Below are 55,476 nucleotides of genomic sequence, written 5' to 3'. Positions count from 1 at the left end.
GTCGCGGCGCGGCAACCGCTATGGCATGATCGGCATGACGATTGCGGTCGTCACGACGCTGATCACCCATGCGCCGTGGAAGAGCGGCGATGCCGCGAACGGCTATGTCGGCATCGACGCCGTTGCGATGGCGGAGATATTGGGCGCGATCGCGATCGGCGCAATCATCGGCATCGTCATGGCGCGGCGGATCGCGATGACCGCAATGCCGCAGCTCGTCGCAGCCTTCCACAGCCTCGTCGGCCTTGCCGCGGTGGCGGTGGCGGCAGCAGCTTATCTCAATCCCGGCGCCTTCCACATTGCCGATGCTGCGGGACAGATCTTCACTGTCAGTCGGATCGAAATGGGCCTCGGCATCGCAATCGGCGCGATCACCTTCTCGGGCTCGGTGATCGCCTTCCTGAAGCTCAACGGCAATATGTCCGGCGCGCCGATCATGCTGCCCGGTCGTCACATCATCAACCTCGGCACGCTCGCGGCGATCATCGGCCTGATCGGCTATTTCCTGACCGACCAGTCGCCTGCTGTGTTCTGGACGATCACCGCGCTCAGCTTCCTGATCGGCTTCCTCTTGATCATCCCGATCGGCGGCGCCGACATGCCGGTCGTCGTGTCGATGCTGAACAGCTATTCGGGCTGGGCCGCGGCGGCGATGGGCTTCACGCTCGGCAACACCGCAATGATCATCACCGGCGCGCTCGTCGGCTCGTCGGGTGCGATCCTCTCCTACATCATGTGTCGCGCGATGAACCGCAGCTTCATCAGCGTGATCGCGGGCGGCTTTGGCGCCGATGCGGCGGCATCGGGCGGCGGGTCGAAGGAACAGCGCCCGTGGAAGCCGGGCAGCGCCGACGACGCCGCCTTCCTGATGAGCCAGGCCGAGAATGTCATCATCGTCCCCGGTTACGGCATGGCGGTGGCACAGGCACAGCATGCGCTGCGCGAAATGGCCGACGTGCTGAAGAAGGAAGGCGTCAACGTCAAATATGCGATCCACCCGGTCGCGGGGCGTATGCCCGGCCATATGAACGTGCTGCTCGCCGAGGCGAACGTCCCCTATGACGAGGTGTTCGAGCTTGAGGATATCAACGGCGAGTTCGCGCAGGCCGACGTCGCCTTCGTCATCGGCGCCAACGACGTGACCAACCCGGCGGCGAAGACCGACAAGACATCGCCCATCTATGGGATGCCGGTGCTCGACGTTGAAAAGGCGAAGACCGTGTTGTTCGTGAAGCGTTCGATGGGCGGGGTCGGCTATGCCGGCGTCGACAACGACGTCTTCTACATGGACAACACGATGATGCTGCTCGGCGATGCCAAGAAGATGGCCGACGACATCGTCAAGGCGCTCAACGGCGGCGGGCACTAAGGGCCCCGGCGGGATGGTCAAAAAGCGCTGGGTCGTCGGCGGCGTCGCCGCGGCCTCGGCGACCGGCGCGGCGATCTGGGCCGCGCCGCTGGCCGCCGATCCCGACGGCGTCAAGGACTGCGGCCCCGACGTCGCGAAGCTCGCTTTCGACAGGGCACAGGCCGATGCCGCCGCCGAGCCCGACTGGACGCAGGCGGGCGGCACGATCAACGACGAAAGCTGCCTCAATCGGACAGCGATCCGCGGCATTGTTGCGCCCGCGACCGAAGCGCAGCTTGCCGATGCGCTGGCCTATGCGCGCGCGAACAAGCTCCCGGTGACGGCGGCGGGCGCGAAGCACAGCATGGGCGGGCAGGCGTTCGCGAAGGGCGGCGTGGTCGTCGACATGCGGCGGATGAACGCGGTCCGGCTCGATCGCGAAGCGCGAACGATCACAGTGGGGGCCGGCGCGCGCTGGCATGATATCCAGAACAGGATTCACCCCGCGTTTGCTGTGAAGGCGATGCAATCGACCGACGTCTTTACGGTCGGCGGCTCGATCGCGGTTAACGCGCATGGCATGGATCATCGCGCCGGCGCGCTGATGGGCTCGATCCGCTCGCTGCGCGTGATGCTTGCCGATGGGAGCATCGTCACCGCATCGCGCGAAGAAAATCCCGAACTCTTCCGGCATGTCGTCGGCGGCTACGGCCTGTTCGGGATCGTCACCCAGGCGACGCTCGACGTCGTGCCGAACGATATCTACCGCTCGGCGCGCGCGGTGATCGCGGCGAAGGATTTCCCGAAGACCTTTGCGTCGCTCGAAGCCGACCCGAATGTGGGGCTGACCTATACGCACTTGTCGACCGCGCCGGGTAATCTGCTCGAAGAGGCGCTGGTCTACAGTTACACCAAGGTGCCCGACGAGACCGGGCTGGAGCGTGCGCCCTTGTCCGAGGTCGGCGCGGTCAGGCTGCGCCGGCTGACGGTCAATATGTCGAAGCGCGCCAACTGGCTCAAATCGCTGAAATGGTGGAGCGAGAAGAATATCGAGCATCGCATCGAAAGCTGCACCGTCACGCGCGCGCAGGCGATGCAGGACGGCGAGGCGTGCCTCGTGTCGCGCAACGACCCGATGCACGATTCGGTGCCCTATCTTTACAACAATCTCCGCGACGAGACCGATATCCTGCACGAATATTTCGTGCCGCGCGCCGCGCTGCTGCCCTTCGTCACCGACATGCGCGCGGTGTTCAAACACCACAAGACCAACCTCCTCAACGCCTCGATCCGCGTGGTCGAGAAGGAAGAGAATGCGTTAAGTTATGCGCCCGAGCGTGCCTTTTCGGTCGTGCTCTACATCAACCAGCCGACCGACGCGGCGGGCAGCGCGGAGATGGCGGCGCTGACGCGCGAGCTGATCGACCTGACCGCGAAGCATGGCGGGCGTTTTTTCCTGCCCTACCAGCTCCATTATACGGGCGAGCAGTTGCGGCGGTCTTACCCCGAGTTCGATGCCTTCGTGGCGGAGAAACGAAAGTGGGACCCGGAGGGGCTGTTTCGCAACCGCTGGTATGATCGCTATGCGGGGCCGGCGACATGAATCCTCGTCATTGCTTCGCTGCGCTCGCAATGACGGACGATCAGGGTTTGGCGACCGGAAAACAGGCCGCCGCGATCCGGCCCTCGATCACCAGCGGTGCGCCGTTCCGATAGAGTCGCCACACGAAACCCCCGTCGTCGTTCGCGACCGCGATCACCGCATTCTTGCGCACTGCGACCACACGCCCGCCTGCGTCGGCGATCGTGCGGAGCGCCTTGCCGGTGTCGCCGACCACCGCGACCTGCCGTCCCGACGGGCCGACGAAGGGCATTGCGAGCATAATCGCGGCCCATGCCAGCAGAGCAATGACCGCACCGATCAGCGTCCGCTTCATCAGTAGTCGTAAATATGTTCGAGGGTCGCGCCCTCGGCCGGCAGCGCGGCGAGGGTGGCCGACAAGGCCGGCACCTTCACCCGATAGCCGCGCCGCTCCCAGCCGGGCCGGTCGCCGAGTGCCATGCTCAGCAGCGGCTTACCTGCCGGTTTCGACGCGGGCGCGAGGACGGTGAGAAAGATGTCGTCATTGCCCGCTATCTCGCGGAACGAAACGCCCGCGTTGGCGACCTTCTGCGCGATGTCGGTGAATTGCGCGTAGCGCGGCGCATCGACGACAGTGCCTTGCGCGCCGGTCGAAATCACCTTCAGCCGCGGGTCGATCGCCGCGACCTGTTCGGGGGGCGCATCGAGCACCAGCCGCATCCGCACCTCGTCGGCGCCGAGCGCGGTGCCGCTCGCCCAGCCGATCAGCTTCGCATAGACAGTCTTCACGCCATATTCGAGGCTGAGTGCAACGCGCCGTTCGATGCCGCGGACGCCGCCGAAATCGGTGTGCCAGAGGCCGGTAAAGGCTTGCCCGAAGGGGAAGCGATACCAGGGCGTTTCGTGCATGAAAGCTCCATAGCGTTGCTGCACGCCCGCCGCGTAACGATCTTCGGGGCTTTTATAGCCGCCAATCCATTCGAAGACCCGGCCGACCGTATTCTCCCATGCGGCCTTCACCGCCATTTCGGCGCTGAAGCTGATCCCGATGGTATAGAGCATGACCTTGTAACCGCCCGCCTCGGCGGGGTCCGCCACCCGATTGAGCGCGCAATAGCTCGACCAGAAACTGCCGATATCCCGGAAATACCGATAACCGCTGGGCGGCTTGTCGCGCAGGTGACGCCCAAGACTCTCTGCCGAATAGACGATGTGCCATTCGGGATAGGTGAGCAGGCTGTTGACCTCTGGCCGACGGTCGGCGTTGTTCGCTAGGATCGGCCTGTATGCGGCGCTCGCCTGAACCGTCGGTCCGCAGCCGAGTTCGATAAAGAGGATCGGCCACAGGATTAGCGCGAAAAGGATCAGTCCCAGCGCATAGCGCTTTTTGAACCGGCGTTTCTTCTTTTCGTTCACGCGGTCTTCCGCGCCATCACGTAGCCCACATAGGCTGCCCAGCCGCCGAGGATCAGGTGCGGCAGATTGGCGAAGAAGCGCGTGATCAGCGGCAGGTCGATCGGGCCGTACAGAAAGATGCCGCCGTCAAGATAGCCCATGCCGGTGATCAGCCCGAGCACCCCGTCGAGGAAATAGAGCGGACCGAATATCCTGAAATATTGCTCGGCGGCGCGGCGCGAATGCCAGGCCGCGATCCCGCCCCACAGCCCCGAGGCGAGATGGAGCGCGTCGTCATAGAGGTCGAGCTTGAACAGGCCGAAAAGATTGCCGTCGGCATCCTCGAACGCCGGGATATAGCCGACGATCACGACCAGCACGAGCGCGCCGAAATAGATCCAGCCCCACCTGCGTATCGGGTCCATCGCCTGCTTCCTCCTTCCGCGCGGCGCACCATCCGCTCTCCGCCACAGATGAACGATATTCGGCGCGGCGGGTCAAGCAGCGCCTCGACCGGACGGCAACTTGCCGGTAAGGCGGGCAAAAACCGGAACCAGGGAAGTGACATTATGCGAAAGATCGGCCTGATCGGGGGCATGAGCTGGGCCTCGACCGAGCTTTACTACCGGCATCTCAACAAGGGCGTGCAGAAACGGAGCGGGACGTCCTGTTCGGCGCCGATCCTGCTCGAAAGCCTCAACTATTGCGAGCTGTCGCGTCTTTCGACGCCCGAGCAATGGGCGCATGCGAAGGCGGTGCTGATCGCCTCGGCGAAGCGGCTGGAAGATGCCGGCGCGACCGCGCTGATGATCGCCGCCAATTCGATGCACAAGGTCGCCGATGAGGTCGCCGCGGCGATCTCGATCCCGCTGCTCCATATCGTCGACGAGACTGGCGAGAAGATGAAGGCCGACGGCATCAAGGCCGCGGCGGTCATCGGCACCCGCAACGTGATGACCGAGCCCTGGTTCCGCCAGCGCCTCGTCCGCCACGGGTTGACGCTCGCGCCCTACGACGCCGCGCGGGCCGAGGTGATCGACAATATCATCTATGACCAACTCATGCAGGGCAAGGTGACCGAGGATGCGCGCCGCCAGATGCGCACCTTTATCACCGACATCGCGAAGCAGGACGTTCAGGCGCTGGTGCTCGCCTGCACCGAACTGGTGATGATCGTCGATCCCGACGCGAACGTGCTGCCGATCTATGACACGACGCGCATCCATGTCGCGGCGGGTGTCGACTGGATTTTGGGGGATACGCCCTGACGGAAATCCTCCCCATCGCTGCGCGACAGGGAGGATTTTATGTGATCCGCGTCCACGTCACCGTCTTGCAGAAGACCGCGACGCAGCCCTTCATCGTCAGCTTGTTGCCCGCGACGCGCAGATGCGCCTTGTAATAGCGGCCGTCCTCGGGGCTGTAGCCCTGACCGCGCCAGCCGTCGTCGGTGGGCACGAGGTCCCAATAGATTTGCAGGCCGGTCACCGCGCGGCCGCGCTTTGCCTTGTCGGGATTGCGCTCGTCGAGCTGGCCGCCGGCGGGCTGGCGGATCAGCAGCCGTTCGACGCGCCCGCACATCTTCGCGCCACAGGGGGCCATGGCGACGATAGCTTTTCCGTCGTCGGTCTTCCAGCGTCCGCCGACCGACGCGGGCGCGGCGGCGACGGACGGGACGGCGATCAAGGCGCCAAGCGCCAAAGCGAATCTGTGGAACACTGCGACCTCTCCCCGATTTCATTAGCTACAGCCATGTCAGCAACCCGCTTGGCATCCGTCAAGTCTTGCCGCATGATCCGCCCAAACAAGGGAGAGATCTATGCGATTCCACGGCTTTCGCCACGCGGCGACGCTTGCCCTCGCCGCGGCTTTCGCGGCTAACCCGGCCGCGGCAAAGACGATCAGCGTCACTGCCGGAACGCCCGACGCCAATGAAAAGCTGCAGGAGGCGCTGATCCTCGCCGAACCGGGTGATACGGTCGAACTCGGTGCGGGGATCTGGAAGCTCACCGACGGCCTGTCGCTCGACGTGAACGGGGTCACGGTGCGCGGTGCGGGGACCGACGACGAGCATGGGTCGATCCTCGACTTCTCGGGCCAGCAGGGGGCGGGCGAGGGGCTGCTCGTCACCTCGGACGACGTTTTCCTGACCAATTTTGCGGTGCTCAACACGCGCGGCGACGGGATCAAGTCGAAGGGCGCCGACCGCATCGTCTATCACCAGCTGCGCGTCGAATGGACCGCGGGGCCGAAGGCGACCAACGGCGCCTATGGCGTCTATCCGGTTGAGAGCAGCGACGTGCTGATCGACAGCGTCTATGTCCGTGGCGCGTCGGACGCGGGCATCTATGTCGGCCAGTCGAAGAATATCGTCGTCCGCGATTCGATCGCGAGCGAGAATGTCGCGGGGATCGAGATCGAGAACAGCTTCGACGCCGACGTCCATGACAATATCGCGACGAAGAACACCGGCGGCATATTGGTGTTCGACCTGCCGAACCTGCCGCAGCAGGGCGGGCATAATGTCCGGGTGTTCGAAAATGTGGTGAGCGACAACAGCACGCCCAATTTTGCGCCGAAGGGCAATATCGTCGCGAGCGTGCCGACCGGCACGGGAGTGCTCGTGATGGCGAACAACCATGTCGAGGTGTTCGGCAATGTCTTCGACCAGAATGGCACCGCGAACGTGATGATCGTCGGCTATCGCTATGACCAGAAAGATCCCAAATATCAGCCGCTGCCCAAGGCGATCGTGGTCAAGGGCAATCAGCATGGCAAGGCGGGTTATGCACCGGCCTTCGCGGGCGGCGAGCAGATCGCGGCAGCGATGGGCGGATCGATCCCGCCGGTGCTGTGGGACGGTGCCGGCGATGCGGTGGTGCTCGATACGGTCGGAGTGCTGTCGCTGGGGCTGCCCGACGTGAAGACGCCGCAGAGCGAAGCCAAGCCGTCGCCCGCCGACCTGTCGAAAGGCACGCCGCCCGCGCCGTTGCCGGGGATCACGCTGCCCGCCGCGATGGAGGCGAAGGTTCGGTGAAGCGCTTCGCCGTCGCCTTGGCCGCGGTGCTACTTGGCACGAGCGGCGCGTCGGCGGTGTCCGACCCGCGCCCCGATCAAGCAGTGATCGACGGCACCGCGATGCCGGCGAAGCTCTCGGCCTTCGGGCTGTTTCGTGCCGGTACGAGCGAGCCGCTTCCCGCGCTGCTTCCTTACAGCCTCCATACGCCGCTGTTCAGCGACTATGCCGAAAAGCATCGGGCGATCTGGATGCCCGAGGGCAAGAATGCGCCGATCGGGCCCGACGGCGTGCCCGACTTTCCGGTCGGGACGGTGATCGTCAAAAGCTTCGGCTGGCCCGACTGGAACGGCGGCCGGCCGGTCGAGACGCGGCTCCTGATCCAGCGAGCGAGCGGCTGGGTCGCGCTGCCCTATATCTGGGATGCGGACGGCAAGGATGCGACGCTCGCGATTGCGGGTCGGCGCGTTCCGGTGACGTTCAAAAGCCCCGATGGCATGTCGCATACCATCGCCTATGCGGTGCCGAACAAGAACCAGTGCAAGGAATGCCACAGCCTGAAGGGCGAGATCGTGCCGATCGGCCCGAAGGCGAACAATCTGGAATTCGGTGCCGCGCGGCAGCGCCCGGACTTCGCGCGTTTCTTCTCCTGGCCCGCGATGCGGATCGCGCCGATGCCCAGGTGGGACGATCCGAAGAGCGGCTCGTTGCAGGACCGCGCCCGTGCTTATCTCGCCGTCAATTGTTCGCACTGCCACAATCCCGAGGGGAGCGCGTCGAACAGCGGGCTGTTCCTGCGCTGGACCGATCCGGTGAGCGTCAACTACGGCATCGGCAAGCGCCCGACCGCCGCGGGGCGCGGCAGCGGAAATATGGATTTCGCGATTGCCCCGGGCGATCCCGACCATAGCTTCCTCATCTATCGCCTCGAAAGCCTCGACCCCGGAATCGCGATGCCCGAACTGGGGCGCTCGACGGTGCACAAGGAGGGCGCGGCTTTGCTCCGGCGATGGATATCGGAGATGCCGAAGGGCGAGTGATAGCGGGACGTTTAACTCCCCGCGTCGTCATTGCGAGCGCAGCGAAGCAATCTCCAGCCAGCATTCTGTCATGACGATAGCTGGAGATTGCCGCGTCGCCTTCGGTTCCTCGCAATGACGAATGTTGGAGGATTCGGCTTTTTGTAGGGCGCTTGCCAAAAGGGCCGAACTGATCCTAGGTCCGCGCATGACCTCTCTCGTCCTCCACGATTATTTCCGCTCCTCGGCCAGCTACCGCGTCCGCATCGCGCTCAACCTGAAAGGGCTTGCTTATGAGCGCGTCGAGGTCAGCCTGATCGCGGGCGAGCAGAAGAGCGACGAATATCTGGCGCAGAATGCGCAGGGCTTCGTGCCGATGCTCGTCGCCGACGGCGAGGCGATCATCCAGAGCCTGGCGATCATCGACTGGCTCGACCGCGCCTTTCCCGAGCCGCGGCTGATCCCCGACGAAGCGATGCCGCGCGCGGTTGCGCTCGCGCAGGCCTATGTCGTCGCGTGCGACATCCATCCGCTCAACAACCTCCGCGTCCTGAAATATCTGACCCGCGATCTGGGGCTCAACGAGCAGACCAAGGACCGCTGGATTCACGAGTGGATCTTGCAGGGTTTCGACGCGCTCGAAGCGATGGCGATTTCGGGGGCGGGCGAGGGGCGTTATCTCGGCGGCGACGCGCCGGGGATCGCCGATTGCTGCCTCGTACCGCAGATGTACAACGCGCGGCGCTTCGAGGCGCCGATCGACCATTATCCGCGCCTGATCGAGATCGACGCGGCGTGTATGGAACTGGAGGCGTTTCAGCGCGCGCATCCCGATGCGGTGAAGGCGGCGTGATCCGCCTACTGACGGGAGTTGCGCTGCTGGCGCTACCGGCGGCGGCAATGGCGCAGGGTGCCCTCGATGATGACCCATTGACCAGTTGGGACTTGGCTCATCCGCCGCAAGATGGCCCCGACCGTCGGCCGATCATCGTTACGGGTGCCGGATTGCTGGGGGTTCAAGACAGCATAGAGGCCACAGCGTTTCTGTCAGACATTCAGTCGGGCCTCGGCGCTCGCATCGAAAACCGCCTGCGCGACGAAGCGGGCATCGTCCAGTTCCGCCGTTCCGACGGGCGCACCGCGCATCCGACAAGTCAGGGCGTGACGTTGCGCGGGCTCGGCGGCAATGCGTCGAGCCGCGCGCTGGTGATGCTCGATGGCGTGCCGCAGGCCGACCCTTTCGGCGGCTGGGTCGCCTGGTCGGCCTATGACGCGATCAACCTCGGCGGCATCATCGTCACGCGCGGCGGCGGCAGCGGGGGCGATGGACCGAGCGCGCTCGCCGGGACGATCGGCCTCTATTCGACGATGACCGACGGTGCCGAGGCAAGCGCCGCTTATGGCAGCCGCGACAGCCTCGATTTTTCGGCCAGCGCCGGGACGCGGCTCGGCAACGGGCAAGTTGCGATCGACGGCCGCTACAGCCGCGGGGATGGCTTCATTCCGGTCGTGAAAAGTCAGCGCGGTACGGTCGATCGTGCCGCGCCCTATGAGCAGGGCGGGCTCGGCCTCCGCCTGCGCTTCGATGCCGGCGACGACAGCCGCATCGAGGCGAGCCTGCGCGGCTTTTCGGACCGTCGCGATCGCGGCACCGACTATACGACGAGCAAGTTCGACGGCGTCGATGCGAGCCTGCGCTTCGTCCACGACCCGGTGGGTGATACCCAGTGGCTCGCGCTTGCTTATCTCCAGCTCCGCGATTTCGACAGCGGCTTCGCGAGCGTCGCGGCGGGGCGGAACAGCGTCGCACCCGCGCTGTTCCAGCGCGTCCCCGCGACCGGGATCGGCGCGCGGGTCGAGGTGCGGCCCGCGATCGGCGATGCCAATCCACTCCGCGTCGGCGCCGACTGGCGGCGCACCACCGGCCGGACGGAGGAGGATTATTTCTTCTCCGGCACCACCCCCAACCGGCACCGCATCGCGGGCGGCGACAGCGATACCGTCGGCGCGTTCGCCGAATGGAGTTCGGGCGATGCGAACGATGGCTTTTTGTGGACACTGAGCGGCCGGGTCGACCGCTGGTGGCTTGGCACCGGCTATCGGCGCGAGCGCAATATCGGCGGGTCGGTCATCACCGATCTGCGCTTCCCCTCGCGGCAGGGCTGGGAGGGAAGCGGCCGCGCCGGGGCGCGCTGGACGTCGGGCGCCGTCGCGCTGCGCGCCGCCGCCTATCGCGGCTGGCGGCTGCCGACACTCAACGAGCTTTACCGTCCCTTTCGCGTGGGCGCCGACACCACGACCGCGAACGAATTGCTGAACCCCGAGCGGCTGTGGGGCGGCGAGGTCGGCGCCGACTGGACTCGCGGCGGCACGAAGCTTTCGGTCACTTTGTTCGCGAACCATCTGTCGAACGCGATCGCCAATGTGACGCTCGCGCCGAATCTCAGCCAGCGGCAAAATCTCGATGCGATCGACAGCAAGGGGATCGAATTCGCCGCCGATCAGCAGCTCGGCCCCGCGACGCTGCGCGCGACCTGGGCGTTCACCGACGCGAAGGTCGATGCCACGGGGCTCGCCGCGAGCCTCGACGGCCGCCGCCCGGCGCAGATCGCGAAGAACAGCGGCAGCCTCTCGCTGCGATCGAACGCGAATGGCCCGTTCGGCGGTTTTGCGACCCTGCGCTATATCGGCAAGCAGAATGAGGACGACCTCGGCCTGCAGGTGCTGGACGACGCGCTGACGCTCGATGCCGGGCTGTCGTGGCGCGTCACGGAAGCGATCAGCCTCGAGGCGCGCGGCGAAAATCTGACCAACGAACTGGTGCCCGCGGCGATCTCCTCGGCGGGAATCGTCGAGCGCGCGACGCCGCGCACGCTGTGGGTCGGCGCGCGGGCTCAATTTTGATCTTTCGTCATTGCGAGCGAAGCGAAGCAATCCAGAGCGGTTCTTGCCAACTCTGGATTGCTTCGCTTCGCTCGCAATGACGATTCCAATGGATGTGATCATGTTCTAGATAAGAAGAAAGGCGTGTCAGCGACGAGATGTGGGGTGCAAGTTAATATGGCCGCGAAGAAGCTGAATCTCGACAATTTTCTGCCCTATCGGCTGTCGATCGCCTCCAACATCCTGTCGAGCCGGATCGCCGACGAATATCAGAATCGCTTCGGGCTGAAGATTCCCGAGTGGCGGCTGATGGCAGTACTGGGCGAGGGAAAGCCCAAGACGCAGCGCGAGTTGGTCGCCGCGACGCGCATGGACAAGGTGACGGTGAACCGCGCCGCGAAGGCGCTCGCCGACCGCCATCTCATCGCGCGGCAGGCGCATGAGGCCGACGGACGGTCGCATCACCTCGAACTCACCGAGACCGGGCGTTCGCTGTACGATGCGATCGTTCCCGCGGCGCTCGCCAGCGAAGCGCAACTCGAATCGAACATTACCGCCGGCGAACGCGCGACCCTGCTCGCCATCCTTGCGAAGCTGACCGCCGCCGCCGAAAATTATGGCTGATCGCGTCTATCGGGCACCGCCGCCCGAGGCTCTGCGCATCGAGGCGCTTGGCGAGCTGACCGCGATCTTCGACGACCGCTCGATGCAGACGCATCTGGTGATCCAGCCGATGCCGGAGATATTGGCCGCCATGGGTGCCGACGCGTGCAGCGCCGCGATGGTCGCCGAACGGCTGGCGGCAAGCTTCGATCTGGGCGAGATGGTCGATGCGCGCGCGCTCGTTGCTGAACGGCTCGCCGAACTTGCCGCGATGGGGCTGGTGGCGGAAGCGTGAGATACAGCACGCGCATTGCAGTCGGCCCGGTCCAGTTCCGCATCGGCAGCGACTGGCGCGCGCCGATTGCCGCGCTCGACCGGCTCTATGCCGATTACCCGCGCGACGACGCGCGTCCGGCCGATGCGACCGTCCGGCTGTTCGCGGCGCGTCCCTGGCGGCGATGGTTGCGGCCGTCGGTGCATATCGGCGGCGATTTCACCGTCCCCGACGCGCTGCCGCTGCCGCTCGCGATGGGATTGCTCGCTGCCGAGATGGGAATGAATTTGCAGGTTGCGCTCGGCTGGCGGCGGCACATGCTCCTCCATGCAAGCGCGGTCGCGCGCCAAGGGAGCGCGGTCGTCATGTCGGGCGAATCGGGGTCGGGAAAGTCGACGCTGGCGGCGCTGCTGGGCGAAAGCGACTGGCGGCTGATGGGCGACGAGTTCACGCTGATCGATCCTGCCTCGGGCGACGCGCTGGCGTTCCCGCGCGCGGTCAGCCTCAAGAATGCGGCGATTGCCGAGGTCGCGGCGCGGGTCGATCCGGCGCGCCTCGGTCCCTTGCTCGCCGGAACGCCCAAGGGCGACATCCGCCACCTGATCCCGCGCGCCGATGCCATCGCCGCCATGCACGAGCCGGTACGCCCCGCGCTGTTGCTCTTCCCGCGCTTCGGCGGCGAGGCCGGGATCGAACCGATGGGCGAGGGCGAGGCGTTCGTCCGCCTGACCGAAGCCTCGACCAACTATGTCGCGCTCGGTGAGGCAGGCTTCGCGGCGCTGGCCCGGCTGGTGCGCCAAACCCCCGCCTTCGGAATTTCCTACCCTGACAGCGCGACCGGCATGGCGCTCGTCGAGCAGCTGTTCGCCGAGGCGGTCCGGTGAGCGCGATCCGCACCCTCGTCGATCTGCTCGCCGGGCGGCGCGAGGCGAGGGCGCTGGCGCCGCGCGAGTGGGACGGCGTGATCTCGGTCGCGCGCGCCGAGGCGATGCTCGCGACGCTCGCGCACCGGCTGGATGGCGCGGACCTGCCGCCGTCCGTCGCCGCGCTGTTCGCCGACCAGCGCGCCGCTGCGGCGGTCGCGCAGGCGCAGTCGCTATGGGAAGCCGAAATGGCGCGCCGCGCGCTCGCAAGCGAGAAGATCGAGTTCGTGCTGCTCAAGGGCACCGCCTATGCCGCGGCGGGCCTGTCCTGCGCTGCGGGGCGGCAGATCGGTGACCTCGACATCCTCGTCCTCGGCAGCGACATTGGCCGCGCCGAGAACGAACTGCTCGAGGCGGGATGGGAGTGGGTCAAGTCGGACCCTTATGATGACGCCTATTATCGCGAGCATATGCACGAACTGCCGCCGCTGATCCACAAGGCGCGCGACCGGATGATCGATGTGCATCACACGATCCTGCCCCGCACGCACCGGGTTACGCCCGATCCGCTGGTCCTGATGGCGGAGGCCGTCGAAACGCCGACGGGCTTCCGTATCCTCAGCCCGCCGGCAATGGCGTGCCACTGTGCCGCGCACCTTCTGGCTGACGGCGACTTGCAGGGAGGGCTGCGCAATCTCTGGGACTTTCACCAACTGGTGAAAGATTTTCTGAAGGATGATCCCGATTTTTATCTGAGCCTGATCGAAGAGGCGTCAACCCACGGTCTTGCAGATGTGGTGAAGCGGGCGCTTCGCCTGTCGCACCGGCTTTATGGCACGCCGCTCAAGTCCTATACTTGGCCGCTGACGCTCGATTATCGCCGGAAACCGTCCGATGATTTCTTCATCCGCCGTCTGCTCGCGCGTGACGACTGGGGACATGCGACGAACTTCACGCTCCATCAGGCCTTCTACATCCGCTCGCACTGGCTGCGGATGCCGCCGCTGATGCTGTCGCGCCACCTGTGGACCAAGTGGCGAAAGCGTTAAAGCCCGGCGAGCAGCGGCACCAGTTCGTCATAATGGTCGACGATGCGGTCGGCGCCGAAGTCTTCGGCGGGCCGGTCGAGGAAGCCGAAGCGGACGATCAGGCTGGGGGTGCCGGCGGCTTTCGCGGCCATCATGTCATAGATGCTGTCGCCGACGAAGGCGGTGCGGCCGCCGCCGCACTGCGCGATCATCGCGAGGATCGGTTCGGGCGCAGGCTTGCGCACCGCGAGCGTGTCGCCGCCGACGATCGCCGCCATGCGTTCGGCAAGCCCCAGTTCCCTGAGCAATCGGCGCGCCATGCGCTCGGCCTTGTTCGTCACGACCGCCGTCCGGACGCCGAGCGCATCGAGGCGGTCGAGCGCGGCGATCAAGCCGGGGAAGGGGCGGCTGTGTATGGCAATATGCGCCTCGTAATAATGCAGCAGTTCGGGATAGAGCTGCTCGACAAGGCTGTCCTCCGCGCCGCCCGTCGCGAGAAGTCCCTGCTCGAGCATATGCTTGGCGCCGAGCCCGATCATCGGCCGAACCTCCGCCTCGGTCAGCGGCGCGCGGTCGATCAGCGCCAGCGCATGGTTGACCGCGGCGGCGAGATCGGCGGCGGTATCGACGAGGGTGCCGTCGAGATCGAAGCCGACGATGCGGAAGGGGAAATCGCTCATGCCGCACCGCATGGCGCGATGCTCTGGAAACCGCAATGATTTGCTGGCATGGCTTGGCCCATGAACAATAACATCGCCGCCATCATCCTCGCCGCGGGCAAGGGCACCCGCATGAAATCCGACCTCCACAAGGTGCTGCACCCGATCGCCGGGCGGCCGATGCTGCTGCATCTGATGGCGAGCGTCGATGCGCTGAACCCTGCGAAGAAGGTCGTCGTCGTTGGGGACAAGGCCGACCAGATCGAGGCGGCGCTTGCCGGCACCGCTGAACTGGCGGTGCAGGAGCCGCAGCTCGGCACCGGCCATGCCGTGCAGCAGGCCGAGGGCGCGCTTGCGGGTTTCGATGGCGACGTGCTGATCCTCTATGGCGACGTGCCGTTCGTGCCCGCCGCGACGATGCAGGCGATGATCGACCGCCTCGGCGCGGCCGACTCCCCCGCGGTCGTCGTGCTGGCGTTCGAGCCAGCCGATCCGCTGCAATATGGCCGCGTCATTACCGCCAAAGATTCCGAAGGCGGCGACCGCGTCGTGAAGATGGTCGAGCACAAGGATGCGACCGAGGCCGAGCGCGCGGTGCGGCTCTGCAATTCGGGGCTGATGGCCGCGAAGGCGCGCGATCTGTTCGCGCTGCTCGCGCGCGTCACCGACGACAATGCGGCGAAAGAATATTATCTCGTCGATATCGTCAATATCGCCAATGCCGACGGTCGCTCCTGCGCGGTCGTCAAGACCGATCCCGGCGATGTCGCGGGGATCAACAGCCGCGCCGAGCTTGCGCAGGCCGAGGCGCAGTGGCAGGCGTTCCGGCGTGAGGAGGCGATGACAGGCGGCGCCTCGCTGCGCGCGCCCGACACGGTCTGGTTCTCGTGGGACACCGAACTCGGGCGTGATGTGACGATCGAGCCGAATGTCTTCTTCGGCCCCGGCGCGAAGGTCGCCGACAGGGTGACGATCCGCGCCAATTGCCACATCGAAGGGGCGACGATCGGCGAGGGCTGCGAAGTCGGCCCCTTCGCGCGCCTCCGCCCCGGCACGATCCTCGGCGAAAAGGCGAAGATCGGCAATTTCGTCGAAACCAAGAAGGCGGTGCTCGGCAAGGGCGCCAAGGCGAACCATCTGACCTATCTGGGCGACGTCAGCGTCGGTGCGGGCGCCAACATCGGCGCGGGGACGATCACCTGTAATTATGACGGCTATTTCAAATACAGGACCGAAATCGGCGACCATGCCTTCATCGGGTCGAACAGCGCGCTCGTCGCGCCGGTGAAGATCGGCCGCGATGCGATCGTCGGCGCAGGCAGCACGGTGACCGCCGACGTGATGGACGGCGAACTTCGCCTCGTCCGCGCCGAACAGTCGGTGAAGCCCGGCTGGGCCGACCGCTTCCACGACGCGATGCGCAAGAAGAAGGCGGCGGAGAAGAAGTGACGCAGGATCTGGGCAGTGATCGGAACTGCGCGGCGCCGACCCTGAGGACGGACCGTCTGGTGCTGCGCCAGCTTCGCGGCGAGGATGGCGCTGCGCTGTATCCCGTGCTGTCCGACCCCGAGGTAATGATCTGGTGGTCGAGCGGGCCGCATGCGTCGCTTGCCGAAACCGCGGACTATGTGAAAATCAATGCTGCTGAAGGACAGGGCTATTCGTGCTGGGCGATCACCGCCGGAGATGATGTGGCACTCGGCTGGGTGATGCTGATTGACGGCAAGCCCGGCGTGAAGGAGATCGGCTATATCCTGCACCGCGATTATTGGGGGCGCGGGATGGCGGCTGAGGCCGTAGCGCGGGTGATCGATCACGGATTCGGCGAACTGCGGCTACGCCGGATCTTCGCCGATTCCGATCCGGAGAACCGGGGCTCGGTCGCGCTGCTCGATCGACTGGGTTTCCAGTATGAGGGCCGGCTTCGCGGCGAATGGAAGACCCATATCGGGGTGCGCGATTCGCTGATCTACGGCTTGCTGCATGACGAATGGGCCCCGCGGACGGGAGAGAAGAGTTGAGCGATCGGTACGACGACAAGCCCTTTCTGCGCTATGTCGATGCCTGGGTGCTGGCCGCGATCGGCCACCTCGACGAGCCGACGCGTGCCTATTGCGTCGCGATGGAGCCGACGCTTCGCCAGAGTCTGGGCCTGACCGGAAGCTGGACCGAGATCGTCGCGAAGCAGATGAAATTCGCCCCCGAACTGCCGGCGCAGATTCGCCAAATCTGGGAGGACGGCAAGGTGCGGTTCGAGGCCGGCAACGGCCGTCCCGCCGATCCCGTGCAATTCGCGATGACCTTCGTCGACCGCAATTTCGGGCGGAGCTGACATGGGCAAGCTCGTCGTCCGGCCCGTCGCGCGCGCGGACCATGATCGCTGGCTCCCGCTCTGGGACGGATACAATGCCTTTTACGGACGCAGCGGCGGCACGGCGCTCGCGCCCGATATCACCGCGGCGACATGGGAGCGCTTCTTCGATCCTTATGAGCCGATGTTCGCGCTGGTTGCCGAGCAGGACGATGCGCTCCTTGGCCTGACCCATTATCTGCTGCATCGCAGTACGACCTCGCTGCTGCCGTCGCTCTATCTGCAGGACCTGTTCACGTCCGCGGGCGCGCGCGGCACTGGTGTCGGGCGGGCGCTGATCGAGGCGGTCTATGACGCGGCGCGCGCGCAGGGCCTTCCGCGCGTCTATTGGCAGACGCACGAGACGAACGCGACCGCGATGCAACTCTACGACCGGATCGCCGAGAAGTCGGGTTTCCTCGTCTATCGCAAGATGATCGATTGACATGATATCATGATATGATATCAATATATCAAATGCGAATCCTGACCGATATTCCTGACGAGGACATCGAAAAGCTCGACGCGCTGGCGGCGAAGTCCAAGCGTTCGCGCGCGGCGGCGATCCGCGATGCGGTGAAGCTGTATCTGGCGCAGAACGACAACAGCAAGGACTGGATCGAGCGCTGGGCCGGATTGTGGGCCGATCGGGACGACATTCCGGACGGTGTCGAATATCAACGCGCGATACGCGAAGATCGCAGACCTTACGAAGATATCTGATCGGTGTCCGCTCCCTTCTTCGACACGAATATCGTGATCGACTGGCTGAAGCGCCGTCCTCAGGCGGCCGCGGAACTGGCTCGATATAATGGTCATCGCATCAGCCGCATCGTCTGGACCGAAGTTCTGGCGAGTGAAGCGCTCGATGCGCGCGACGATGCCCGGCAGGCGCTGGCCAATTTCGACGTGGTCGAACTGGATGCGCGGATCGCCACGGCGGCTGCGGATATCCGCTTCCGATCTCGAATGAAGCTGATGGATGCTTATATCCTCGCCACTGCGCAAGTGAACGGCGCGATCCTCATTACCCGAAATGTCAGGGATTTTCCGGCCAATATGCCGGGCATCCGCGTTCCTTATATCCTTTAGAAAGCCACGAACCCCATGTGCGGAATCATCGGAATCATCGGTAAGACTCAAGTGGCGGATCGCCTCGTCGATGGGCTTCGGCGCATGGAATATCGCGGCTATGACTCGGCTGGTGTCTGCACGGTCGAGGGCGGCCAGCTGATCCGCCGCCGCGCCGAGGGCAAGCTGGGGAACCTCGTCAAGGAACTCGCCGGCAATCCCGCGCCCGGCACCGTCGGCATCGCGCACACGCGCTGGGCAACTCACGGCGCGCCGACGACGAGCAACGCGCACCCGCACGCGACCGGCGAGGTCGCGCTCGTCCACAACGGGATCATCGAGAATTTCAAGCCGCTGCGCGAGGCGTTGCAGGCGCGCGGCCGCACGTTCGAGAGCGAGACCGATACCGAGGTCGTCGCGCATCTCGTCTCCGAACAGGTGGAAGCGGGCAAGTCGCCCGAGGAGGCGGTCAAGGCGGTCCTGCCCGAGCTTCGCGGCGCCTTCGCGCTCGCCATCGCGTTCCGCCAGCACCCCGACCTGCTGATCGGTGCCCGCCTCGGCTCGCCGCTGGTCGTCGGCTACGGCGAAGGCGAGACCTATCTCGGCTCCGACGCGCTCGCGCTCGCGCCGCTGACGCAGAAGATCGCCTATCTCGAGGAGGGCGACTGGGTGGTCATCACCCGCGAGGGCGCGCAGATCTACGACGCCGAAAACAACCCGGTGACGCGCGAGATTACCACCAGCGGTGTCACCGCCGCGGCGGTCGAGAAGGGCAATTACCGCCACTTCATGCAGAAGGAGATTTTCGAGCAGCCGACCGTCGTCGCGCAGACGCTCTCCTCCTACATCCGCCCGCTCGAACAGACGGTCGCGCTGCCGCAGATGGATTTCGACCTGTCGAAGGTCGAGCGCATCACGATCGTTGCGTGCGGCACCAGTTTCTACGCCGGCATGGTCGCCAAATATTGGTTCGAGACCTTCGCGCGCGTTCCCGTCGATATCGATGTCGCCTCGGAATTCCGCTATCGCGACCCGGTGCTTCAGCCGGGCGGGCTCGCGCTCTTCATCTCGCAGTCGGGCGAAACCGCCGACACGCTCGCGGCGCTCCGCCATTGCAAGGCGAACGGCCAGACGATCGCCGTCGTCGTCAACGTGCCGACGAGCAGCATGGCACGCGAGGCCGACCTGCTGCTCCCGACCCACGCGGGGCCGGAGATCGGCGTTGCCTCGACCAAGGCCTTCACCTGCCAACTCGCGGTGCTCGCGGCGCTCGCCGCGCATCTCGCACTCAGGAAAGGCAAGCTGACCGGGGCGGAGGAACGCGAGATCGTCCGCCACCTGATCGAGGCGCCCGCCGCGCTCAACGCCGCGCTGGCGCACGACGAGGAGATCGCGAAGATGGCGCATCTCGTCGCCCCGGCGCGCGACGTGCTCTACCTCGGCCGCGGCCCCGACTATCCGCTCGCGCTCGAAGGCGCGCTGAAGCTCAAGGAAATCAGCTACATCCATGCCGAAGGCTATGCCTCGGGCGAAATGAAGCACGGGCCCATCGCGCTGATCGACGAAGCGGTGCCGGTGATCGTCCTCGCGCCGAGTGGTCCGCTGTTCGAGAAAACGGTCAGCAACATGCAGGAAGTCATGGCGCGCGGCGGCAAGGTCGTGCTGATCAGCGACGCCGAAGGCCTCGCCGAAGCCGGCGAGGGCTGCATGGCGACGATCGAGATGCCGAAGGTCCACCCGCTGATAGCCCCGCTCGTCTATGCGGTGCCGGTGCAGTTGCTGGCATACCATGTAGCGGTCGCGAAGGGGACCGACGTCGATCAGCCAAGAAACCTTGCGAAATCGGTGACGGTGGAGTGAGTGTCAGGACCCCAGCTATCTGGTTTGGCGTCGGGGTAATGGCCCTGACAGGGTGCAGCCGTCCCGGCCGCTGCGCGGGTTTCCCGCAGGAACTGAGCGAACAACCCGTCAGGATATGGGGCTTGTCCAAAGCGAAGCCGGAAATCGTGCCGGCGGTTGCAAAGCGGCTCATCGAAATCTGCTATCCCAAGACCGACTATTCAGATGGCGCGCGCCCGCTGATCAAGGAAGAGGCAAGGGGATATGGGACGGACAAATTCATCCTGTCGTATGAGCAGGAGGGCGTGTCTGATGCACGGACTGCGTTTGTCGTCGAAAACAATGGTCGGATAAGCTCCGCCTTCCAGTACGGCCTGTGATGAAACCCGCCGCCATCATCTTCGACTTCGACGGGGTCATCGCCGACAGCGAGGTGCGCGCGAACAAGACGCTCGCGGAAAGCCTGGGCGCTATCGGACTGCCCACGACCTATGAGGAGTGTCTGCGCGACTATTGCGGGCATAATTGGCAGGAGACCGAACGGCGGATCGTCGCGCGCTTCGGGCGCCCGCTACCCGCCGATTTCCGCGAACAGCATCGCGCGCGGGCGCAGCGCCGTTTCGCGGAGGGCTTCACGCCCGTCCCCGGCGCGCCGGAGTTTCTCGACACGCTCGGCGACCGGCCGCGGGCGATCGCTTCGTCGAGCAGCCCCGCCTATATCGCGGCGTCGCTCGACCGCTTCGGGCTCGCGCATCATTTCGGGCGGCACGTCTACAGCGCCGATGGCTGGGAGCGCGGCAAGCCGTATCCCGACATCTATCTCGCGGCGGCAAGGGGGCTGGGGGGCGATCCCGCCGCTTGCCTCGCGATCGAGGATTCGCCGATTGGCGCGCGCGCGGCGCTGGCGGCGGGGATGACGGTCGTCGGTTTCTGCGGTGCGGGGCATATTCTCGACCGGGCGGCGCATGGCTTGACGCTCCGCGAGGTGGGCGTCCATCATGTCGCGCACAGCTACGACGAGGTTCTGCTCCTCGCTGATGTCCATTCTTTCGTCATTCCCGCGAAAGCGGGAGCCCAGTAGCGCTGCTGGCTCGCTGGGTTCCCGCTTTCGCGGGAATGACGAGGTGGAGAGGGCAGGGCATTTGCTGGGCCTTTCCTATTATATCCAGCCGTGCTTAGCTGCTTTCATATCCATCGACGCTGTTCAGGCTATTTGCGAGTGAAGTTGCGCAGTTTCCTGCGGCTTTCCAAGAATCGCCTTTTGCAGCCGCAGCCTTTGGCATCGCGGCGCGTATCGATGCCGGGAAGAGGAGAGAGCTATGTGCGACGACATCACCGAAGCCGATCTGGACCGTGCTGGCATCCCCGTCCGGCGCCGCGATTTCGGCGCCCTCGTGGGTGCGGGCGCCATCGCCTCGATGCTGCCGGCCACGGCTTGTGCGGCTGGCCCGGTCAAGGGGCGCGACGTCGAGATCAAGACCGCGGACGGCATTGCCGACGCCTGGTTCGTCGCACCGGCCGAGGGCAAGCATCCCGGTGTGCTGATCTGGCCCGATATTCGCGGCCTGCGTCCCGCCTTCCGCCAGATGGCCGAGCGGCTGGCGGGCGACGGTTATGCGGTTCTGTGCGTGAACCCCTTTTACCGCTGGGCCAAGTCGCCGGTCGTCCACGCCGGGCATGATTTCGACGATCCGGGGGTGCGCGAAACCCTGTTCGGTTATCTCAAGCAATTGAACCGTACGCTGGTGCAGACTGACGCCAGGGCGCATCTCGCCTTTCTCGACGCGCAGGCCGAGGTCGATACGGCGAAGGGGCTCGGCACTGCGGGCTATTGCATGGGCGGGCCGATGGTCATCTATACCGCCGCGCTAAGCCCCGCACGGGTCAAGGCGGCGGCGAGCTTTCACGGCGCGTCGGTCGGCACCGACAAGCCCGACAGCCCGCATCTGCTGATTCCCGAGACGCAGGCTGGCTATCTGTTCGCCATCGCCGACAACGACGACCAGAAGGACCCCGAAGAGAAAAACCGGCTGAGGGCCGTGCTCGACCCGCGCTCCGAGTGGCACGAGGTCGAGGTCTATAAGGGCGCGATGCACGGCTGGTGCCCGCCCGACGGCCGCGCCTATGACGAGGCGGCGGCGGAAAAGGCGTGGGGGCGGATGCTCGAACTGTTCAAGGCCGCACTGTAGAGTTCATCCCATCGGGTAGAGGATGTCTCTGCCGACCTTGTGCAGCGCCTTCATCAGATCATTATCCAGCGCCAGCTCCTTCGCCGCGAGGATCGGTTCGAGCTGATCGTAAGCGCTGACCCCGACGATCGTCGAGGCGACGAAATCATGCTGCTTCGACCAGGCGGTCGCCATCGTCACCGGATGCAGGCCATGCTCCTCAGCGATTCTCAGATAGCGCGCGGTCGCGGCGAGGCTGCGTTCGTTGACGAAACGCTGCCCCATTGCCGCCTGCCGGCCTTCCATCGCAAGGTAGCGCGAGAAGCGTGCGCCTTCGGGCCGGGCGCCGTCCTGATACTTGCCCGACAAGACCCCGCCGGCGAGCGGCGAATAGGGGATCAGGCTGACGCCCTCCTGCCGGCACACCTGCGCCAGTTCGTCTTCGAAGCGGCGGTTGTTGAGGCTGAAATTATTCTGGATCGTATGGTGGCGGGCAGCGCCCAGCCTTTCCGACGCGGCGAGCGATTTCATCAGCCCCCAACTCGTCTCGTTCGAGCAGCCGAGAATGCGCACCTTGCCCTCGCGGATCAGCTCGTCGAGCGCATCCATCATCTCGTCATAGGGCGCATCCGGGTCGGGCCAGTGCGTCTGGTAGAGATCGACATAGTCGGTCTGCAGCCGGGTCAGGCTGCCCTCGATCGCGCTGCGGATGTTGTGGCGGTCGAGCGCGGTCATCCCGCCGCGGCACGGCGACTGGAACCAGATATGGCTCGGCCCCGACACTTTGGTCGCGAGGATGATCGCGTCGCGGTTCTTGGTCTTCAGCCAGCGCCCGACGATCTCCTCGGTGCGGCCGACCCATTTGGTGTCGGGTGGCACCGGATAGCCTTCGGCGGTGTCGTAGAAATTGATCCCCTCGTCGAAACAGCGGTCGAGGATGCGCAGCGCCTCGGCTTCGTCGGTCTGACTGCCGAAGGTCATCGTCCCCATGCAGATGTCCGAGACGTGGATGGCGCTTTTTCCGAGGCGGCGGCTTTGCATGGCTCTGTTCTCCGGTCAGGGAAGAGGAGCCGCCGTCTGTAGGTTGCATCTCGCAACCTTGCAATCGGGTCAGATGAGGAGCGCCAGCGATCCGACCAGCAGCGCCGCCATCGTCCAGTTGAAGGCCTTGAGCCGCGCCGGGCTCGACAACCAGCCGCGCAGCGACACGCCCATCACCGCCCACAGGCTGGTCGAGGGCAGGTTGATGATCCCGAAGATCGCGGCGACGAGCAGGACCGCGGCGATATTGCGGTCGGGCGCATAGAGCGCGATCGCGGTCAGCGCCATCGACCAGGCCTTGGGATTGACCCACTGGAACAGCATCGCCTGGACGAAGCTCATCGGCTTGCCGGCGGCGGCGCCGCCGGTGTCGGGCGCGCCGGCTTTGGCGATCTTCCATGCGAGCCACAGCAGATAGACGACGCTCACCACCTTGAGCGCGACATTCAACGCCGGAAACAGGTCGAACAATCCCATCAGCCCGACGCCGACGAGGATGATCATCAGCGTGAAGCCGATTCCGACGCCGAGTGCGTGCGGCACGGTACGGCGGAGACCGAAATTGGCGCCCGACGCCATCAGCATCATATTGTTCGGCCCCGGCGTGATCGAAGACACGAGCGCGAAGGCAGACAGAGCGGCGAGAGCGGTTTGTTCCATGCGCGCAATATAATGCGTTCTGATGCGCGGCGATTGCAAAGATGAGCTGCGATCGGCTAAGCTGTGCAATCTATGACCGGGATCGATGCCATTGGCCGCAAGATATTGCAGGAATTGTCGCGCGACGGACGAATCTCGAATATCGAGCTTGCCGACCGCGTCGGGCTCTCGCCCTCGGCCTGTCTGCGCCGCGTGCAGGAACTCGAACGCAGCGGCGTGATCAAGGGCTATCGCGCGGTGATCGATCCTGCGAAGCTCGGGCTGACCTTCCTTGCCTATGTCACCGTCGGCCTGTCGTCGCACACCAAGGCGTCGCAGGTCGGCTTCGAAGCGGCGATGGCCGAGGCGCCCGAGGTGCGCGAATGCCACAACATCACCGGGACAATCGAATATCTGCTGCGCGTCGAGACGGCCGACCTCGCGGCCTACAAGCATTTTCATACCGAGGTGCTCGGTGTGCTGCCGCAGGTGCATTCGATCACCACCTACGTGCTGATGGATTCGCCGAAGGATGAGCGGGCGTAGTTTTTCTTCGCGGTACTCGCAAAGCGCTGAGGTTGAACCGGCAGCCCCTCCACCGCATATCCGTTGCATGACGAAACTCTCTTTCCTCGATCTCGTGCCCGTGACCGACACCGGCACGATCGCCCAGTCGCTCGCCAATGCCGCCGATCTTGCCCGCCACGCGGAGGCGCTCGGCTACGAACGCTATTGGGTCGCCGAGCATCACGGGATGGCGGGAATCGCCAGCGCCGCGACCTCAGTCGTGCTCGCGCATATCGGTCAGGCAACCTCGACGATCCGCATCGGCGCGGGCGGGATCATGCTGCCGAATCATGCGCCGATGGTGATCGCCGAGCAGTTCGGGACGCTCGAAGCCTTGTTCCCCGGCCGCATCGACCTGGGCCTCGGCCGCGCACCCGGCTCGGACGGTGTCGTGGCCCGCGCGCTGCGCCGCAACCTGGCAAGCGACGAGCGGCAATTCCCGCAGGATGTCGTCGAGTTGCAGGCCTTTCTGGCGGGCGATGACCGGCTCGGCATCCGCGCGGTGCCTGGGGAAGGGACCAAGGTGCCGCTCTGGATTCTCGGATCGAGCCTGTTTGGCGCTCAACTAGCGGCGATGCTCGGGCTGCCCTATGCCTTTGCGAGCCATTTCGCGCCCGACGCGCTCGACGAGGCGCTCGATGTCTATCGCCGCCAGTTCAAGCCGTCGGAGCAACTTTCGGAGCCTTATGCCGCCGCGGCGTTCAATGTCTTCGCCGCCGATACGCGCGAGGAGGCCGAATTGCTCGCCTCGTCGCAGCAACAGGCGTTCGTTGCGCTGCGCACCGGCAATCCCGGCAAGATGAAGCCGCCGCTCGCGGGCTATAAGGACAGCCTGCCGCCGAATGCCCGTGCGATCCTCGACCATGTGCTGCAATGTTCGGCGGTCGGCACGGTCGAGGACGTCGCCGCGGGGCTCAAGGCGTTTCAGGCGCGCACCGGCGTCGATGAAATCATCATCGCCTCGTCGATGTACGACCATGCGGCGCGCAAACATTCGGTTGCGCTCGCGATGGAGGCGGCAAAGTCGCTCTAACCCCCGTGTTGACGCGGCTCCGGCCGCGGCAGTATAGGAGCGGTCCCATCAAGGGCGGCCCGTTCGGGGTCGCCTTTTTACGTTTGCCCGATTGGAAAGGTGCCTGACATGTCGATCACGCCGCTGATGCCCGTTTATCCCCGGTGCGCTGTGCGTCCGGTGCGAGGCGAAGGCGCCTGGCTGATCGGCGAACGAGGCGAGCGCTATCTCGATTTCGCGAGCGGCATCGCAGTGAACTTGCTCGGCCACGGCCACCCGCATCTGACCCAGGCGATCCAGGATCAGGCAGCGACGCTGATCCATGTGTCGAACCTCTACGGCAGCCCGCAGGGCGAGGCTTTCGCCCAGCGCCTCGTCGACAATACGTTCGCCGACACGGTGTTCTTCACCAATTCGGGCGCCGAGGCGGTCGAATGCGCGATCAAGACCGCGCGCGCCTATCATTCGAGCGCGGGCAACGCCCACAAGCATACGCTGATCACCTTCAACAACGCCTTCCACGGCCGCACCCTTGGCACGATCTCCGCAACCAACCAGGAAAAGCTGCGCAAGGGCTTCGACCCGCTGCTGCCGGGCTTCGGCTATGCGCCGTTCGACGACCTCAACGCGGCGCTCGATCTGGTCGATGACAGCACGGCGGGCTTCCTCGTCGAGCCGGTGCAGGGCGAGGGTGGCATCCGCCCCGCGTCGCAGCCCTTCCTGCAGGGCCTGCGCGACATCTGCAACGAGCGCGACCTGATGCTGATCTTCGACGAGGTTCAGTGCGGCGTTGCGCGCACCGGCTCGCTCTATGCTTATGAGCAATACGGCCTCGCGCCCGACATCCTCGCGAGCGCGAAGGGCATTGGCGGCGGTTTCCCGATGGGTGCCTGCCTCGCGACCGAAAAGGCGGCGCGCGGCATGACCATCGGCACCCATGGCTCGACCTATGGCGGCAATCCGCTCGCGATGGCGGCGGGGCAGGCGGTTTTCGACGTGATCCTCGAAGAGGGTTTCCTCGATCAGGTCAAGGCGACCGGCGAACGTCTGCGCGGCGCGCTCGAACAGCTTATTCCGAACCACGACAATCTGTTCGAGAGCGTGCGCGGCATGGGCCTGATGCTCGGCGTCAAGATGAAGTCCGACAGCCGCGCCTTCGTTGCGCATCTGCGCGACAATCACGGGCTACTGACAGTGGCGGCGGGCGACAATGTCATCCGCATCCTGCCGCCGCTCAACATCGAGCAGGGCCATATCGACGAGTGCATCGAGAAATTGTCGGCAGGGGCGGCGAGCTTTACGCCGCCGGCGTCCTGATGATTTCCGTTCCTGTAGAACGGAGGGCATAGTGCCCAATTTCCTGAACCTGTCCGACGCGGGCGGGGATGCCGTCGCGGCGATGCTCGCCGATGCGATCGACCGCAAGGCGGCGCGCGCGGGCTGGCCGAAGGCGCGGCCCGACGCCGACAAGCCGCTCGCCGACCATGTGCTGGCAATGGTGTTCGAGAAGAATTCGACGCGCACGCGCTGCTCCTTCGACCTAGCGATCCGCCAATTGGGCGGCGTGCCGATGATCCTCGACGCCGGAACCTCGCAACTCGGCCGCGGCGAGACGATCGCCGACACGGCGCGCGTGCTGTCGCGCTACGCCGACGCGATCATGATCCGCACCGATCATCACGAGAAGATCGAGGAACTCGCCGAATATGCAGGCGTTCCGGTCATCAACGGCCTGACCGACCTGTCGCACCCGTGCCAGATCGTCGCCGATCTGCTGACGATCGTCGAGAGCGGCAAGGCGCTCCCTGGGCTCGAACTCGCGTGGCTTGGCGACGGCAACAATGTCCTCGCGTCGCTGATCGAGGCGGCGGGGCTGTTCGGCTTCAACGTTCGCGCGGGCGTGCCGCAGGGCTATGAACCCGACGCGCGCTTCGTCGAGGCGGCGCGCGCGAAGGGCGCGCGGATCGACATCGTCCGCGACGCGCGCGAAGCCGTGGCGGGCGCCGATCTCGTCGTCACCGACACCTGGGTGTCGATGGGACAGGACCATGCGCACAACAAGCTCGCGGCGATGGCGCCCTATCAGGTCGACGAACGGTTGATGGGCGCGGCGAAGGGCGACGCGCTCTTTCTCCATTGCCTCCCCGCGCACCGCGGCGAGGAGGTCGTCGATGCGGTGATCGACGGCACGCAGTCGCGCGTCTGGGACGAGGCCGAGAACCGGGTCCATGCGCAAAAGTCGGTCCTGCTGTGGGCGCTCGGCAAGCTATGAGCGAGATGCAGGAAACCTGGTTCGACCAGCCGCTGACCTTCACCATCGCCGACCGCCATGTGCGCGGGCGGCTGGTGCGATTGGGGCCGGTGCTGAACAGGATCGTGGCGGCACACAGCTATCCGCCGGCGGCCGAAAAGCTGCTCGCCGAGGCGCTGGTTCTGACTGCATTGCTCGGCTCGACGCTGAAGGACAAGGAAAGCCAACTCACACTGCAGGCGCAGACCGGCGGCGGTCCGGTCGAACTGCTCGTCTGCGATTACAAGGGCGGCGAGCTTCGCGGCTATCTGAAGTTCGATGCCGAGCGGCTCGCCGAAATGGGGTCCGATCCCACGCTGTTTGCGCTGTTCGGCGAGGGATTTCTTGCGATCACCTTCGACCAGGCGGCGAGCGCAGAGCGCTATCAGGGCATCGTCCCGCTCGAAGGCGCGTCGATCGGTGACGCCGCCGAACATTATTTCGAACAGTCCGAGCAGATTCCGAGCCTGATCAAGCTCGCCGCGCGCCACGATGCCGAGGCGGGGTGCGTCGCGGGCGGCCTGCTGCTCCAGCACCTGCCCGAGGGCGAGGTCGGGCGCGACCGGCTCCACGTCCGGCACGACCATCCCGAATGGGAGCATGCGCGCATGATCGCCGAGACGCTGAAGGCCGAGGAACTGACCGATCCCGCAACCTCGCTCGAGACGCTGGCATGGCGGCTGTTCCATGAGGACGAGGTGCGCGTCGAAACGGGCGATGTCGTCTCGCGCGGCTGCCGGTGCAGCGTCGATTATTTTGCCGGCGTGCTGTCGAAATTCCCCGAAGCCGAGCGCGGCGAGATGGCCGACGAGGCCGGGCTGATCAACGTCGATTGCGCCTTTTGCTCGCGCGTCTTTCCCATCACGCTGGAGGAGATCGCTGCGCACGGCTGAACGGCGAGCACGACGAAACGAGCCAAATTGGCGCCAAGCGGTTGAAATCCATCCCCTGCGTTGCTACTTCCTCCTCAATGGGGTCGCGTTTCCGTCCAACTATGGACGACCAGATGGAAGGAAATATGGCGATCTTTTCCCCGATTTTCAGAACGTCCCTCGTAGTGCTCGGCCTCGCCGCGGCGACCGCGGTCCCTGCGCAGGCGCCGTCGCTCGCGATGCTCGACCGGCTCGAAAAGGGGAGCTGGCAGCTGCGCGAACGCGGCAAGGATGCGGTGCTGCAGACCATGTGCCTGGGCGATGCGCGGCGGATGATCCAGGTCGAGCATCCGCAATCGAACTGCTCGCGCTATATCATCGAGGACACGCCGAACTCGGTGACGGTCCATTATACCTGCCCGGGCGCGGGGCATGGCCGCACGACAATCCGCAGCGAGACCAACCGGCTCGTCCAGATCGATACGCAGGGTATCGCGGGCGGCCGCCCCTTCTCGCAGGCGATCGAGGCGCGGCGCACGGGCGCCTGCTCCTAATCGATTGTTAACCATTATCCGCTAAACGGGACGGACGACGCACCTTTGTGTGTCCTTCTCCCTAACGGCTTCATGCCGAACTGGGCCGCTCGGCAATCGCCGCGCGGCCCATTTCTTTGTGCGGCGCAGCGCTTGCGCCTCCGGCGGCGCGGGCCTATCTGGCGCCGATGCAGCAAGTTTCCGGAAAAACGGTGATCGTCCTCTTGTCGGGCGGGCTCGACTCGATGGTTTGCGCGGGGCTCGCGCGCGAGGCCGGCGCGCGGATCGTCGCGCTCACGGTCGATTACAACCAGCGCCACCGCGTCGAGCTCGAATCGGCGGCGCGGATCGCGGACTATGTCGGCGCGGCCGAGCATATCGTCCTGCCGCTCGACCTCCGCCGCTTCGGCGGCTCGGCGCTGACCGCCGACATCGACGTGCCCAAGGACGGGGTGGGCGATGACGTGCCGATCACCTATGTTCCCGCGCGCAACCTCATCTTCCTGTCGCTGACGCTCGGCCTTGCCGAAGCACGGCAAGCGCAGGACATCGTCATCGGCGTCAACGCGCTCGACTATTCGGGCTATCCCGACTGCCGGCCCGAATTCATATCGGGTTTCGAGAAGCTGGCGGCGCTCGCGACCCGCGACGGCGACAAGGGCGTCGATTTCCGCATCCACGCGCCGCTCCAGCATATGACCAAGGCCGATATCGCAGCCGAGGCCGCGCGGCTCGGCATCGACGCGGGGATGAGCTGGTCGTGCTACGACCCGACCCCCGGGGGTCTGCATTGCGGGCTGTGCGACAGCTGCCGGCTGCGCAGCAAGGGCTTCGCCGACGCTGGGCTGTCCGACCCGACGCGCTACGCCTGATCCCATGGCCTACGCCGTCAAAGAGATTTTCCTGACCCTGCAGGGCGAGGGCGCGCAGGCGGGGCGCCGCGCGGTGTTCTGCCGCTTTGCCGGCTGCAATTTGTGGACCGGGCGCGAGCAGGACCGCGCCAAAGCGATCTGCCAATTCTGCGATACGGACTTTGTCGGCACCGGCGGCACGCTCGGCGGCAAATATGCCGATGCCGCGGCGCTTGCGGGCGTCATCGCTGAAAGCTGGGGCGAGGGAGAAGCCGATCGCTACGTCGTGCTCACCGGCGGTGAGCCGATGCTTCAGGTCGATGCGGCGCTGATTGACGCGCTGCACGCCGAGGGTTTCACCATCGCGATCGAGACCAACGGCACCCATGCGGTGCCGCGCAGCATCGACTGGATCTGTGTCAGCCCCAAGGCGGGCAGCGAATTGGTGCAGAAGAGCGGCGACGAGCTCAAACTTGTCTGGCCGCAGCCGGGTAGCGACGTCGAAGCGCTGGTGGCGCTCGATTTCACCCATCGGCTGATCCAGCCGCTCGACGATCCGGACGCGGCAAACAATGTCCGGGCGTGCATCGATCTGGTGATGGCGGACCCGCGCTGGCGCCTGTCGCTCCAGGCGCACAAATCGCTTGGACTCCGATAGGGATTATTCGGACGTCTTCGCGGCGCTGTCGGCCGTCAGCGCCTTTTTGGCGACCGGCGCTTCGACGGCATCGGGATTCGGTTCCGCGTCCTCGCTCTCCGCCGCCGCGTCGGCGGCGGGCTTCGCGGCTTCCTTCTTCGTCCCGTCGTCCGGAACGCTGTTGTCGATCGCGGTGCCGTCGCCCGCGGCATTATCGAGGATGATCATCGAATCGCTGACGCTGCCCGGCTGAACCTCGACCGCGTCGAGCTTGGTCGCGGTCTTGCCCGACGGTTCATTGCCGCAGGCGGCAAGCGAAAGGAAGAGGAGCGAGCTGAGGATGATCCGCGTCATGGCGCCGTTCCTAATCGCTCGCCCGCAGCTTGTCGAGAAAGGCGGGCGCGGTGTCGGCAAGCGCGCGATCGACCTCCTCGAACGAGGCCTGCTTCCCAAGCGCTGCGAGGCTGGTGACCGGAAATTCGGCGATGCCGCACGGAACGATGCCGGTGAAATGTGCCAGATCCGGCGCGACGTTGAGCGAAAAGCCGTGGAGCGTGACCCAGCGCTTCACGCGCACTCCGATCGCGCCGATCTTGGCTTCGCGGCCCTGTTCGTCGTCGGTCCAGATGCCGATGCGGCCCTCGGCACGGCGCGCGGCCACGCCGAGCAGCGCGAGCGCGTCGATCACCCAGCCTTCGAGCGCCGAGACATAGGCGCGCACGTCACGCCCGCGCTTCGCGAGGTCGAGCTGGACATAGCCGACGCGCTGGCCGGGGCCGTGATAGGTGTAGCGTCCCCCGCGCCCCGCATCGAACACCGGAAAGCGCGGGTCGAGAAGCTCGGCGGGATCGGCGCTCGTTCCCGCCGTATAGAGCGGCGGATGCTCGAGCAGCCAGATGCGTTCCTGGCCCGTGCCCGCGTGGATCGCGGCGGCGCGCGCTTCCATGTCGGCGAGCGCGGCCTCATAGCCGGTCAGGCCGGGCGAAAAGGTCCATTCGGGGGCGGAAAGGGTGGTCATTTCGGGTGCTTCCTGCCGCCCGGGGAGCGCGGAGGCAAGAGGGTAGGCGGCTTTCGGTAACAAGGCTGGACATTGGGAGCGAAGACCGTCAGTTTCAACCCGATCAGGGAAAAAGAAAACAACGGGGTATCAATGGCAAAGTTCGATATGGGTGCGGCTTGGGAAGACAGCATCGCCCTGCTGAAAGCGCATAGCGCGCTGACCGGAGCGATCGCGGCGGTCTTCCTGTTTCTGCCGACCCTCGTCGTCGCGTGGTTCGGGCCGGCGCCGGCCGAACCCCCCGCGGGCGCGACGGTCGATCAGATTCTGACGATCTTTCAGGATAATATCCGGCAAGTCCTGCCCTATCAGCTGGGCGTGGCCTTGTTCGCTCTGGTGGGAACGGTGGCGATCCTCCGCTTGTGGCTGTCGCGCACCGGCACCAGCGTCGGTGAGGCGATCGGCTTCGCCTTTCGCCTCCTGCCGACGATGATCGTCGTCCAGATTCTGACGGGCTTCATCCTCGGACTGGGCTTCATCCTGCTGATCGTCCCGGGACTTTATCTGATCGGTCGCCTCGCACTGGTTTCGCCGGTGGTCGCGGACCGCGGCCTGTACAACCCGCTCGAAGCGATCGGCGAAAGCTGGAATCTGACCCGCGACAATGGCTGGTCAATCTTCTTCTTTCTCTTTCTCGTGATGATTGTCGTCGGCATCACGGTGGGCATCGTCACACTGGTCGTCAGCGCTGTCGTCGGTGCGGAGCCGGGCGCCGGGCGCATCATCAGCGGATTTTTCGAATCGGCGCTCGGGGTGGCCGCGTCGATGCTCTCGATCGCGATCTCGACGGCCGCCTATCGCCAGCTTGCAAGCGGCGGGGATGCGGGCGTGTTCGAATGACGGGAAATTCAAGGGGCAAGGGTCGCAACATATGTGGAGATGGGGCGCCTGACAGAGGATAGGTCGGGCTCGAAAAAGGGGATTGGACATGACCAAAATGAGTATCGGTGCGGCCTTTTCGGAAACCTTCGCGTTTCTGAAGGCCAATTGGACACAGATGCTGATCTGGTTCGGCGGCGCGTTGCTGCTCGTCGGCCTGCTCGGCTTTCTGTTTTTGGGATCGACCTTTTCGGCGATGGCGATGGCGCCCAACGATCCGTCGCTTATCATGGGCGCGATGGGCAAGATCGGCCTGTTCGCCCTGCTCGCGTCGGTCATTCTCTATGCCGCCTGCATGCTCATCTGGCGCGGCGGCCTGCATCCGGGCGAGGCGCCCAATTTCGGCTGGGCCCTTCAGGCCGGCCCGGCTTTCGCCTTTGGCATGATCGTCGTGATGATCGCCGCCTATATCGTGATCTTCATCGTGATGCTGATCTTCGGGCTGATCTTCGGTGCCGCGCTCGGCGGGGCCGGGGCCTTCTCGCCCGCTGCGCTGGAATCGGGCGCGGTCGGTGGCGGCGCGATCTTCGTCGCCGTGCTGCTCTATCTGGCGGTGATCGTCTTCATGCTCTGGGTGCAGGGACGCTTCATCGTCGCCGGTCCGGTGATGGCCGATCGCCTGACCCGCAACCCGGTCACGGGCCTTACCGAATCCTGGAACATGACGCGGGCTTCGCAGTGGGTGATCGTCGGTTTCTATCTGCTCTTCACCATCCTGATGGTCGTCTACATCTTTGTCGCCGGGCTGATCTTCGGCGGCATCACGGGAGCGATCGCGGGCGGTTCGGCGGCCGGAATGATCCTGTCGATGATCGTCATGGCAGCGGTCGTCTATCTGCCGATCATCATGGCATCCTTTTCGATGCCCATCGGCGTCTATCGCGCCATCGCACCGAAAGCCTCGGCTGACGTGTTCGCCTGATCGCGGCGAAGCGCTATCGAAGAAGGGCGCTCCGGCGACGGAGCGCCCTTCTTCATATCAGCTCCATTTGGCGAGTGGGGGGAGGCTCATCAGGATCGCGTCGATATTGCCGCCGGTCTTGAGCCCGAACAGCGTGCCACGGTCATAGACCAAGTTGAACTCCGCGTAGCGGCCGCGCCACAGGAGTTGCTCCTCGCGCTCGGCTTCGGTGAAGGGCAGGCCCATTCGCCGCCGCACGATCTGCGGGAAGATGTCGAGAAAGGCTTCGCCCACCGCCTGCGTAAAGGCGAAATTGCGATCGAATTCGCCATCGTCGCCGCATTCGAGATGGTCGTAGAAGATGCCGCCGACGCCGCGATGAACGCCGCGATGCGGGATGTAGAAATAATCCTCGGCCCATTTGGCATAGCGTTCGTAGACGTCGGGGCCATAGGGCGCGCAGGCAGCGCGGAAGCGCGCGTGAAAGGCGTCGGTGTCCTCCTGGTAGGGAATCGGTGGATTGAGGTCGGCGCCGCCGCCGAACCAGCGCTTCGTCGTGGCAAGGAAGCGCGTGTTCATATGGACGGCGGGAACGTGCGGATTCGCCATATGCGCGACGAGGCTGATCCCGGTCGCGAAGAAGCTCGGGTCCTCGCCCGCGCCATGGATCGACGCCGCGAAATCGGGCGCGAACTCGCCGCCGACGGTCGAGACATTGACGCCGACCTTTTCAAAGACCTGGCCCGTCATCACGCCGCGCACCCCGCCGCCCCCTTCGCCCGGCGCGATTCCGTCCGCCTCGCGATCCCACGGGGTGTAGGTGAACGTCGTGTCGCTCCCCGCCTCGCGCTCGATCGCCTCGAATTCGGCGCAGATTCTTGTCCGCAGCGACTCGAACCAGGCGCGTGCCTGCTGCTGCTGGTTGTCGAGCGAGATCATGCGGTAAAGCCTTTCGTTTGGCGGAGCGCCTCGGCGAGCGCGATGCCAGCCGCAACCGCGACATTCAAGGATCGAAAGCCCGGCCGCATCGGAATCGCGACCCGTGCGGTGACGGCCTCATGGACGTGGTGCGGAACGCCCGCGCTCTCTGATCCGAAGAGCAGCACATCGCCGGAATCGAAATCAAAATCGGGCAGGGGAGTCGCGCCCGCGGTCGTCAGCAGCACGACACGCTGCCCGCCGGTCTGCGCCCATTGCCGGAATGCATCCCAATTCGGATGGCGCCGCACATTGGCGCGCACCGCATAGTCCATTCCCGCGCGTTTCAGCGCTGCATCGCCGAACGGAAAGCCGCACGGCTCGATGATATGTGCCGGCGCCCCGAAACAGGCCGCGGTGCGCAGGATCGTGCCGACGTTGCCGGCGATGTCGGGCTGGAACAGCGCAATTTCCATGCCGCTGCCATAAAGGGGAAGCCGCCGGGAATCGAGAGGCTTGGGCGCGGGGTCCTTGTCCAGTGCAAGAAGCGGAAATTGCCTGTTGGCAAGCCCGGACTGTGCGGCTATCAGGCCCGCAATTCCCGGAGGGGCCGCCGGGCTGTGCCGTTTCGTGCGTGCGCAACAGGGCGGGTCATTCCTTCTTGGGAACTATGTCAGTTCACCCATGCAAGGGCAGTCGAATGGCCAGTGAAACCGATACTACCGCCGGCATCGAAGATGGCGTGCGGCGCCGGGACTTCATCAACATCGCAGCAGTGAGTTTTGCCGGTGTCGGTGCGGTCGCGGTGGTGCTCCCCCTGGTCAACCAGATGAACCCTTCCGCCGACGTGCTCGCGCTGTCGTCGACCGAGATCGACATTTCGGCGATCCAGCCGGGGCAGGCGATTAAGACCAGCTGGCGCAAGCAGCCGGTTTTCGTCCGTAACCTGATGCCCGCCGAAATCGCGGCCGCGAAGAAGGTTCCGCTCAGCGAACTGCGCGACCCGCAGACGATCGACGAGCGCACCAAGCCCGGCAAGGAAAACTGGCTGATCACGCTCGGCGTCTGCACCCACCTGGGCTGCGTGCCGCTCGGCGCGGCCGAGGGCGAGAATCGCGGTGACTTCGGCGGCTATTTCTGCCCGTGCCACGGTTCGCACTACGACACCGCGGCGCGCATCCGCAAAGGCCCGGCGCCGAAGAATCTGACCGTGCCGCCCTATGAATTCACCAGCGACACTGTCGTGACGATCGGCTGAGGAGCGAGATAAGATGAGCTTTCCCTGGGCCAAACCCTATGAACCCAAGCATCCGCTGATGAAGTGGATGGACGAGAAGCTGCCGATTCCGCGCCTCGTCTACAATGCGACCGGCCCCGGCTATCCGGTGCCGCGCAACCTCAACTATTTCTGGAACTTCGGCGTTCTCGCGGGCGCCGCGCTGGTCATCCAGATCGTCACCGGCATCGTGCTGGCGATGCATTATGCCGCCAACGCGGGCGTCGCGTTCAACTCGGTCGAGCATATCATGCGCGACGTGAACGCCGGCTGGTTCATCCGCTACGCGCACATGAACGGCGCGAGCATGTTCTTCATCGTCGTCTATCTGCACATCTCCCGCGGCCTTTATTACGGTTCGTACAAGGCGCCGCGCGAAATGGTGTGGCTGCTCGGCGTCGTGATCTTCCTGCTGATGATGGCGACCGCCTTCATGGGCTATGTCCTTCCCTGGGGCCAGATGAGCTTCTGGGGCGCGCAGGTGATCACCGGCTTCTTCTCGGCGATACCCGTCGTGGGCGAGCCGATCCGCGTCTGGCTGCTCGGCGGCTTTGCGCCGGACAATGCCGCGCTCAACCGCTTCTTCTCGCTGCACTATCTGCTGCCCTTCGTGATCGCGGGCGTCATCATCCTGCACATCTGGGCGCTGCACATCCCGGGCTCGTCGAATCCGACCGGTATCGAGGTGAAGGACGAACAGGACACCGTCCCGTTCCACCCCTATTATACTGCGAAGGACGGCGTCGGCGTCGGCGTGTTCCTGCTGCTGTTCGTCGCGCTGACCTTCTTCAGCCCGAACCTGCTCGGTCATGCCGACAACTATATCGCGGCGAACCCGCTTTCGACGCCTGCGCATATCGTGCCCGAATGGTATTTCTGGCCTTTCTACGCGATCCTGCGCGCCTTCACCTTCAACTTCCTGTGGATCGATGCGAAGCTGTGGGGCGTCATCGCGATGTTCGCGGCGATCGCTTTGCTGTTCTTCCTGCCCTGGCTCGACAGCTCGCCGGTAAAGTCGTCGAACTATCGTCCGCTCAACCGCATCTTCTTCTGGGTGCTCGTCGTCGATGTGCTCATCCTCGGCTATTGCGGCAAGAGCCCGGCGGAGCAGCCTTACGTGATCATGAGCCAGCTCGCCGCGGCTTATTATTTCGCGCACTTCCTGATCATCCTGCCGATCATTTCGCGGATCGAACGCCCGCTGCCGATGCCGAATTCGATCACGGAAGCGGTCCTCGCAAAGCATGCCGACGACACGTCGGCGGCCACGGCCTGAGCGCCGGACTTTAATAGGAGCTGATACAGCCATGGTTCGTCCGCTCGGTTTTCTCGTCGGTCTGGGGTTCATCGTCGCCCTGCTGTGCGCGATCGTCACCACGCCGCTCACCAATGAGCCCAACGCCTCGCACGAGTTCCACAAGGAACCACAGCATCTAGCGCTGACCAGCGATGGCCTGTTTCCACACTGGGACAAGGCCAAGCTGCAGCGCGGGATGCAGGTCTACAAGGAAGTCTGCTCGGCCTGCCACAGCCTGAATCTCGTCGCCTTCCGCGACATTCAGGACTTCGGCTACACCGAGGGCCAGGTGAAGACCTTCGCCAAGGGGTTCCAGGTGCCGTCGATCAACCCCGACACGGGCGAGCCGGCGACGCGCGACGGCCTGCCGTCGGATCATTTCCCGGCGCCCTATGCGAACGAAGTCGCGGCGCGCGCGGCCAACAACAATGCGCTGCCGCCCGATCTGTCGCTGATCACCAAGGCGCGCGAAGGCGGCAAGGACTATGTCTATTCGCTGCTGACCGGCTTCCAGAATCCCCCGGCGAACCTGCCGAAGGAACTGCAGCCGCCGACGGGCCTGCACTACAACCCCTATTTCGCGAACCTCAACCTCGCGATGGCGCCGCCGCTGCAGAACGGTCAGGTGACCTTCGCAGACGGTTCGCCGAACACGGTGAAGGCGATGGCCTCGGACGTCGCGGCCTTCCTCGTGTGGACCGCCGAACCGAAGCTGGTGAAGCGTCACCAGGTGGGCTGGGCAGCCTTTCTCTTCCTGCTCATCTTCACCGGCCTGACCTATATGTCGTACCGCAACATCTGGGCCGACAAGAAGCATTGAGGTTACGGGGGAGGGCGGCCACTCCGATGATCGCCCTCCCGCCTCGGCCCGAGCTTGACCTCGCGTCGCTCGTGCGCACGATCCCGGACTTTCCCAAGCCGGGCATTCAATTTCGCGATATTACCACCCTGATCGGCGATGCCGCCGGCTTTTCCGAAAGCGTGCGGCGTCTGGCCGATCGCGCAGCCGCCTATCGCCCCGATTACATCGTGGCGGTCGAGGCGCGCGGTTTCCTGTTCGGTGCGGCTATGGCGACGGCAATGGGCGTCGGGCTCGTTCCCGTGCGCAAGGCAGGCAAGCTGCCGGGCGTCACGATCGGCGTCGATTACGAACTCGAATACGGCGCCGACCGCCTCGAACTGCACGAAGGCGCAGTCATGGCTGGGCACCGCGTGGTGCTCGTCGACGATCTGCTGGCAACCGGCGGCACGATCCTCGCCGCGGCGCGGCTGATGCAGAGTGTCGGCGCCGAGGTTGCTGCGGCGCTGTTCGTCATCGACTTGCCCGACCTTGGCGGCTCGCTGCGCCTCGAAGCCGCGGGACTGACCTGCGAGACGCTGATCGCGTTCGAGGGGGATTGATCAGCATCGGCATTGGGGTGGTGAGCTGCCCTAAACTCCTCCCTGCGGCGCAGCCATGGGGAGGGGGAGTGCAGGGTTGAATTGCCCCCGGCAATTCAAGTCCAGTCCGGGGGACTGGACGACCCAGCACTCTCGCGAAGCGAGTGGTGGAGGGGCCGCGACGTCGCGCCATTGCCCCTCCGTCCGCCCTGCGGGCTACCACCTCCCCATGGCTTCGCCACAGGGAGGATCGGGATCTCCCCTCCCGGTCAAAAGCCGTCGCGCCATTCTATGCGCTACGCAAAAGAAAAGGCCCGCGCCAAAGCGCGGGTTATGCTCGCCCCCTTGGCAAGCCCTCCGGTGCCTAGAAGGGCACCCAATTCTGCTTCTTGCGGATCTTCATATAGCCGGCGTTGACACCGAGGCGGGCGCCGACGCCGACGCGGATCGGGATCAGCACGACGTCACCGCGGCGCAGATAGCTCGCGTTGAAGCCACCGACGAGATAGGCGGCGCCTTCGCCCGCGGGATAGCGCTTGTAGAGATCCTCGGTGTCGAACAGATTGTAGACGAGGACGAAGGTGCTCGCGGCGTTGGCGCCGGCGTCGAAACCGATCGAGGGGCCGTTCCAGTAAACCGGCTTTTCGCCTTCGATCTTGTGATGCAGCGTTCCCGAACCGTAGCGCACGCCGATGCCGAGCGCGCCGCCGGCTTCGCGCCCGACGATATAGGCATTGGGTTCGCCCTGCTTCTTCAGGATGTCCTCGATCAGCCCGGCCAGGCCCTGCGCACCCTTGCCGAACACGCCTTCGGCGGCGCCGATCAGGTCGTCCTTCTTGTAGGTCGTGCCTTCCGCCGCCGTGGTCGGGGCCGTAGTGGTCGTGGTCGCGGAATCGGGTGCGGCCGAATATTGCTGGTCGCCGGTCGCCAGGTCGCTGTTCAGCGTCGGGTCGCTCGACGAATAGTCGGCGCCGGGCGGCGGAGCTGGCGTTGCCGGCTGGGGGTTGTCGAGGTCCGAATCGATCGCCGTGTTGGGATCGACCGAGGTCATCTGCGCCTTCGCCACCGGCGCGAGCGCGAGCCCGAGCGAAGCAAAGGCCGTGACGGCAAAAGCGGCAAGCGTCTTACGCATATTTCCCCCAAATCGGCGGGCGCATCATGCGCCCGTGGGCTAGTCATGACTCCGACAGTGAATCGCGGGCAATGAATGGGCGATGACTTGAGTCGATTTTGCGCCGGACCGAATCGATTTCGCCATGAAATGCGCAAAAGAAAGCCAAAAGGAGGTGATGTTAGGCGTTGCGGGGCGCGAAACGCATGGCTATAGCGACCCGCCTGAGGCCAGACTGCCGTTAGCCCGGCAGGCCATGCGGAGACGTGGGTGAGTGGCTGAAACCAACGGTTTGCTAAACCGTCGTACTGGTAAATCCGGTACCGAGGGTTCGAATCCCTCCGTCTCCGCCAATTCTGAAAATTCATAACTTTCATTGACTTACGGGGCATCCTGTTGGGGCTTCGAGCTGAAGGCTCGATATCTTCGTCCACTTTAGCCTTGGCTCGGCGGTGCCGATGGCGGTAGCGCCGATCCGAAGAAACGGAGAAAGGGGTCCCGGTGCGGCTATCACGACGGGAATTTTCATTGGCGCTGGCAACCAGCGCGTTGGTGACGCCGATGGCGCGCGCAGCGGGCAAGGGCGGCGCGGATGATGCTGCGTTCACCGCCTTTCTGAATGCGGCGTTCGAGGCCGAACTCGCACTCGACCCGGAGCAACTCACCAGCCTTGGGTGCAAGGAGCAGCAGGACCGGTTCACCGACCCCGGCGATGCGGCGGCGGCGGCGCGGCTCAAGTGGCGGCGCGCCAATGTCGCCGAGATGAAGAAGCGCTTTGACCGAGCGGCGCTCGGCGAGGATGCGCGGGTGTCCTACGATATGTGGCTGCTCGAACTCGAGCGCGCCGAGGCGGCGACGAAGTGGCGCGGGCATGCTTATATCTTCGACCGCAACGGCCCGCATACCGGGCTTCCCAATTTCCTGATCAACCAGCATCGCGTCGACACGCCCGCCGACATGGAGGCCTATGTCGCGCGCGTTGCCGCGCTCGGCCCGACGCTCGATATCTATCTCGACCGTGCCAGGGCGTCGGCGGCGAAGGGCATCCGCATGCCGGGCTTCGCCTATGACCAGTCGATCGAACTGGTCGGGCGGCTTATGAGCGGCGCGCCGTTCGACGCGGGCGAGGACAATGCGCTCTATGCCGATGCGAGGGCGAAGGCCGGGGGTCTCGTCAACGCGGGGAAGATCGATGCTGCGACCGCCGATGCCTTTGTCGTGCGCGCCGCCGAGGCGATGACCGGGTCGATGAAGCCGGCCTATGACCGGCTGCTGGCATGGCTTCGGTCCGACCGCGCGGCGGCTGACGCCGAACCCCGCGGCGCGGGCGCGCTGCCCGACGGCGCGGCCTATTATGATGCGATGCTGCGAATCCAGACGACCACCGCCATGACCGCGGGCGAGATTCACGACCTCGGCCTGTCCGAAGTCGCGCGTATCCGGGCTGAGATGGAAGCGTTGAAAGCGAAAATCGGGTTCGCGGGCAAGCTTGAGGACTTCTTCGTCTTCCTGCGTAGCGACGACCGCTTCTATGTCGCGAACGACGATGCCGGTCGTGCCGCCTATCTCAAGAAGGCCGAAGATTATCTCACGGGCATGCGCGCGCGGTTGCCCGAGCAGTTCGGCCGGCTGCCCAAGGCCGACCTGATCGTCAAGCGCGTCGAGGCGTTCCGCGAGGAGCCGGGCGGCGCGGCGCATTATTCGCCGGCTGCGCTCGACGGATCGCGACCGGGGATATTCTATGTCCACCTCGCCGATACCCGCGCGACGCCGACCTATGAGATCGAGGGCACCGTCTATCACGAGGGGCTGCCCGGCCATCATATGCAGATCGCGCTCGCGCAGGAGATGACCGGCACGCCCGAGTTCCGGAAGAATTATTTCTACGGCGCCTATGGCGAGGGCTGGGCGCTCTATGTCGAGCGGCTGGCGAAGGAGATGGGTTTCTATACCGATCCCTATAGCGATTTCGGCCGGCTGGGCCGCGAGATCTGGCGCGCGATCCGCCTGGTGGTCGATACCGGCATCCATGCCAAGGGATGGAGCGAGGAGCAGGCGCTGGCCTATTATACCGCCAATTCGCCGCAACCTGCGGCCAAGATCCGGTCCGAAATCCGCCGCTATTTCGTGACGCCGGGGCAGGCGACCTCGTACAAGGTCGGTATGCAGCGCATTCTGGCGCTGCGCGATAAGGCGCGGACGGCGCTCGGCGCTCGTTACGACCAGAAGATCTTCCACGAGATCATCCTCGGCCGCGGCTCGGTGCCGCTGCCGATCCTCGAAGCGCAGGTCGACCGCTGGATCGCGGCGCCCGCTTAGCGGCGCGGGAGCAATTGCCGTTACGGCTTTTCCGTTGCCAGTTGTCTTCCTTCGATCGAGCGGGCCGGGACTCCTTTGGGGACTCCCTCGGGGAGAGCGCACAACATGGTTGATGACGACAGTCTCGAAAGATGGTTTTGCCGCGAGGTGCTGCCGAACGAGAGTGCGCTTACCGGCTTCATCCGCAACAACTGGCGGGTCGCGGCGGATGTCATCGACCTGCGCCACGACGTCTATGAACTGGCGATCGCCGCGGCGCGCCGGGACCTGCCCGATGACGCCCGGGCCTTTCTGTTCGCGATCGCGCGAAATCATCTGATCAATCGCGCGAAGCGGGCGCGCATCGTTTCCTTTGAATTGGTGGCCGACCTCGAAGCGGTACAGCATGACGCGGATATGCTGACCGCCGAGCGGCACGTCCTCGCGCGCGAGGCGCTGCGGCGCGCGCAGGAAGGGATCGATCGCCTGTCGCCGCGCGTCCGCCAGATCGTGCTGCTGCGCAAGATCGACGGGCTCAACACGCGCGAAACCGCGGCGCGTCTCGGCATCGGCATCGATGCGGTCGAGCGCCAACTTTCGATGGGGATGAAGGCGCTCGCCGATTTCATGATGGGCGGTTCGGGCAAGATAACAAGACAGAAATTTGCCCGGAAAGGGCGCAAGGAGAATGGAGCATGAGCCGCGCGGAGGAGACCGCCGATACAGCGGCCGCCTGGATCATTCGCCGCGAAAACGGCGATTGGTCGGATGAGGACCAAGCCGCGCTCGACGCCTGGCTTGCCGCATCCGACGGCAATAAGGCGGCCTATTGGCGCCTGAAGCATAGCTGGAAGGAAGCCGACCGGATCGGAGCACTGGGCATAGCAGCGGTGCCAACCGCGCCGCGCAAGGCCCTGGCGCGCTATGGGATGCCGGTCGCGCTCGCGGCTTCGCTCGTCGCGGCCTTCTGGATCGGCGCGATCCCGTTCCTGTCAGAGCCATCCGCGCCGAAGCTCGTAGCCTCGACCTACAAGGCGGGGATCGGCGAGCGCAAGGATGTCGCGCTCGCGGACGGCAGTCATGTCGAGCTCAACACGCGAAGCGTGATTCGTGCGGCCTCGACATCGGGCCACCGCGATATCTGGCTCGATGAAGGCGAGGCCTATTTCGAGGTGAAGCACGATCCTCGCCGCCCCTTCGTTGTCCATGCCGGTGCGCGCACGGTCACCGTATTGGGAACGAAATTTTCGGTCCGGCGCGACGGTGGGGACGTATCCGTATCGGTGCTGGAAGGGCGCGTGCGGATCGACGAGAATCCCGCAAAGGACGGGCGGCCCGCATCGACGACGACCATTACCGGCGGGATGTCCGCGATCAGCGAGGGCCGCTCGACGCTCGTCACCCAGCGATCGGAGGAGCGCGTCGAGAGTGCGCTCGCGTGGCGCGACGGCATGTTGAGTTTCGACCGGACGACGCTCGCCGACGCGGCGGCAGAGTTCAATCGCTATCATCGGCGGCCGGTCATCGTCACCGACCCGGGCGCGGCCGGCATCCGTATTGGCGGAACCTTCCAGGCATCGAATGTCGAAGCGTTCGCGCGGTTGCTGCGAGATGCCTATGGGCTGCATGTCGAAATCGCCCCCGACGCGATAAAAATCTCCAGTCAGGGCGTTACGGCTTTGTGACGCTCGACTGTCCTACCTCTCGAGGGCGCGCGACCAGGCGGCCGAACAGGGGGAAGTAATGAAGATATCCAGCCTTGCCGCCATGCTTGCGACCAGTGTTTGCGTCGTTGCGATGGCGACGCCCGTGCAAGCCCAAACGCGCAGCTACGACATTGCCGCCGGCGGCCTGAAGCCGGCGCTTGACGCCTATGGCCGCCAGTCCGGTCGGCAGGTCCTTTACCGGACCGACGATGTGCGCGAGGCGCGTTCGGACGGCGTGTGCGGAACGCTGGATGCCGACACGGCTCTGGCGCGTTTGCTGCGAGGGACAGGCTTTACCTTCCGGGTCGATGCGTCGGGGGCGATCGCGATCACCCCGGGGGAGGGCGAGGCCGGAAGCGCCGCGGCCGATAGCGAGAGCGCAGACATCATCGTCACCGGCACGCGAATCCGCGGTGTCGACGTGCCCGCGCCTGCGATCACCATGGGGCGCGAGCAGATCCGCAACAGCGGCTATGCCTCGGTCGCCGACATCTTCGACGACCTGCCGCAGAACTCGCGCGAGATGTCTGCCGACGCCTCGATCGGGACGGGGGTTTCGGACCTCGCCCTGTCGAACGCGCAGGGCGCCGCGGGGATCAGTCTGCGCGGGCTCGGCGCCGAATCGACGCTGGTGCTGCTCAACGGCCACCGCCGCGCGGGCAATGTCGATGGTCGCGTCGTCGATATTTCGGCGATTCCGCTCGCGATCGTCGACCGTGTCGAGATCGTGACCGGCGGGCGGTCCGCGATCTATGGTTCGGATGCCGTGGCCGGCGTGGTCAATCTGGTGACCCGGCAAGATTTCGAGGGGATGGAGTCCGAATTCTATCTCGGCAGCGCCGCGAAGGGCGGCGAACGGATCGGCATCAGCCACACCGGCGGGTTCAAGTCCGATCACGGCGGGTTGGTCCTTGCCTATGATTTCCGGCGCGAGCGGAATTTCGACATCGTGCGGGCGGAGCTCGGCGGCCCATCGCCGTTCGACGTGTCGCTCCGCCGTTTCGATGCGCGGCCCGACAGTCAGCGGCATTCGCTCTATGCCGCGGGGCATTACCGGATCGCCGATGCGGTCGAACTCTATGGCGATGCGCTCTACACGACCGACCTCAAACGGGCCGTGCTCGACTATACGTCGCCCTTCTTCGATTTTATCCAGGATTCGAGAGTTCGGAGCCGCCAATACAGCGCCGTGCTTGGTGCCAAGGTCGATCTGGGCGGCGGCTGGCGCCTCGATGTCTCGGGCAATCATGGCGCGGTGCGCAACCACGAGGATGTCGAGGACAGCTTTGGCGGGCGGAACCGCAGGACCTCGGCGCGCCTGACCGAAGCATCGGCGGTCGTCGATGGCGCGCTGTTCGCGATCGGCGCGCATGAGGTGAAGGCGGCGTTCGGTGCAGAATATCGTAACGAGGCGCTCACCAACCCGACGCTGAAAGCCGATCGCAATATCGTCTCGGCCTTTGGCGAGCTGATCGTCCCGTTTGATATCGGCGGCGGAGAAGTCGAGTTTTCGCTGGCCGGCCGATACGACCGCTACAGCGATTTCGGCAGCACCTTCAATCCACAGGCAGGCCTTGTGTGGAAACCGGCCGAGGGCCTGGCGATCCGCGGCGCTTATTCGCGGGCGTTTCGGGCGCCGCCGCTGCTCACCCTGTCGCAGTCGAACCAGGCTTTCCTGCAATATGCGCCCGATCCGAAGACCGGGGGTGTAAAGCCGGTGCTGATCTGGCTCGGCGGCAATGCGGCACTGCGGCCCGAGCGGGCGACGACATGGAGCGCGGGGTTCGACTATTCGCCGCCTTCGGCTTCGTGGCTGACCGTTTCCGCCTCCTATTTCTCGATCGACTATCGCCACCGGATCGATCAGCCGATCGAAGATACGAGCAGCGTCTTGCTCGACGAAGCCTTCTTCGGCTCGCTGGTCAACCGGATGCCTGCGGACAGCGATGCCCGAAAGGTGATTGAGAGCGCACTCTCCGGCGACCTTGGGGCGTCGGGCTTCATCAACATGACCGACATCGACTTCGATCCGGCGACGCAGAATCTGCTCGATGTCGCACCGGGGCTGGTGCTCTTCGACAATCGCCGGGCCAATATCGGCTCGGACAAGGTCGATGGGGTCGATGCCAAGGTCGATCTCCGTTTCGGATCGGCGACCGACAAGTTCGCGGTCGGCGCTGATGGGACCTATTATCTGAACAGCAAGCGCAGGATCACTCCGCTCAGTCCCCTTGTCGATCGGCTCAATACCCCCGGGCAGCTTGTCGATTTCCGGCTTCGTGGATCGGCGAGCTGGACGCACGGCGCCTTCGCCCTTTTCGGATATCTGAACTATGTTGACGATTATCGCGATAGCTTTGCCTCGCCCGAGCGCAGGATCGGCTCGCTGACGACAGTCGACCTGACCGCGCGTATCGATGGCGATCAGTTCGGCAACCCCGGCCCGCTGCGCGGTGTCAGCGTCACCTTCAGCATCGACAATCTGTTCGACAAGAAGCCGCCGCTGTTTGCGAGCAGCGACTTCGGTCTCGGTTATGATCCCGCCAACGCCAGCCCGCTGGGGCGCTATTTCGCGCTCCAGGTGACGAAGCGGTGGTGATCGCCCGGCGGTTGGCGCGGTGTGCCGTGCCCGCCGCGGCATGGCTTCTCATATTCTCGCCGCTTTCCTTGGCGGCGGCGGAGCGGCCGCTGCTTTCGATGCAGGATGCGGTCGATTTCCAGCCGGCTTCGGCCAGCGACCTGGGCTGGTCAGGACCGGGCCGGCTGATCGCGACCTGGCGCGAGCCGGGCAAGGAAGCGGAGATCGTCGAATGGGACCTCGCTGCCGGCACCCGCCGCGTCATCGCAAAGGCCGAGCGCGCGGTTTTCTCGCCCGACGGCCGCTGGATTTTGCTGTTGCGGGGGGAGCAGTGGTGGCTCCAGAATGTGCGGACGGGCAAGGCCGCGCCGATCGCATCCTCGGCGGAGCAAGGCTTTATCGCGCTTTCGCCGCCGATGTGGTCGCGCGACAGCAAGGCGTTTGCGTTTCTGGAATCGGCCGACCCGCCGCCAGCCCCTAAGACCGTCCCCGTCAGCGAAGCGGATGGCGTGCGGTTCGTCGATGTCGGTGCCGAGGCCGATCGCCGCTTCGGCCCCGGCGGCAGCGAAGAGGCCATGATGAAGTCGCGCGTTCGGATCGGCCGGGTCGATGCCCCTGCGACCGTGCGCGCCTTCGATATTGCCGAGGATGCCGCCTATCGCGGCGGGTGGGGGAAAGGCGGCCGCTTCTACTTCATGCCGCTCGAAGGTCATTGGTACGGACATCGGTCCAGCACGGCTATCCGCGCGCTCAACCCGGGGTCGGGCCGCTCCACCGACCTTTATACGCAGCCCGGACTGATGCAACTCGGCGCGCTGCGGGTGTCGCCCGATGGCCGGTCGATCGCCTTCACCGCGGACGTCGACAACCGGCGCTGGGACGATTTCGACAGCCTCAGCCTGCTCGACATCCGGACGCGCAAGGTTCGCCGTCTGACGACCTCGCTCTATGTCAGCGATTTCGATTGGGCTCCGTCGGGTGACGGGCTCTTTCTGACCGCGCGCGACGGCGCGTTCAGCCAGATCTATCGCGTCGATCTTCAGGGGCGTGTCAGGCAAATGTCGAAGGGCGGGGAGCGCCGCTACGACCTCAGCGTCTCGCCCGACGGTAAATGGCTTGCCTATCTCACCGAGGATGTCGCGGGACGTCGTGATCTTCGCGTCCGCGCGCTGGATTCGGACACCGAAAAGACGCTCGCGACGCTCGCGGAACCGGCGCGCGCTTTCAGGCTTGCATTCGCCCGGCAGGTGCGCTGGAAAACGCCCGACGGGCTGATGCTGCACGGCCTGCTGTTCCTGCCGCCGGATTTCGATCCGAAGCGCAAATATCCGATGTTCGTCGATGTGCATGGCGGCGGACCTGCGGCGCGGCTCTATCTCTTCGGTGTGCTCGCCGACCGCGCGCGACTCCCGCTCGAATGGCATGCATGGGCGAACAAGGGCTATGTCGTCTTCGTGCCCAATTATCGCTCGTCGGGCGAATATGGCCCTCGCATCGCGGCGGAACGCTATGGTGCGCGCGACTGGGACACGCAGGGAGTTCGTCAGGACGCTGCCGACGTCGAGTCCGGGGTGCGCTGGATGATGGGCGAGGGCTATGTCGATCCTGCGCGTATCGCCATTCTCGGCCACAGCGCTGGCGGCGCGCGCGTCCAATATCTGTTGACGCAGACCAGTCTTTTCGCGGCTGCCATTCTCCACGATCCGGTCCCGTCGGGCGCGCTGGCGCAAAATCTGGCCATGATGACCGGCGACTATACCGGCGCGCCGGCAAGTATCGGGACGGCGGGCGAGCCGATCGACGAGAATCCGGACGCCTATTCGGGAGGCTATCTCATTGACGGGACCCGCATCCACACGCCCACGCTGATCATGGTGGGGAATCCCGACATGGGAGCGATCGATCCCCTTTCGTCCGAATTTCTCTTCTCGCTATTGAGGACGAACGGCGTACCCACCCGCATGGTCCGCTTTGTCGACGATGGACATAATCCGGGAAGCACAGCCGCGGCGCTGCGTCGATACAGCGAGATGGCAAACTGGCTTGACCGTCATATGCCCGCGGGGCGAGAAGGCCCATGAGGCGGTGCGGAAGGAAACGGGCAAGGCGGTCGGCTTCGATCGCTCGCGCTTAGTCCGCAATCAGGCGCATCGCTGCCGGCCCGTAAAGCGCCGCGACGAAGAGGCATGCCATCACTGCACCAACGAACAGGCTGCGCCGGTCCTTGATTGCGAAGGCCACCGGGTCGCCCTCGACCTCGCCGCGCCGCGCCATCATCCAGATGCGATTGAGCCAATAGATCAGCGGCAGGCAGAGCAGCCACAGCATTTCGGGCAGCGCATAATGTTCGGCTGTCTCCGGATCATGGGCAAAGAGTGCGAGCACGAGGATCGCGACCATCCCTGCCGAAATGCCCGACATCATCACCACGTCGAGGTCGCCACCGACATAGCCGCGCCCGCTGAGCAGCCGTTCGGGCTCGATCGCGTCGCGCATCTCGATATAGCGCTTCAGATAGGCGAGGCTCAGGAACAGGAAGACCGAGAAAAGCAGCAGCCAGAAGCTGAGCGCGACGCCGATCGCGATCGCGCCGATCCAGATGCGGATCGTGTAGAGCGAGGCGAGGACGATCGCGTCGCCGACCATCACCGCCTTCAGGCGGAAGGAATAGGCGGTCGTGATCGCCATATAGGCGAGGAGCCAGAAGGTGAGTTTCGGGCCGCCGAGCAGCCATCCCCCGGCAAGGCCGATGGCCCCGAGGAGCAGCGACAGACCCAGCGCGGCGGGAATCGCAAGATCGCCATGCGCGAGCGGCCGCTTCCATTTGGTGCGGTGTGCGCGGTCGGAGTCGATGTCGAGCAGGTCGTTCAGCAGATAGATGGACGAGGCGATCAGCGACATCAGCAGCGCGGCCGCCACCGCTGTAAGCAGCACCGCGGGTTTGGTGAATTCGCCCGAGGTGAAAGCGGGAACGAGTACCAGCGCATTTTTGGCCCATTGATGCGGCCGCATCGCCTTGAGGATCGCGCGGAGGGGGACAGGGCGCGGGTCGCCGAGGCGGGTCACTGCCGATCGCGCGGGGACATGACCGACCGACCAGCCCTGCCGGGCCTCGCGCCACAGCGGCGTGTCGGCGCGGCTGTCGCCGATATAGTCGAACGGCGTGTCGGGGCCGATGCGCGCGCGGATCGCGGCGAGTTTGGCGCTGCCCTTGAGGTTCGCGCGGCCGCGCGTCGCGATGACCGGATCGGCGAGCTGCAGGTGGCCGGCGATACGGCTGATATGGCGCCAGTGGCTGGCGCTCGCGAGGATCACGGGGCGGCCTTCCTGCCTTGTCTGCTCGATGAGAGCGAGCACCTCGGGCCGGTAGGGCAGGCGCGCCGCGTCGATGCGGTCGCGCCGGGCTGCCATGGTCTTGGCGACGGCGCGCCCCGCGACCAGCCATGCCAGCACCGCGAGCAGCGCGGCGACGCCCGACCGCGCGATCCGCACGAAGCTTTCGAGCGAAATGTCCGCGCGTGTCAGCGTCCCGTCGACATCGACGAACAAGGGCACAGCTGGAGCGGGCTGTTCAGGCGGCATGGTGCGGGGTCTTTCGGATCATGAAACGCTCGATCCAGGCGGTCACCGGAATGGCGGCCAGAACGATCAGCAGCGGAATTGCCGGGTCGCGATAGCGGGTGATGATATAGGCCGCGGCATGGATCAGCCAGAAGCCCGCGATCATCGACGCGAAGATCCATTTGCCGTCGCGCGCGATCAGGCGCGAACGGAAAGCGAGCAGGCCGAACAGCAGGATCAGCGCATATTGCGCGACCTCGAAGAGCCGGATCGAGGCGATCGCCTTCGACGCGGCGAAATCGCTCGCGTCGGGGATGTTCGGCTCCCAGAAATAGGCGAGCTTGCGCGCGGCCAGCCCGGCGGCCCGACCGGGGTTCGCGCCGATCCAGTCGAGCGCCGCGGTCTGCAGGCGGTCGGCGTTACCGACCTCGCCGAGCCGCAAGCGTGTGGCATTCCAGTCCTTGCCCAGCGGGGTGTCGGCGATGCTGACGAACTTGCCCGTCGCGGCCGGGTTGTTGCCGAGATAGAGATTGAACGCGGCGTTGGTCGTCAGAACCGGCCGGCCGACCATCTGATCGGTTGCATAGAGCCAAGGCGCCACGATCAATGTGGCGCCGGCAACGAAGCATAGTCCCGCAGCAAAGGCAGGCGAGAAACGCCCGCGTGCCCGCCAGAGCATCAGCAGCGCGGCGGCAACGCCGAGGCAGAGCAGCAGCGCCGATCCCCCGGTGACGAGCGCCGCCCCCCACAGCAGACCGGCGAGCAGCGCGGTCCCCATCGGTCGCTCGCCGCGTGCGATCCCGATCGCCGAGAGCGCGATCCCGAGCAGCAGCGGCGTCGACAGATTTTCCTTCGCCAGCATCGTCGCGTTCCAGAGGCCAGGGAACCACAAGGCATAGGCGGCGGCGGCGAGCAGGCCCGCGCCGCGATTTTCGGACAATGCGAGGGTGAGCCGGTAGATCAGCCAGATGCTGAGCGCGCACAGCAGCATGTTGACCGCGAGCGCCGTGCCTGCCGAGCTGCCGAGCAGCAGGAAGAAGGGCGCGAGCAGCAGCGGATAGCCGGCGCTGTAGAAGGCGTGCTGCCCGTACATGTCCTTGAGCTCGCCGCGTTCGGCGAGACCCTCGGCCATGGTGAAATAGGCGAGCGGGTCGCTGTCGAGGGGCTGCTTCAGCACCCACGCGCCCGCCAGCCGCAAGCCGATGGCGACGAGCATGATCGCGGCGAGCAGAACGGCGCAGGCGCGCGGCGAAAGCGCGGAAAGCGAGGCCGGCAGGATTGCGGTGCGTCGATTCATCGGACCGTCCCGAAAGGCCGCGCGAACGCGTCAGGCCGAGCGCGCGACGAGCACGCAGCCGGCGGCGATCAGCAGAGTCCCGGCGACGCGGGCGAGGCTGACGCTCTCATTGAGCCAGAAGGCGCCGGCGAGCATCGTGAGAATGAAGCCCATCCCGACGAAGGGATAGGCAAGCGACAAAGGCGCGCGGCCGAGAACGAACAGCCAGAGCAGCGCCCCGACGCCGTAGAGGCCGAGGCCGAGGATGATCATCGGCGATTGGGCCAGCCCGCCGATCTCCCCGCCGATTCCCGCCGAGCGCCCGCCGGCGGCGGCCGTGGTCCCGATCTTGAGCGCAAGCTGGGCGAGCGCGGAGAGGCTCACGCTGGCAAGAATGAGGAGGAACAGGCGCAGGGTCATCGACGATCTTTCAGGTCTATCAGCGGCCTGTCCCTAGGGACGGCGGTTCAAGATAAGGTTAATCCTGCCCCGAATGTCGAGCCTGGTCCAGCCGTCGGCAAGCCGTAAATCCGCACGGCTTCCACAGGCGATTCAAATCGTGCGCAACGTGCCGCGAAGGGGATGGCGACCGGTCCCGCCCGCGTGGGAGAAGGAGAAGACTGCGTTCCCCCCCAAACGGACGGCATCATTTCAGGAGCAGGGCGATCAGGCTGGCCAGGAGGCTCGCGATGAACAATCTCTGCAGAAGCTGCTTCGGACGCGGTTCGGGGCGCATCGCTGCGGTGAGCACGATCAGCGCTGCGAGTAGCCAGAAGATCGCCGTAAGCGGCGCCGCGTTGCCAGCGAGCATCCGGGCGAGGAAGGTCAGCGCCAGCGCGAGCGGTGTGCCCCACAGCACGGCATCCCACAGGGTGCGCAGCCGCGGTTCGTGAAGCCCGCGGCGCGCGCGCTTGCCGAGCCAGATCGAGGTGCCGGAGGCGACGACGACGGTGAGCGCGAGGCCGAGCCCGAAATAGGCGAATTTGACCGGGAGGCCGCCGAAATTGCCAAAGTGGAGATTGTAGGTCGATGCAGCCATCTGTTGCCCGAGATGGCCATCGGCGAGCCCGGCTGCGCCGAGGAAGCCGCCGTTCGCGTCGAAATTATAGCTTTCGCCATAGATCAGGCGCCGCGGATGTTCGGCGAGAAGCTGGACATGCTGGCCGCGCGTGCCGGGGTCGTGGAGGATGATGTAGGTGGGGCGCAACTCGGGGTGGGTGGCGGCGATCCATGCAAGCGGCGCGCCGACATCGGCGAGCGGAGCGGGGCGCGGATCGGGCTTGCCCTCGCCGCCGAAGATCGGCGCATAGGCTGCCTCGATGTCGCCCTTGTAGAAGCTTGCGGCGAGACCATAGGCGCCGATAGTGCCGAGCCCGATCATCGCGCCGGTGAGCGCGATCGCGAGCGTGAAGGGCAGCGACCAGACGCTCAGCCGGTTGTGCCAGTCGGCAAGCCCGACCCCTTCCTTGTCGCGCGCGCGCAGGCGAAAGGCGTCGCGGAAGATGCGCGGATGCGCGATCACGCCCGACAGCGACAGCGCGACGATCATCACCCCCAACATTCCGACGAGGATCAGCCCGACGAGGCCGGGGATATTGAGCCGGTAGTGGACGGCGAGAAGGAATTCGGACCATGCGTTTTCTTCGGCCCCCGCGATCGTGCCGGTCGCGTCGATATGCACCGCCTGGCTGTCGGTCGTGATCGTCGCGCGCGGCAGGTCGGGGACGGGCAGATGGACATAGAGATGCGTCGTCGCGGGCTTGCCCTTTTTGGTTGCCAGGACCGCGGCGACCGCCTTTTGCACGGCGTCCGGCGCCATGCGCGCCATTTCGGGCGCCGCGGGCTGCTCGATCCGCTGCCATTCTTGATAGAAGACGACGATCGTGCCCGTCAGACAAACGAGATAGAGAAGCGCCGAGGCAAGCAGCCCCATCGCGGCGTGCGCTGAAAGGGCTCGCTGCACCATCCCCTTGTCGACCGGTCCGGTCATGCAGCCCCTCCGATCCAGATCAGCCCGAGGCTCGCCGCCGCGGGAAGCAGCAGCCACAGAATCTGCGTGCGCCGCCGCGGCATCATCAGCAGTGCGAAGGCGAGGATGCCCCAAAGGAGCGGCAACAACAACAGCGTGAGCGCGTTGCTGTCTGCCTCCGCCCAGCCGCCGAGCTCTGCGAGCGCGCGCGCGGCGAGCGCGACCAGCAGCGAGACGAGCATCGCGAGCGGCACGGTGACGAGGAAGGTCAGCAGACGGCGCCCGATCCGCCGCGGCTCGCCCTGCGCGGGGAGCATGTCCGCCTTGCGGTCCGAGGCGCGCGTCTTGCCCGGCTGCGAGGTCGCGGCGGCCCCGGCGAGGAGCAACGCCGCTGTTCCCAGGCCGAACAGCGACACCATGGCCGCGCCCCACGCGCCGTTGCCGGCGATGCCGAGCGCGGCGCCGAGAAGGAGCAGCGCCCACGCCGCGCCGTTCAGCGCCGTCGAACGCCGGGGCAGGCCCCAGGCGCGGCGAAGCAGCAGCACGCCGAGGATCGCGGTCGCCGCGCCGGCCCAGACGAGGGGCGAGGCGCCGTTCACCGGAAGCGGTAGCCGACCGTGGCCATCACGTTGCGCGGCGCGCCGATGAAGCAGTCGCCACGCGCGAGACAGGAGGCGAAATATTTGTTGCCCAGAAGATTCGCGGCGTTGATCGCGAAGCGCCAGCTGTTCCAGTTGATTTCCGCCAGCGCGTCGACCGTCGTGCGCGACGGGGTGACGATCGACCAGACGTCGCTGGTCGAGATGCTCTTGCCGCTGTAGACCACGCCGGCGCCCAGACGCAGCTGGGCTTCATCGGCAAGGCCGAAACTCTTGGTCGACCAGAGCGACGCGGTGTGCCGCGGCATGTAATCGAGGCTGGTGTTGGTTTCCGACCTCAGCTTGGCATAGCCATAGTTGGCCAGCAGTTCGAAGTTGCCGGGCAGGGTGTGGCTGGCCTCGATCTCGAAACCCTTGGTGTTGAGTTCGCCCGACTGGGTCGTGCCGCCGGCCGCCAGATAAAGGACGCGATTGCGCTCCTTGATCTTGAAGACGGTGGCGGTGACGAGCGTGCCGGGTGCGGGCTGCCATTTCACGCCCGCCTCATATTGCGTTCCGGTCTGCGGCCGATAGGGATCGCCGAAGCTGCCGTCGCCATTGTCGATGCGGCCTGCGACCGGCAGGAAGCTTTCGGTATAGCTGAAGAAGGGCGAGAAGCCGGCGCCGATCTCGCCGATGATCCCGGCGCGGAAGGTGGTGGCATTGTCCTTCTGGCCCGACGAGCCGGTGACCCGGTCGCGGCGCGCGCCGAGCACGACCGAGACGCGGTCATAGAAGCGGACCTGATCCTGGACATAGATGCCAAGCTGTTTCTGGCTTTCCGAGGTGAAGGGGCCGGTCGGATCATAGGTCAGTAGCGCATCATAATCGATGTCGTAGAGGTCGACGAGTTCGTAGCCGCCAGCATAGCGCTTTTGCACCTTGTTCCAGCTGTAATCGAGACCGACCAGCAGCTTGTGCTCGATATTGGCGCCGGTGTTGAAGTTGAACTGGAGATTATTGTCGGTGGAGAAGACGTTCATCCGCGCGTCGCTGGCGTCGGCGATGAGGAGCATGGTGCGCCCATTGGTGCCGTAGACCGAGAAGGGGTCCTGCGGGTTGGTATAGCTGTCGGCATAATGGGTATTATATTCGAGGTCGCTGTCGATATAGCGAGCCTTCAGGCTGAGCTTCACATTGTCCGAGAAGCGGTGGGTGATCGATCCGCCGCCCTGCAGCGAACGGCCGGCATAGCGATCCCAGCCGGCCTTGCCGACGAAGGTGTGGCGATCGAGTTGCTCACCGGCGACCGGGTTGGGCCTGAAGGTCCCGACGATCGGCAGGAATTGCGAGGTCGAGCCTGTATCGTCCTCCTGGTAGAGGCCGGTCAGCACGACGTCGGTGTCGGGGGTCGGTTGCCAGCGGATCGAGGGCGCGAACATCACCCGGTCGTCGGGCACATGGTCGATATAAGTGCCGGCATCGCGCGCGCGGCCGACGAAGCGGACCGCGAGATTGTCGGCGAGCGCGAGGTTGACGTCGCCGAGCACCTCCTTGCGGTCATAGCTGCCATAGACGAGGTTGATTTCGCCGCGCGTGTCGAAGCCGGGCGTCTTGCTGACAAGATTGACGATGCCGCCGATCGAGCCCTGGCCGAACAGCACCGAGGCGGGGCCGCGCACGATCTCGACGCGCGAGAAATTATAGGGATCTGATGTGATTGAGGCATAATAGGAGAAGATGTCGCGCATGCCGTCGCGGAACTGCAGCGCGTCGAGGCCGCGCACGTTGAAACCATCGACGCGGGTATCGCGGCCATAGGGATTGGCGAGGACACCGGCGGCATATTTCACCGTGTCGCTGATGTTGATGGCGCCCTGCGCTTCATATTGGTCGGCGGTGATGACCTTGATCGGCTGCGGCAGTTCCATCAGCGCGGTGTCGGTCTTGGTTCCGGCATAGCCGGTGACAACGATCTGGTCCTGAGTCGGCGCGTCGGCGGATTCGGCTTCCTCTGCGAGCGCCGGCCCGCTCGCAAGTGCGGTGCAGATCAGCAGGGTAAAACGCGCGGTTGTCATGAAAGGCCCCTTCATCTATGTCCAATGGTAAGGGGAACTAATGCGACTTAATTGCATTAGCAATGCTTGTCGT

58 protein-coding genes and 1 tRNA gene (1 of these 59 cut by a window edge) are annotated in these 55,476 nt (G+C 65.3%); 41 read left to right on the top strand and 18 right to left on the bottom strand.

Annotated features, from left to right (window positions below; all coding sequences use genetic code 11):
- Both ACE3SL_RS07250 and ACE3SL_RS07245 read left to right on the top strand, forming a co-directional pair.
- Nucleotides 1-1,369, top strand: the 3' portion of a protein-coding gene (locus ACE3SL_RS07250; protein WP_374525077.1) for an NAD(P)(+) transhydrogenase (Re/Si-specific) subunit beta. Its footprint begins 101 nt before the window's first position; the window shows 1,369 of its 1,470 coding nt (coding positions 102-1,470); its start codon lies off the left edge, out of view; its stop codon occupies nt 1,367-1,369.
- Between the two features lie 13 nt (nt 1,370-1,382).
- The gene (locus tag ACE3SL_RS07245; RefSeq protein ID WP_374525076.1) at nt 1,383-2,951 is read left to right on the top strand and encodes an FAD-binding oxidoreductase; all 1,569 of its coding nucleotides are present in this window, start codon (nt 1,383-1,385) and stop codon (nt 2,949-2,951) included.
- A gap of 40 nt (nt 2,952-2,991) precedes the next feature.
- Here ACE3SL_RS07245 and ACE3SL_RS07240 read toward each other — a convergent pair whose 3' ends face one another.
- From ACE3SL_RS07240 to ACE3SL_RS07230, 3 genes are read right to left on the bottom strand one after another with little or no spacing between them, the layout of a single operon-like run.
- Entirely contained in the window at nt 2,992-3,285 is a 294-nt protein-coding gene (locus ACE3SL_RS07240; protein ID WP_374525075.1) for a hypothetical protein, read from the bottom strand.
- Entirely contained in the window at nt 3,285-4,346 is a 1,062-nt protein-coding gene (locus tag ACE3SL_RS07235; protein WP_374525074.1) for a hypothetical protein, read from the bottom strand. The genes ACE3SL_RS07240 and ACE3SL_RS07235 overlap by 1 nt, the downstream gene beginning before the upstream one ends.
- Nucleotides 4,343-4,750 (bottom strand): DUF4383 domain-containing protein, encoded by a 408-nt coding sequence (locus ACE3SL_RS07230; protein WP_374525073.1) that lies wholly within the window; start codon nt 4,748-4,750, stop codon nt 4,343-4,345. The genes ACE3SL_RS07235 and ACE3SL_RS07230 overlap by 4 nt, the downstream gene beginning before the upstream one ends.
- Nucleotides 4,751-4,894: 144 nt before the next feature.
- On the opposite strand from ACE3SL_RS07230, the gene ACE3SL_RS07225 reads away from it, so the two are divergent.
- On the top strand, nt 4,895-5,593 hold the full coding sequence (locus ACE3SL_RS07225) for an aspartate/glutamate racemase family protein (protein ID WP_374525072.1): 699 nt from the start codon (nt 4,895-4,897) through the stop codon (nt 5,591-5,593).
- A gap of 37 nt (nt 5,594-5,630) precedes the next feature.
- Here the strand turns inward: ACE3SL_RS07225 and ACE3SL_RS07220 are convergent, their stop codons facing one another.
- Nucleotides 5,631-6,044 carry a DUF2147 domain-containing protein gene (locus ACE3SL_RS07220; protein WP_374525071.1) on the bottom strand — a complete coding sequence of 138 codons (414 nt, stop codon included), beginning with the start codon at nt 6,042-6,044 and terminating at the stop codon, nt 5,631-5,633.
- Between the two features lie 100 nt (nt 6,045-6,144).
- Here ACE3SL_RS07220 and ACE3SL_RS07215 point away from each other — a divergent pair, with 100 nt between their 5' ends.
- The 8 genes from ACE3SL_RS07215 (at nt 6,145) to ACE3SL_RS07180 (ending at nt 14,032) form a co-directional block, all read left to right on the top strand.
- Nucleotides 6,145-7,362: a parallel beta-helix domain-containing protein gene (locus ACE3SL_RS07215; protein ID WP_374525070.1), complete on the top strand. Its 1,218-nt coding sequence runs from the start codon at nt 6,145-6,147 to the stop codon at nt 7,360-7,362.
- Nucleotides 7,359-8,381 (top strand): SO2930 family diheme c-type cytochrome, encoded by a 1,023-nt coding sequence (locus tag ACE3SL_RS07210; protein WP_374525069.1) that lies wholly within the window; start codon nt 7,359-7,361, stop codon nt 8,379-8,381. The genes ACE3SL_RS07215 and ACE3SL_RS07210 overlap by 4 nt, the downstream gene beginning before the upstream one ends.
- A 187-nt stretch (nt 8,382-8,568) precedes the next feature.
- The gene (gene maiA / locus ACE3SL_RS07205) at nt 8,569-9,213 is read left to right on the top strand and encodes a maleylacetoacetate isomerase (protein ID WP_374525068.1); all 645 of its coding nucleotides are present in this window, start codon (nt 8,569-8,571) and stop codon (nt 9,211-9,213) included.
- Nucleotides 9,210-11,264, top strand: coding sequence for a TonB-dependent receptor (locus tag ACE3SL_RS07200; protein ID WP_374525067.1), 2,055 nt, complete (start codon nt 9,210-9,212; stop codon nt 11,262-11,264). Before maiA ends, ACE3SL_RS07200 begins: the two co-directional genes overlap by 4 nt.
- Before the next feature lie 156 nt (nt 11,265-11,420).
- Nucleotides 11,421-11,867: a MarR family winged helix-turn-helix transcriptional regulator gene (locus ACE3SL_RS07195; protein WP_374525066.1), complete on the top strand. Its 447-nt coding sequence runs from the start codon at nt 11,421-11,423 to the stop codon at nt 11,865-11,867.
- Nucleotides 11,860-12,141, top strand: a complete 282-nt coding sequence (locus ACE3SL_RS07190) for an HPr-rel-A system PqqD family peptide chaperone (protein WP_374525065.1) — start codon at nt 11,860-11,862, stop codon at nt 12,139-12,141. Before ACE3SL_RS07195 ends, ACE3SL_RS07190 begins: the two co-directional genes overlap by 8 nt.
- The gene (locus ACE3SL_RS07185) at nt 12,138-13,004 is read left to right on the top strand and encodes an HprK-related kinase A (protein WP_374525064.1); all 867 of its coding nucleotides are present in this window, start codon (nt 12,138-12,140) and stop codon (nt 13,002-13,004) included. Before ACE3SL_RS07190 ends, ACE3SL_RS07185 begins: the two co-directional genes overlap by 4 nt.
- Nucleotides 13,001-14,032 carry a nucleotidyltransferase family protein gene (locus ACE3SL_RS07180; protein ID WP_374525063.1) on the top strand — a complete coding sequence of 344 codons (1,032 nt, stop codon included), beginning with the start codon at nt 13,001-13,003 and terminating at the stop codon, nt 14,030-14,032. The genes ACE3SL_RS07185 and ACE3SL_RS07180 overlap by 4 nt, the downstream gene beginning before the upstream one ends.
- Here the strand turns inward: ACE3SL_RS07180 and gph are convergent.
- A complete protein-coding gene (gene gph / locus ACE3SL_RS07175; protein ID WP_374525062.1) occupies nt 14,029-14,691 on the bottom strand; it encodes a phosphoglycolate phosphatase in 663 nt (220 codons plus the stop codon). The genes ACE3SL_RS07180 and gph overlap by 4 nt on opposite strands.
- A 60-nt stretch (nt 14,692-14,751) precedes the next feature.
- Here gph and glmU point away from each other — a divergent pair, with 60 nt between their 5' ends.
- The 10 genes from glmU (at nt 14,752) to ACE3SL_RS07125 (ending at nt 22,119) form a co-directional block, all read left to right on the top strand.
- Entirely contained in the window at nt 14,752-16,119 is a 1,368-nt protein-coding gene (gene glmU, locus ACE3SL_RS07170; protein ID WP_374525061.1) for a bifunctional UDP-N-acetylglucosamine diphosphorylase/glucosamine-1-phosphate N-acetyltransferase GlmU, read from the top strand.
- A complete protein-coding gene (locus ACE3SL_RS07165) occupies nt 16,116-16,691 on the top strand; it encodes a GNAT family N-acetyltransferase (protein WP_374525060.1) in 576 nt (191 codons plus the stop codon). The genes glmU and ACE3SL_RS07165 overlap by 4 nt, the downstream gene beginning before the upstream one ends.
- Entirely contained in the window at nt 16,688-17,002 is a 315-nt protein-coding gene (locus tag ACE3SL_RS07160; RefSeq protein WP_374525059.1) for a hypothetical protein, read from the top strand. Before ACE3SL_RS07165 ends, ACE3SL_RS07160 begins: the two co-directional genes overlap by 4 nt.
- 1 nt (nt 17,003) lies before the next feature.
- Nucleotides 17,004-17,465, top strand: coding sequence for an N-acetyltransferase family protein (locus ACE3SL_RS07155; protein ID WP_374525058.1), 462 nt, complete (start codon nt 17,004-17,006; stop codon nt 17,463-17,465).
- 32 nt (nt 17,466-17,497) lie between these two features.
- On the top strand, nt 17,498-17,743 hold the full coding sequence (locus tag ACE3SL_RS07150) for a ribbon-helix-helix domain-containing protein (RefSeq protein WP_374525057.1): 246 nt from the start codon (nt 17,498-17,500) through the stop codon (nt 17,741-17,743).
- A 3-nt stretch (nt 17,744-17,746) separates the two neighbouring features.
- Nucleotides 17,747-18,112: a type II toxin-antitoxin system VapC family toxin gene (locus ACE3SL_RS07145; RefSeq protein ID WP_374525056.1), complete on the top strand. Its 366-nt coding sequence runs from the start codon at nt 17,747-17,749 to the stop codon at nt 18,110-18,112.
- A 15-nt stretch (nt 18,113-18,127) separates the two neighbouring features.
- The gene (gene glmS, locus ACE3SL_RS07140; protein WP_374525055.1) at nt 18,128-19,951 is read left to right on the top strand and encodes a glutamine--fructose-6-phosphate transaminase (isomerizing); all 1,824 of its coding nucleotides are present in this window, start codon (nt 18,128-18,130) and stop codon (nt 19,949-19,951) included.
- 122 nt (nt 19,952-20,073) lie between these two features.
- A complete protein-coding gene (locus tag ACE3SL_RS07135; RefSeq protein WP_374525054.1) occupies nt 20,074-20,310 on the top strand; it encodes a hypothetical protein in 237 nt (78 codons plus the stop codon).
- A complete protein-coding gene (locus ACE3SL_RS07130; protein ID WP_374525053.1) occupies nt 20,310-21,011 on the top strand; it encodes an HAD family hydrolase in 702 nt (233 codons plus the stop codon). Before ACE3SL_RS07135 ends, ACE3SL_RS07130 begins: the two co-directional genes overlap by 1 nt.
- 238 nt (nt 21,012-21,249) lie before the next feature.
- Nucleotides 21,250-22,119, top strand: a complete 870-nt coding sequence (locus ACE3SL_RS07125; RefSeq protein WP_374525052.1) for a dienelactone hydrolase family protein — start codon at nt 21,250-21,252, stop codon at nt 22,117-22,119.
- Between the two features lie 3 nt (nt 22,120-22,122).
- On the opposite strand, the gene ACE3SL_RS07120 is transcribed toward ACE3SL_RS07125, so the two are convergent.
- Together ACE3SL_RS07120 and ACE3SL_RS07115 are read right to left on the bottom strand one after the other, a co-directional pair.
- The gene (locus tag ACE3SL_RS07120; protein WP_374525051.1) at nt 22,123-23,139 is read right to left on the bottom strand and encodes an aldo/keto reductase; all 1,017 of its coding nucleotides are present in this window, start codon (nt 23,137-23,139) and stop codon (nt 22,123-22,125) included.
- A gap of 69 nt (nt 23,140-23,208) precedes the next feature.
- A complete protein-coding gene (locus tag ACE3SL_RS07115; RefSeq protein WP_374525050.1) occupies nt 23,209-23,799 on the bottom strand; it encodes a LysE family translocator in 591 nt (196 codons plus the stop codon).
- Nucleotides 23,800-23,871: 72 nt separating this feature from the next.
- Here ACE3SL_RS07115 and ACE3SL_RS07110 point away from each other — a divergent pair, with 72 nt between their 5' ends.
- From ACE3SL_RS07110 to queE, 8 genes are all read left to right on the top strand, one after another.
- The gene (locus tag ACE3SL_RS07110; RefSeq protein WP_374525049.1) at nt 23,872-24,324 is read left to right on the top strand and encodes an Lrp/AsnC family transcriptional regulator; all 453 of its coding nucleotides are present in this window, start codon (nt 23,872-23,874) and stop codon (nt 24,322-24,324) included.
- Nucleotides 24,325-24,391: 67 nt separating this feature from the next.
- Complete coding sequence (locus ACE3SL_RS07105; protein WP_374525048.1) at nt 24,392-25,378, top strand: LLM class flavin-dependent oxidoreductase; 987 nt, start codon at nt 24,392-24,394, stop codon at nt 25,376-25,378.
- A gap of 108 nt (nt 25,379-25,486) precedes the next feature.
- On the top strand, nt 25,487-26,674 hold the full coding sequence (locus tag ACE3SL_RS07100; protein WP_374525047.1) for an aspartate aminotransferase family protein: 1,188 nt from the start codon (nt 25,487-25,489) through the stop codon (nt 26,672-26,674).
- Between the two features lie 28 nt (nt 26,675-26,702).
- The gene (argF, locus tag ACE3SL_RS07095) at nt 26,703-27,629 is read left to right on the top strand and encodes an ornithine carbamoyltransferase (RefSeq protein WP_374525174.1); all 927 of its coding nucleotides are present in this window, start codon (nt 26,703-26,705) and stop codon (nt 27,627-27,629) included.
- Nucleotides 27,630-27,634: 5 nt separating this feature from the next.
- A complete protein-coding gene (locus ACE3SL_RS07090; RefSeq protein WP_374525173.1) occupies nt 27,635-28,540 on the top strand; it encodes an Hsp33 family molecular chaperone HslO in 906 nt (301 codons plus the stop codon).
- Nucleotides 28,541-28,665: 125 nt separating this feature from the next.
- On the top strand, nt 28,666-29,073 hold the full coding sequence (locus ACE3SL_RS07085) for a DUF3617 domain-containing protein (protein WP_374525046.1): 408 nt from the start codon (nt 28,666-28,668) through the stop codon (nt 29,071-29,073).
- 167 nt (nt 29,074-29,240) lie between these two features.
- Entirely contained in the window at nt 29,241-29,924 is a 684-nt protein-coding gene (gene queC / locus ACE3SL_RS07080) for a 7-cyano-7-deazaguanine synthase QueC (RefSeq protein ID WP_374525045.1), read from the top strand.
- Nucleotides 29,925-29,928: 4 nt separating this feature from the next.
- Nucleotides 29,929-30,561, top strand: a complete 633-nt coding sequence (queE, locus tag ACE3SL_RS07075; RefSeq protein WP_374525044.1) for a 7-carboxy-7-deazaguanine synthase — start codon at nt 29,929-29,931, stop codon at nt 30,559-30,561.
- Between the two features lie 3 nt (nt 30,562-30,564).
- Here the strand turns inward: queE and ACE3SL_RS07070 are convergent, their stop codons facing one another.
- Both ACE3SL_RS07070 and lipB read right to left on the bottom strand, forming a co-directional pair.
- Nucleotides 30,565-30,894 carry a hypothetical protein gene (locus ACE3SL_RS07070; protein WP_374525043.1) on the bottom strand — a complete coding sequence of 110 codons (330 nt, stop codon included), beginning with the start codon at nt 30,892-30,894 and terminating at the stop codon, nt 30,565-30,567.
- A 10-nt stretch (nt 30,895-30,904) separates the two neighbouring features.
- A complete protein-coding gene (gene lipB, locus ACE3SL_RS07065; RefSeq protein ID WP_374525042.1) occupies nt 30,905-31,558 on the bottom strand; it encodes a lipoyl(octanoyl) transferase LipB in 654 nt (217 codons plus the stop codon).
- 132 nt (nt 31,559-31,690) lie between these two features.
- On the opposite strand from lipB, the gene ACE3SL_RS07060 reads away from it, so the two are divergent.
- The gene (locus ACE3SL_RS07060; protein WP_374525041.1) at nt 31,691-32,437 is read left to right on the top strand and encodes a hypothetical protein; all 747 of its coding nucleotides are present in this window, start codon (nt 31,691-31,693) and stop codon (nt 32,435-32,437) included.
- 88 nt (nt 32,438-32,525) lie between these two features.
- Nucleotides 32,526-33,398 carry a hypothetical protein gene (locus ACE3SL_RS07055; RefSeq protein ID WP_374525040.1) on the top strand — a complete coding sequence of 291 codons (873 nt, stop codon included), beginning with the start codon at nt 32,526-32,528 and terminating at the stop codon, nt 33,396-33,398.
- 57 nt (nt 33,399-33,455) lie between these two features.
- On the opposite strand, the gene hemF is transcribed toward ACE3SL_RS07055, so the two are convergent.
- Both hemF and ACE3SL_RS07045 read right to left on the bottom strand, forming a co-directional pair.
- Entirely contained in the window at nt 33,456-34,316 is an 861-nt protein-coding gene (hemF, locus tag ACE3SL_RS07050) for an oxygen-dependent coproporphyrinogen oxidase (RefSeq protein ID WP_374525039.1), read from the bottom strand.
- Nucleotides 34,313-34,771 carry a tRNA (cytidine(34)-2'-O)-methyltransferase gene (locus ACE3SL_RS07045; protein ID WP_374525038.1) on the bottom strand — a complete coding sequence of 153 codons (459 nt, stop codon included), beginning with the start codon at nt 34,769-34,771 and terminating at the stop codon, nt 34,313-34,315. Before ACE3SL_RS07045 ends, hemF begins: the two co-directional genes overlap by 4 nt.
- Before the next feature lie 224 nt (nt 34,772-34,995).
- Between ACE3SL_RS07045 and petA the strand changes: the two genes are divergently transcribed.
- From petA to ACE3SL_RS07025, 4 genes are read left to right on the top strand one after another with little or no spacing between them, the layout of a single operon-like run.
- Entirely contained in the window at nt 34,996-35,553 is a 558-nt protein-coding gene (petA, locus tag ACE3SL_RS07040; RefSeq protein ID WP_374525037.1) for a ubiquinol-cytochrome c reductase iron-sulfur subunit, read from the top strand.
- A gap of 13 nt (nt 35,554-35,566) precedes the next feature.
- Nucleotides 35,567-36,847 (top strand): cytochrome bc complex cytochrome b subunit, encoded by a 1,281-nt coding sequence (locus tag ACE3SL_RS07035; RefSeq protein WP_374525036.1) that lies wholly within the window; start codon nt 35,567-35,569, stop codon nt 36,845-36,847.
- Between the two features lie 31 nt (nt 36,848-36,878).
- Complete coding sequence (locus tag ACE3SL_RS07030) at nt 36,879-37,688, top strand: cytochrome c1 (protein ID WP_374525035.1); 810 nt, start codon at nt 36,879-36,881, stop codon at nt 37,686-37,688.
- A 26-nt stretch (nt 37,689-37,714) separates the two neighbouring features.
- Nucleotides 37,715-38,269 (top strand): adenine phosphoribosyltransferase, encoded by a 555-nt coding sequence (locus tag ACE3SL_RS07025; RefSeq protein ID WP_374525034.1) that lies wholly within the window; start codon nt 37,715-37,717, stop codon nt 38,267-38,269.
- 343 nt (nt 38,270-38,612) lie between these two features.
- Here the strand turns inward: ACE3SL_RS07025 and ACE3SL_RS07020 are convergent, their stop codons facing one another.
- Nucleotides 38,613-39,380 (bottom strand): DUF1134 domain-containing protein, encoded by a 768-nt coding sequence (locus ACE3SL_RS07020; RefSeq protein ID WP_374525033.1) that lies wholly within the window; start codon nt 39,378-39,380, stop codon nt 38,613-38,615.
- Between the two features lie 239 nt (nt 39,381-39,619).
- On the opposite strand from ACE3SL_RS07020, the gene ACE3SL_RS07015 reads away from it, so the two are divergent.
- From ACE3SL_RS07015 to ACE3SL_RS06990, 6 genes are all read left to right on the top strand, one after another.
- Nucleotides 39,620-39,712 (top strand) — tRNA-Ser (locus ACE3SL_RS07015).
- 175 nt (nt 39,713-39,887) lie between these two features.
- Nucleotides 39,888-41,678 (top strand): DUF885 family protein, encoded by a 1,791-nt coding sequence (locus tag ACE3SL_RS07010; protein ID WP_374525032.1) that lies wholly within the window; start codon nt 39,888-39,890, stop codon nt 41,676-41,678.
- A gap of 105 nt (nt 41,679-41,783) precedes the next feature.
- Nucleotides 41,784-42,356, top strand: a complete 573-nt coding sequence (locus ACE3SL_RS07005; RefSeq protein WP_374525031.1) for an RNA polymerase sigma factor — start codon at nt 41,784-41,786, stop codon at nt 42,354-42,356.
- Nucleotides 42,353-43,342 carry a FecR domain-containing protein gene (locus tag ACE3SL_RS07000; RefSeq protein ID WP_374525030.1) on the top strand — a complete coding sequence of 330 codons (990 nt, stop codon included), beginning with the start codon at nt 42,353-42,355 and terminating at the stop codon, nt 43,340-43,342. Before ACE3SL_RS07005 ends, ACE3SL_RS07000 begins: the two co-directional genes overlap by 4 nt.
- A gap of 58 nt (nt 43,343-43,400) precedes the next feature.
- The gene (locus ACE3SL_RS06995; RefSeq protein ID WP_374525029.1) at nt 43,401-45,962 is read left to right on the top strand and encodes a TonB-dependent receptor domain-containing protein; all 2,562 of its coding nucleotides are present in this window, start codon (nt 43,401-43,403) and stop codon (nt 45,960-45,962) included.
- 98 nt (nt 45,963-46,060) lie between these two features.
- A complete protein-coding gene (locus ACE3SL_RS06990) occupies nt 46,061-48,022 on the top strand; it encodes a prolyl oligopeptidase family serine peptidase (protein WP_374525028.1) in 1,962 nt (653 codons plus the stop codon).
- Nucleotides 48,023-48,071: 49 nt separating this feature from the next.
- Here ACE3SL_RS06990 and ACE3SL_RS06985 read toward each other — a convergent pair whose 3' ends face one another.
- The 6 genes from ACE3SL_RS06985 to ACE3SL_RS06960 form a co-directional block, all read right to left on the bottom strand.
- Nucleotides 48,072-49,523: a UbiA family prenyltransferase gene (locus tag ACE3SL_RS06985; RefSeq protein WP_374525027.1), complete on the bottom strand. Its 1,452-nt coding sequence runs from the start codon at nt 49,521-49,523 to the stop codon at nt 48,072-48,074.
- Entirely contained in the window at nt 49,513-50,799 is a 1,287-nt protein-coding gene (locus ACE3SL_RS06980; RefSeq protein WP_374525026.1) for a hypothetical protein, read from the bottom strand. Before ACE3SL_RS06980 ends, ACE3SL_RS06985 begins: the two co-directional genes overlap by 11 nt.
- Nucleotides 50,800-50,829: 30 nt before the next feature.
- Nucleotides 50,830-51,198, bottom strand: coding sequence for a hypothetical protein (locus ACE3SL_RS06975; protein ID WP_374525025.1), 369 nt, complete (start codon nt 51,196-51,198; stop codon nt 50,830-50,832).
- 226 nt (nt 51,199-51,424) lie between these two features.
- Nucleotides 51,425-52,768: a PepSY-associated TM helix domain-containing protein gene (locus ACE3SL_RS06970; protein ID WP_374525024.1), complete on the bottom strand. Its 1,344-nt coding sequence runs from the start codon at nt 52,766-52,768 to the stop codon at nt 51,425-51,427.
- Nucleotides 52,765-53,346, bottom strand: coding sequence for a hypothetical protein (locus ACE3SL_RS06965; RefSeq protein WP_374525023.1), 582 nt, complete (start codon nt 53,344-53,346; stop codon nt 52,765-52,767). Before ACE3SL_RS06965 ends, ACE3SL_RS06970 begins: the two co-directional genes overlap by 4 nt.
- Nucleotides 53,343-55,403, bottom strand: coding sequence for a TonB-dependent siderophore receptor (locus ACE3SL_RS06960; protein ID WP_374525022.1), 2,061 nt, complete (start codon nt 55,401-55,403; stop codon nt 53,343-53,345). Before ACE3SL_RS06960 ends, ACE3SL_RS06965 begins: the two co-directional genes overlap by 4 nt.
- Nucleotides 55,404-55,476 lie beyond the last annotated feature (73 nt).

The organism is Sphingopyxis sp., from assembly GCF_041916015.1.
Taxonomy (GTDB): domain Bacteria; phylum Pseudomonadota; class Alphaproteobacteria; order Sphingomonadales; family Sphingomonadaceae; genus Sphingopyxis.
Note: the sequence above shows the minus strand (reverse complement) of the source record. Positions and strands in the feature narration are given on the sequence as shown.

Bases quoted from the DNA above. Each gene is read 5' to 3' on its own strand.
- ACE3SL_RS07245 (WP_374525076.1), top strand. From the start codon at position 1,383: ATGGTCAAAAAGCGCTGGGTCGTCGGCGGCGTCGCCGCGGCCTCGGCG.
- ACE3SL_RS07240 (WP_374525075.1), bottom strand. From the start codon at position 3,285: ATGAAGCGGACGCTGATCGGTGCGGTCATTGCTCTGCTGGCATGGGCC.
- ACE3SL_RS07230 (WP_374525073.1), bottom strand. From the start codon at position 4,750: ATGGACCCGATACGCAGGTGGGGCTGGATCTATTTCGGCGCGCTCGTG.
- ACE3SL_RS07225 (WP_374525072.1), top strand. From the start codon at position 4,895: ATGCGAAAGATCGGCCTGATCGGGGGCATGAGCTGGGCCTCGACCGAG.
- ACE3SL_RS07215 (WP_374525070.1), top strand. From the start codon at position 6,145: ATGCGATTCCACGGCTTTCGCCACGCGGCGACGCTTGCCCTCGCCGCG.
- maiA (WP_374525068.1), top strand. From the start codon at position 8,569: ATGACCTCTCTCGTCCTCCACGATTATTTCCGCTCCTCGGCCAGCTAC.
- ACE3SL_RS07195 (WP_374525066.1), top strand. From the start codon at position 11,421: ATGGCCGCGAAGAAGCTGAATCTCGACAATTTTCTGCCCTATCGGCTG.
- ACE3SL_RS07190 (WP_374525065.1), top strand. From the start codon at position 11,860: ATGGCTGATCGCGTCTATCGGGCACCGCCGCCCGAGGCTCTGCGCATC.
- gph (WP_374525062.1), bottom strand. From the start codon at position 14,691: ATGAGCGATTTCCCCTTCCGCATCGTCGGCTTCGATCTCGACGGCACC.
- glmU (WP_374525061.1), top strand. From the start codon at position 14,752: ATGAACAATAACATCGCCGCCATCATCCTCGCCGCGGGCAAGGGCACC.
- ACE3SL_RS07155 (WP_374525058.1), top strand. From the start codon at position 17,004: ATGGGCAAGCTCGTCGTCCGGCCCGTCGCGCGCGCGGACCATGATCGC.
- ACE3SL_RS07150 (WP_374525057.1), top strand. From the start codon at position 17,498: ATGCGAATCCTGACCGATATTCCTGACGAGGACATCGAAAAGCTCGAC.
- glmS (WP_374525055.1), top strand. From the start codon at position 18,128: ATGTGCGGAATCATCGGAATCATCGGTAAGACTCAAGTGGCGGATCGC.
- ACE3SL_RS07130 (WP_374525053.1), top strand. From the start codon at position 20,310: ATGAAACCCGCCGCCATCATCTTCGACTTCGACGGGGTCATCGCCGAC.
- ACE3SL_RS07125 (WP_374525052.1), top strand. From the start codon at position 21,250: ATGTGCGACGACATCACCGAAGCCGATCTGGACCGTGCTGGCATCCCC.
- ACE3SL_RS07120 (WP_374525051.1), bottom strand. From the start codon at position 23,139: ATGCAAAGCCGCCGCCTCGGAAAAAGCGCCATCCACGTCTCGGACATC.
- ACE3SL_RS07115 (WP_374525050.1), bottom strand. From the start codon at position 23,799: ATGGAACAAACCGCTCTCGCCGCTCTGTCTGCCTTCGCGCTCGTGTCT.
- ACE3SL_RS07110 (WP_374525049.1), top strand. From the start codon at position 23,872: ATGACCGGGATCGATGCCATTGGCCGCAAGATATTGCAGGAATTGTCG.
- ACE3SL_RS07105 (WP_374525048.1), top strand. From the start codon at position 24,392: ATGACGAAACTCTCTTTCCTCGATCTCGTGCCCGTGACCGACACCGGC.
- ACE3SL_RS07100 (WP_374525047.1), top strand. From the start codon at position 25,487: ATGTCGATCACGCCGCTGATGCCCGTTTATCCCCGGTGCGCTGTGCGT.
- ACE3SL_RS07090 (WP_374525173.1), top strand. From the start codon at position 27,635: ATGCAGGAAACCTGGTTCGACCAGCCGCTGACCTTCACCATCGCCGAC.
- ACE3SL_RS07085 (WP_374525046.1), top strand. From the start codon at position 28,666: ATGGCGATCTTTTCCCCGATTTTCAGAACGTCCCTCGTAGTGCTCGGC.
- queC (WP_374525045.1), top strand. From the start codon at position 29,241: ATGCAGCAAGTTTCCGGAAAAACGGTGATCGTCCTCTTGTCGGGCGGG.
- queE (WP_374525044.1), top strand. From the start codon at position 29,929: ATGGCCTACGCCGTCAAAGAGATTTTCCTGACCCTGCAGGGCGAGGGC.
- ACE3SL_RS07070 (WP_374525043.1), bottom strand. From the start codon at position 30,894: ATGACGCGGATCATCCTCAGCTCGCTCCTCTTCCTTTCGCTTGCCGCC.
- lipB (WP_374525042.1), bottom strand. From the start codon at position 31,558: ATGACCACCCTTTCCGCCCCCGAATGGACCTTTTCGCCCGGCCTGACC.
- ACE3SL_RS07060 (WP_374525041.1), top strand. From the start codon at position 31,691: ATGGCAAAGTTCGATATGGGTGCGGCTTGGGAAGACAGCATCGCCCTG.
- ACE3SL_RS07055 (WP_374525040.1), top strand. From the start codon at position 32,526: ATGACCAAAATGAGTATCGGTGCGGCCTTTTCGGAAACCTTCGCGTTT.
- hemF (WP_374525039.1), bottom strand. From the start codon at position 34,316: ATGATCTCGCTCGACAACCAGCAGCAGCAGGCACGCGCCTGGTTCGAG.
- ACE3SL_RS07045 (WP_374525038.1), bottom strand. From the start codon at position 34,771: ATGGAAATTGCGCTGTTCCAGCCCGACATCGCCGGCAACGTCGGCACG.
- petA (WP_374525037.1), top strand. From the start codon at position 34,996: ATGGCCAGTGAAACCGATACTACCGCCGGCATCGAAGATGGCGTGCGG.
- ACE3SL_RS07035 (WP_374525036.1), top strand. From the start codon at position 35,567: ATGAGCTTTCCCTGGGCCAAACCCTATGAACCCAAGCATCCGCTGATG.
- ACE3SL_RS07030 (WP_374525035.1), top strand. From the start codon at position 36,879: ATGGTTCGTCCGCTCGGTTTTCTCGTCGGTCTGGGGTTCATCGTCGCC.
- ACE3SL_RS07025 (WP_374525034.1), top strand. From the start codon at position 37,715: ATGATCGCCCTCCCGCCTCGGCCCGAGCTTGACCTCGCGTCGCTCGTG.
- ACE3SL_RS07020 (WP_374525033.1), bottom strand. From the start codon at position 39,380: ATGCGTAAGACGCTTGCCGCTTTTGCCGTCACGGCCTTTGCTTCGCTC.
- ACE3SL_RS07005 (WP_374525031.1), top strand. From the start codon at position 41,784: ATGGTTGATGACGACAGTCTCGAAAGATGGTTTTGCCGCGAGGTGCTG.
- ACE3SL_RS07000 (WP_374525030.1), top strand. From the start codon at position 42,353: ATGAGCCGCGCGGAGGAGACCGCCGATACAGCGGCCGCCTGGATCATT.
- ACE3SL_RS06995 (WP_374525029.1), top strand. From the start codon at position 43,401: ATGAAGATATCCAGCCTTGCCGCCATGCTTGCGACCAGTGTTTGCGTC.
- ACE3SL_RS06990 (WP_374525028.1), top strand. From the start codon at position 46,061: ATGCAGGATGCGGTCGATTTCCAGCCGGCTTCGGCCAGCGACCTGGGC.
- ACE3SL_RS06985 (WP_374525027.1), bottom strand. From the start codon at position 49,523: ATGCCGCCTGAACAGCCCGCTCCAGCTGTGCCCTTGTTCGTCGATGTC.
- ACE3SL_RS06980 (WP_374525026.1), bottom strand. From the start codon at position 50,799: ATGAATCGACGCACCGCAATCCTGCCGGCCTCGCTTTCCGCGCTTTCG.
- ACE3SL_RS06975 (WP_374525025.1), bottom strand. From the start codon at position 51,198: ATGACCCTGCGCCTGTTCCTCCTCATTCTTGCCAGCGTGAGCCTCTCC.
- ACE3SL_RS06970 (WP_374525024.1), bottom strand. From the start codon at position 52,768: ATGACCGGACCGGTCGACAAGGGGATGGTGCAGCGAGCCCTTTCAGCG.
- ACE3SL_RS06960 (WP_374525022.1), bottom strand. From the start codon at position 55,403: ATGACAACCGCGCGTTTTACCCTGCTGATCTGCACCGCACTTGCGAGC.